The 55358-nt window shown below is 69.3% G+C and carries 57 protein-coding genes and 1 riboswitch (2 of these 58 only partly in view); of the genes, 40 read left to right on the top strand and 17 right to left on the bottom strand.

Features of this window, described 5'->3' with window-relative positions; genetic code table 11:
- The 5 genes from metE to ACFORO_RS02210 all read right to left on the bottom strand — a co-directional run.
- On the bottom strand, positions 1-399 hold the start of the coding sequence (gene metE / locus ACFORO_RS02230) for a 5-methyltetrahydropteroyltriglutamate--homocysteine S-methyltransferase (RefSeq protein WP_377868839.1). The gene continues 1875 nt to the left of window position 1, outside the view; only the first 399 of its 2274 coding nucleotides appear in the window; the start codon lies at positions 397-399; the stop codon falls past the left edge of the window.
- A 102-nt stretch (positions 400-501) separates the two neighbouring features.
- A riboswitch (cobalamin riboswitch) is annotated at positions 502-714 on the bottom strand.
- Positions 715-871: 157 nt separating this feature from the next.
- Positions 872-1945, bottom strand: coding sequence for a ribonucleotide-diphosphate reductase subunit beta (locus ACFORO_RS02225; RefSeq protein ID WP_344267107.1), 1074 nt, complete (start codon positions 1943-1945; stop codon positions 872-874).
- A 14-nt stretch (positions 1946-1959) separates the two neighbouring features.
- Complete coding sequence (locus tag ACFORO_RS02220; RefSeq protein WP_377868840.1) at positions 1960-4941, bottom strand: ribonucleoside-diphosphate reductase subunit alpha; 2982 nt, start codon at positions 4939-4941, stop codon at positions 1960-1962.
- A 216-nt stretch (positions 4942-5157) separates the two neighbouring features.
- Positions 5158-5769: an acetoacetate decarboxylase family protein gene (locus ACFORO_RS02215; RefSeq protein ID WP_354738457.1), complete on the bottom strand. Its 612-nt coding sequence runs from the start codon at positions 5767-5769 to the stop codon at positions 5158-5160.
- Positions 5766-6599, bottom strand: coding sequence for an enoyl-CoA hydratase-related protein (locus ACFORO_RS02210; protein WP_377868841.1), 834 nt, complete (start codon positions 6597-6599; stop codon positions 5766-5768). The genes ACFORO_RS02215 and ACFORO_RS02210 overlap by 4 nt, the downstream gene beginning before the upstream one ends.
- A gap of 81 nt (positions 6600-6680) precedes the next feature.
- On the opposite strand from ACFORO_RS02210, the gene ACFORO_RS02205 reads away from it, so the two are divergent.
- The 9 genes from ACFORO_RS02205 to ACFORO_RS02165 all read left to right on the top strand — a co-directional run bounded on the left by ACFORO_RS02205 (position 6681) and on the right by ACFORO_RS02165 (position 16645).
- The gene (locus tag ACFORO_RS02205; RefSeq protein ID WP_377868842.1) at positions 6681-7046 is read left to right on the top strand and encodes a VOC family protein; all 366 of its coding nucleotides are present in this window, start codon (positions 6681-6683) and stop codon (positions 7044-7046) included.
- Positions 7047-7208: 162 nt separating this feature from the next.
- Positions 7209-8000, top strand: coding sequence for a TIGR03084 family metal-binding protein (locus ACFORO_RS02200; RefSeq protein WP_377868843.1), 792 nt, complete (start codon positions 7209-7211; stop codon positions 7998-8000).
- Positions 7997-9691: an acyclic terpene utilization AtuA family protein gene (locus tag ACFORO_RS02195; protein WP_377868844.1), complete on the top strand. Its 1695-nt coding sequence runs from the start codon at positions 7997-7999 to the stop codon at positions 9689-9691. The genes ACFORO_RS02200 and ACFORO_RS02195 overlap by 4 nt, the downstream gene beginning before the upstream one ends.
- Positions 9646-10839, top strand: a complete 1194-nt coding sequence (locus ACFORO_RS02190) for an acyl-CoA dehydrogenase family protein (RefSeq protein ID WP_377868845.1) — start codon at positions 9646-9648, stop codon at positions 10837-10839. The genes ACFORO_RS02195 and ACFORO_RS02190 overlap by 46 nt, the downstream gene beginning before the upstream one ends.
- A complete protein-coding gene (locus ACFORO_RS02185; RefSeq protein WP_377868846.1) occupies positions 10836-12437 on the top strand; it encodes an acyl-CoA carboxylase subunit beta in 1602 nt (533 codons plus the stop codon). Before ACFORO_RS02190 ends, ACFORO_RS02185 begins: the two co-directional genes overlap by 4 nt.
- A gap of 5 nt (positions 12438-12442) precedes the next feature.
- Entirely contained in the window at positions 12443-14395 is a 1953-nt protein-coding gene (locus ACFORO_RS02180; protein WP_377868847.1) for an acetyl/propionyl/methylcrotonyl-CoA carboxylase subunit alpha, read from the top strand.
- A complete protein-coding gene (locus tag ACFORO_RS02175; RefSeq protein ID WP_377868848.1) occupies positions 14392-15558 on the top strand; it encodes an acyl-CoA dehydrogenase family protein in 1167 nt (388 codons plus the stop codon). The genes ACFORO_RS02180 and ACFORO_RS02175 overlap by 4 nt, the downstream gene beginning before the upstream one ends.
- A gap of 109 nt (positions 15559-15667) precedes the next feature.
- Positions 15668-16273: a TetR/AcrR family transcriptional regulator gene (locus tag ACFORO_RS02170; protein ID WP_354738474.1), complete on the top strand. Its 606-nt coding sequence runs from the start codon at positions 15668-15670 to the stop codon at positions 16271-16273.
- A 102-nt stretch (positions 16274-16375) separates the two neighbouring features.
- Positions 16376-16645, top strand: coding sequence for a hypothetical protein (locus ACFORO_RS02165; RefSeq protein ID WP_377868849.1), 270 nt, complete (start codon positions 16376-16378; stop codon positions 16643-16645).
- Between the two features lie 551 nt (positions 16646-17196).
- Here ACFORO_RS02165 and ACFORO_RS02160 read toward each other — a convergent pair.
- A complete protein-coding gene (locus ACFORO_RS02160; protein ID WP_377868850.1) occupies positions 17197-18168 on the bottom strand; it encodes a chitinase in 972 nt (323 codons plus the stop codon).
- A 357-nt stretch (positions 18169-18525) separates the two neighbouring features.
- Between ACFORO_RS02160 and ACFORO_RS02155 the strand changes: the two genes are divergently transcribed.
- Entirely contained in the window at positions 18526-19179 is a 654-nt protein-coding gene (locus tag ACFORO_RS02155; RefSeq protein WP_377868851.1) for an NIPSNAP family protein, read from the top strand.
- A gap of 1 nt (position 19180) precedes the next feature.
- On the opposite strand, the gene ACFORO_RS02150 is transcribed toward ACFORO_RS02155, so the two are convergent.
- Positions 19181-19624, bottom strand: a complete 444-nt coding sequence (locus ACFORO_RS02150) for a nucleoside deaminase (protein ID WP_377868852.1) — start codon at positions 19622-19624, stop codon at positions 19181-19183.
- Positions 19625-19713: 89 nt separating this feature from the next.
- Here ACFORO_RS02150 and ACFORO_RS02145 point away from each other — a divergent pair, with 89 nt between their 5' ends.
- Positions 19714-20688, top strand: a complete 975-nt coding sequence (locus ACFORO_RS02145; RefSeq protein WP_377868853.1) for a helix-turn-helix transcriptional regulator — start codon at positions 19714-19716, stop codon at positions 20686-20688.
- Here ACFORO_RS02145 and ACFORO_RS02140 read toward each other — a convergent pair.
- Positions 20665-21234 carry a TetR/AcrR family transcriptional regulator gene (locus ACFORO_RS02140; protein WP_377868854.1) on the bottom strand — a complete coding sequence of 190 codons (570 nt, stop codon included), beginning with the start codon at positions 21232-21234 and terminating at the stop codon, positions 20665-20667. The genes ACFORO_RS02145 and ACFORO_RS02140 overlap by 24 nt on opposite strands.
- An 88-nt stretch (positions 21235-21322) precedes the next feature.
- On the opposite strand from ACFORO_RS02140, the gene ACFORO_RS02135 reads away from it, so the two are divergent.
- Complete coding sequence (locus ACFORO_RS02135) at positions 21323-22234, top strand: NADP-dependent oxidoreductase (RefSeq protein ID WP_377868856.1); 912 nt, start codon at positions 21323-21325, stop codon at positions 22232-22234.
- Here the strand turns inward: ACFORO_RS02135 and ACFORO_RS02130 are convergent.
- The 4 genes from ACFORO_RS02130 to ACFORO_RS02115 form a co-directional block, all read right to left on the bottom strand.
- A complete protein-coding gene (locus ACFORO_RS02130; RefSeq protein WP_354738489.1) occupies positions 22231-22836 on the bottom strand; it encodes a TetR/AcrR family transcriptional regulator in 606 nt (201 codons plus the stop codon). The two genes, ACFORO_RS02135 and ACFORO_RS02130, sit on opposite strands and share 4 nt — an antisense overlap.
- 103 nt (positions 22837-22939) lie before the next feature.
- The gene (locus tag ACFORO_RS02125; RefSeq protein WP_377868857.1) at positions 22940-24118 is read right to left on the bottom strand and encodes a hypothetical protein; all 1179 of its coding nucleotides are present in this window, start codon (positions 24116-24118) and stop codon (positions 22940-22942) included.
- A 38-nt stretch (positions 24119-24156) separates the two neighbouring features.
- The gene (locus tag ACFORO_RS02120) at positions 24157-24516 is read right to left on the bottom strand and encodes a hypothetical protein (RefSeq protein WP_377868858.1); all 360 of its coding nucleotides are present in this window, start codon (positions 24514-24516) and stop codon (positions 24157-24159) included.
- Complete coding sequence (locus ACFORO_RS02115; protein WP_377868859.1) at positions 24513-25043, bottom strand: SigE family RNA polymerase sigma factor; 531 nt, start codon at positions 25041-25043, stop codon at positions 24513-24515. Before ACFORO_RS02115 ends, ACFORO_RS02120 begins: the two co-directional genes overlap by 4 nt.
- A 215-nt stretch (positions 25044-25258) precedes the next feature.
- Between ACFORO_RS02115 and ACFORO_RS02110 the strand changes: the two genes are divergently transcribed.
- Genes ACFORO_RS02110 through ACFORO_RS02085 form a run of 6 tightly spaced genes read left to right on the top strand, consistent with a single transcriptional unit; the run spans position 25259 to position 30709 of the window.
- On the top strand, positions 25259-26164 hold the full coding sequence (locus ACFORO_RS02110; protein ID WP_377868860.1) for a dihydrodipicolinate synthase family protein: 906 nt from the start codon (positions 25259-25261) through the stop codon (positions 26162-26164).
- 39 nt (positions 26165-26203) lie between these two features.
- Positions 26204-27205: a proline racemase family protein gene (locus ACFORO_RS02105; RefSeq protein WP_377868861.1), complete on the top strand. Its 1002-nt coding sequence runs from the start codon at positions 26204-26206 to the stop codon at positions 27203-27205.
- Complete coding sequence (locus tag ACFORO_RS02100) at positions 27202-28353, top strand: NAD(P)/FAD-dependent oxidoreductase (protein ID WP_377868862.1); 1152 nt, start codon at positions 27202-27204, stop codon at positions 28351-28353. The genes ACFORO_RS02105 and ACFORO_RS02100 overlap by 4 nt, the downstream gene beginning before the upstream one ends.
- Positions 28350-28607, top strand: coding sequence for a (2Fe-2S)-binding protein (locus ACFORO_RS02095; protein ID WP_377868863.1), 258 nt, complete (start codon positions 28350-28352; stop codon positions 28605-28607). Before ACFORO_RS02100 ends, ACFORO_RS02095 begins: the two co-directional genes overlap by 4 nt.
- A complete protein-coding gene (locus tag ACFORO_RS02090; protein WP_377868864.1) occupies positions 28600-29991 on the top strand; it encodes an FAD/NAD(P)-dependent oxidoreductase in 1392 nt (463 codons plus the stop codon). The genes ACFORO_RS02095 and ACFORO_RS02090 overlap by 8 nt, the downstream gene beginning before the upstream one ends.
- Positions 29992-30022: 31 nt before the next feature.
- Positions 30023-30709: a GntR family transcriptional regulator gene (locus ACFORO_RS02085; RefSeq protein ID WP_377868865.1), complete on the top strand. Its 687-nt coding sequence runs from the start codon at positions 30023-30025 to the stop codon at positions 30707-30709.
- A gap of 447 nt (positions 30710-31156) precedes the next feature.
- On the opposite strand, the gene ACFORO_RS02080 is transcribed toward ACFORO_RS02085, so the two are convergent.
- On the bottom strand, positions 31157-31765 hold the full coding sequence (locus ACFORO_RS02080) for a TetR/AcrR family transcriptional regulator (protein ID WP_377868866.1): 609 nt from the start codon (positions 31763-31765) through the stop codon (positions 31157-31159).
- Positions 31766-31788: 23 nt separating this feature from the next.
- Between ACFORO_RS02080 and ACFORO_RS02075 the strand changes: the two genes are divergently transcribed.
- A complete protein-coding gene (locus tag ACFORO_RS02075; RefSeq protein ID WP_377868867.1) occupies positions 31789-32256 on the top strand; it encodes an SRPBCC family protein in 468 nt (155 codons plus the stop codon).
- A 139-nt stretch (positions 32257-32395) separates the two neighbouring features.
- Here ACFORO_RS02075 and ACFORO_RS02070 read toward each other — a convergent pair whose 3' ends face one another.
- Positions 32396-33346, bottom strand: a complete 951-nt coding sequence (locus ACFORO_RS02070) for a LysR family transcriptional regulator (RefSeq protein ID WP_377868868.1) — start codon at positions 33344-33346, stop codon at positions 32396-32398.
- A 270-nt stretch (positions 33347-33616) separates the two neighbouring features.
- On the opposite strand from ACFORO_RS02070, the gene ACFORO_RS02065 reads away from it, so the two are divergent.
- Positions 33617-34837 carry an FAD-dependent monooxygenase gene (locus tag ACFORO_RS02065; RefSeq protein ID WP_377868869.1) on the top strand — a complete coding sequence of 407 codons (1221 nt, stop codon included), beginning with the start codon at positions 33617-33619 and terminating at the stop codon, positions 34835-34837.
- Positions 34834-35454: an NADPH-dependent F420 reductase gene (locus ACFORO_RS02060; RefSeq protein ID WP_377868870.1), complete on the top strand. Its 621-nt coding sequence runs from the start codon at positions 34834-34836 to the stop codon at positions 35452-35454. Before ACFORO_RS02065 ends, ACFORO_RS02060 begins: the two co-directional genes overlap by 4 nt.
- 25 nt (positions 35455-35479) lie before the next feature.
- Here ACFORO_RS02060 and ACFORO_RS02055 read toward each other — a convergent pair whose 3' ends face one another.
- Positions 35480-36925, bottom strand: coding sequence for a sulfatase family protein (locus ACFORO_RS02055; protein ID WP_377868871.1), 1446 nt, complete (start codon positions 36923-36925; stop codon positions 35480-35482).
- Between the two features lie 73 nt (positions 36926-36998).
- Complete coding sequence (locus ACFORO_RS02050) at positions 36999-37439, bottom strand: VOC family protein (RefSeq protein ID WP_354738520.1); 441 nt, start codon at positions 37437-37439, stop codon at positions 36999-37001.
- Positions 37440-37512: 73 nt separating this feature from the next.
- Here ACFORO_RS02050 and ACFORO_RS02045 point away from each other — a divergent pair, with 73 nt between their 5' ends.
- Entirely contained in the window at positions 37513-38031 is a 519-nt protein-coding gene (locus ACFORO_RS02045; protein WP_116203116.1) for a MarR family winged helix-turn-helix transcriptional regulator, read from the top strand.
- Positions 38032-38379: 348 nt separating this feature from the next.
- Entirely contained in the window at positions 38380-38976 is a 597-nt protein-coding gene (locus ACFORO_RS02040) for a hypothetical protein (RefSeq protein ID WP_377868873.1), read from the top strand.
- A 142-nt stretch (positions 38977-39118) separates the two neighbouring features.
- Here ACFORO_RS02040 and ACFORO_RS02035 read toward each other — a convergent pair whose 3' ends face one another.
- Positions 39119-40603, bottom strand: a complete 1485-nt coding sequence (locus tag ACFORO_RS02035) for an aldehyde dehydrogenase family protein (protein WP_377896482.1) — start codon at positions 40601-40603, stop codon at positions 39119-39121.
- 291 nt (positions 40604-40894) lie between these two features.
- Between ACFORO_RS02035 and ACFORO_RS02030 the strand changes: the two genes are divergently transcribed.
- From ACFORO_RS02030 to ACFORO_RS01950, 17 genes are all read left to right on the top strand, one after another.
- Positions 40895-41413, top strand: coding sequence for a cupin domain-containing protein (locus ACFORO_RS02030; RefSeq protein ID WP_344278598.1), 519 nt, complete (start codon positions 40895-40897; stop codon positions 41411-41413).
- A 12-nt stretch (positions 41414-41425) separates the two neighbouring features.
- On the top strand, positions 41426-42364 hold the full coding sequence (locus ACFORO_RS02025) for a PDR/VanB family oxidoreductase (RefSeq protein WP_377868875.1): 939 nt from the start codon (positions 41426-41428) through the stop codon (positions 42362-42364).
- 9 nt (positions 42365-42373) lie between these two features.
- A complete protein-coding gene (locus tag ACFORO_RS02020; RefSeq protein WP_377868876.1) occupies positions 42374-42622 on the top strand; it encodes a hypothetical protein in 249 nt (82 codons plus the stop codon).
- Between the two features lie 26 nt (positions 42623-42648).
- Positions 42649-42870: a recombinase-like helix-turn-helix domain-containing protein gene (locus ACFORO_RS02015; protein WP_009076039.1), complete on the top strand. Its 222-nt coding sequence runs from the start codon at positions 42649-42651 to the stop codon at positions 42868-42870.
- A complete protein-coding gene (locus tag ACFORO_RS02010; RefSeq protein WP_377868877.1) occupies positions 42870-43928 on the top strand; it encodes a Rieske 2Fe-2S domain-containing protein in 1059 nt (352 codons plus the stop codon). Before ACFORO_RS02015 ends, ACFORO_RS02010 begins: the two co-directional genes overlap by 1 nt.
- Positions 43929-43944: 16 nt before the next feature.
- Positions 43945-44871: a VOC family protein gene (locus tag ACFORO_RS02005; RefSeq protein WP_377868878.1), complete on the top strand. Its 927-nt coding sequence runs from the start codon at positions 43945-43947 to the stop codon at positions 44869-44871.
- Positions 44868-45647 (top strand): aspartate dehydrogenase domain-containing protein, encoded by a 780-nt coding sequence (locus tag ACFORO_RS02000; RefSeq protein ID WP_377868879.1) that lies wholly within the window; start codon positions 44868-44870, stop codon positions 45645-45647. Before ACFORO_RS02005 ends, ACFORO_RS02000 begins: the two co-directional genes overlap by 4 nt.
- Positions 45644-46432: an alpha/beta fold hydrolase gene (locus ACFORO_RS01995; RefSeq protein WP_377868880.1), complete on the top strand. Its 789-nt coding sequence runs from the start codon at positions 45644-45646 to the stop codon at positions 46430-46432. The genes ACFORO_RS02000 and ACFORO_RS01995 overlap by 4 nt, the downstream gene beginning before the upstream one ends.
- Entirely contained in the window at positions 46429-47169 is a 741-nt protein-coding gene (locus ACFORO_RS01990) for an SDR family oxidoreductase (RefSeq protein WP_377868881.1), read from the top strand. Before ACFORO_RS01995 ends, ACFORO_RS01990 begins: the two co-directional genes overlap by 4 nt.
- A gap of 11 nt (positions 47170-47180) precedes the next feature.
- Positions 47181-47969, top strand: coding sequence for an SDR family oxidoreductase (locus ACFORO_RS01985; protein WP_377868882.1), 789 nt, complete (start codon positions 47181-47183; stop codon positions 47967-47969).
- A gap of 13 nt (positions 47970-47982) precedes the next feature.
- Complete coding sequence (locus tag ACFORO_RS01980) at positions 47983-49608, top strand: thiamine pyrophosphate-binding protein (RefSeq protein WP_377868883.1); 1626 nt, start codon at positions 47983-47985, stop codon at positions 49606-49608.
- 11 nt (positions 49609-49619) lie between these two features.
- A complete protein-coding gene (locus tag ACFORO_RS01975; RefSeq protein WP_377868884.1) occupies positions 49620-50210 on the top strand; it encodes a dienelactone hydrolase family protein in 591 nt (196 codons plus the stop codon).
- A gap of 200 nt (positions 50211-50410) precedes the next feature.
- Positions 50411-51793 (top strand): MFS transporter, encoded by a 1383-nt coding sequence (locus ACFORO_RS01970; protein ID WP_377868885.1) that lies wholly within the window; start codon positions 50411-50413, stop codon positions 51791-51793.
- Positions 51790-52695, top strand: a complete 906-nt coding sequence (locus tag ACFORO_RS01965; protein WP_377868886.1) for an MBL fold metallo-hydrolase — start codon at positions 51790-51792, stop codon at positions 52693-52695. The genes ACFORO_RS01970 and ACFORO_RS01965 overlap by 4 nt, the downstream gene beginning before the upstream one ends.
- A 14-nt stretch (positions 52696-52709) precedes the next feature.
- The gene (locus ACFORO_RS01960) at positions 52710-53828 is read left to right on the top strand and encodes an FAD-dependent monooxygenase (protein ID WP_377868887.1); all 1119 of its coding nucleotides are present in this window, start codon (positions 52710-52712) and stop codon (positions 53826-53828) included.
- A gap of 99 nt (positions 53829-53927) precedes the next feature.
- Positions 53928-54503, top strand: coding sequence for a dihydrofolate reductase family protein (locus ACFORO_RS01955; RefSeq protein ID WP_377868888.1), 576 nt, complete (start codon positions 53928-53930; stop codon positions 54501-54503).
- A 358-nt stretch (positions 54504-54861) separates the two neighbouring features.
- Positions 54862-55358: the 5' portion of a TetR/AcrR family transcriptional regulator gene (locus tag ACFORO_RS01950; RefSeq protein ID WP_377868889.1), read on the top strand. It continues 70 nt past the right edge of the window; only the first 497 of its 567 coding nucleotides appear in the window; it begins with the start codon at positions 54862-54864; its stop codon lies off the right edge, out of view.

Genomic DNA, 55358 nt, shown 5'->3' with positions numbered 1-55358 from the left:
GGAGTTCGGGCCCAGTTCCGGGACGAGGTAGTGGTAGTTGGTGTCGAACCACTTCGTCATTTCCAGCGCGGGGGCGTCTGGGACCCCGCGGGCGGCGGCGAAGTAGGTGTCCAGGGGGGAGAGCCCTAGGCGGGTGAAGCGTTCCGGCAGCGCGCCGAAGAGGGCGGTGGTGTCCAGTACCTGGTCATAGAAGGAGAAGGTGCTGGAGGGGATTGAGTCCAGGCCTTGGTCGCGCAGGGTTGTCCAGGTTTGTTCGCGCAGTCGTCGGGCGGTGGTCTGGAGTTCTTCCTCGGTGGTGGTGCCTGCCCAGTAGGCCTCGAGGGCTCGCTTCAGCTCCCTGGCTGGGCCGATGCGCGGGTAACCGAGAACTGTGGTGCCGATCGTGTTCACAGCATGCATCCTCACGTGCTCGCCGGAAGAGTCCGGGCACGCGTGAACGCTGTGCTTCGGTCGGTGCCCTTCCCGCGAGGCCCGGACTCACGCACGCCGTCGGCGTGCGTGCCATTGGCAGGTATTCGGACTCGTGGGCGTGGCGCTCGTGCCTACTGGCTGTCGCTTCCCGGGCTGGTGCCCAGTGCTTTACCGCGTTCGCGGTGACAGCTTTCGTTCCCACTTACCGCTGCGGGGCAGTCCCGGAATCGCACCGGGTTCCCTGTTGCCTCGCCTGTGCGGGGCCGCGCGAAAAAGCTCGGCCCCGCACAGGCGAACCAGTGGCGGGACCGAGCTTAGCGGTTGCGGCCGGTGCGCGGCACAATCCGGGCGGGCGTCCCGAAGTGCGGGATCGTCACGGTGCTCTGAGCGCGGCTTGCCGGAACGCGGCTCGGCCACGCCCTGGCGAACCAGAGCGTGGCCGAGTTTCAGCGGTTCGGGATCAGTCCCAGTCGAGCGCTCCACCGGACTGGTACTCGATGACGCGGGTCTCGAAGAAGTTCTTCTCCTTCTTCAAGTCCATCGCCTCCGACATCCACGGGAACGGGTTTTCGTTCTCGCCGTAGATCGGGGTCAGGCCGATCTGCTGGGCGCGGCGGTCGGTGATGAAGTGCATGTACTGCTCGCACAGGTCAGCCGACAGGCCGAGCATGCCTCGCGGCATGGTGTCGCGGGCGTACTTGACCTCAAGCTCGCACGCGTCCTGCAGCATTCCGCGGATCTCGGCCTGGAACTCCTCGGTCCACAGGTGCGGGTTCTCGATCTTGATCTGGTTGATGCAGTCGATGCCGAAGTTCAGGTGGATCGACTCGTCGCGCAGGATGTACTGGTACTGCTCGGCGATGCCGACCATCTTGTTCCGGCGGCCCAGCGACAGGATCTGCGCGAAACCGGTGTAGAACCACATGCCCTCGAAGATCACGTAGAACGCCACGAGGTCGCGCAGGAACGCCTGGTCGGCTTCCGGCGTGCCGGTTTCGAAGTCCGGGTTTTCCAGGTTCTGCGTGTACTTCAGCGCCCACGCGTCCTTGTCCGAAATGGACGGGACCTCGCGGTACATGTTGAACAGCTCGCCCTCGACCAGGCCGAGGCTTTCGCAGATGTACTGGAAGGTGTGCGTGTGCACGGCCTCCTCGAAGGCCTGGCGCAGCAGGTACTGGCGGCACTCCGGGTTGGTGATCTGCCGGTACACCGCGAGCACGATGTTGTTGGCCACCAACGATTCCGCCGTCGCGAAGAAGCCGAGGTTGCGCTTGAGCATCTGCCGCTCGTCCTCGGTGAGGCCGTCCGGCGACTTCCACAGCGCGATGTCGGCCTGCATCGCGACCTCGGTCGGCATCCAGTGGTTGTTGCACGCCGCGAGGTACTTGTCCCACGCCCACCGGTACTTCATCGGCAGCAGCTGGTTGACGTCGGCCCGCGCGTTGATCATGCGCTTGTCGTCGACGTTGATCCGGGCCGCGCCGACCTCGATCTCGCCGAGGCCGGTCGCGTCCGTCGTTTCCACGTTCGTCATGGTTCTGGGATTCCTTACTGGCAGGCTTCGCAGTCGGGGTCGTCGATCCGGCAGGCAGCGCCCTCGGTGGCGACGAAGTCGACGTCGGTCTTCGGCATCTCCTTCGGCTCCGCGGGAACAGCTGCGGCAGGCGACGGTCCGGGGGAGACGGCCGGAACCGCGGCGGACGGCGACGGCGACGGCGACGGCGTGGCAGCGGGAGCCGCGGCGGGGGCTGCGGCAGCCGGAGCGGCCGGGGCCGGAGTGGCGGAGACGGCGTTCAGCTTGCCGTCGGTGCCGCGCAGGGTGCTCTTCTCCACGTGCGTCGCGGACTGCGCCCGCAGGTAGTACGTGGTCTTGAGGCCCTTGTGCCAGGCGTAGCGGTACAGCTCATCGAGCTTGCGCCCGCTCGGCGCCGCGATGTACAGGTTCAGCGACTGCGCCTGGTCGATCCACTTCTGCCGCACCGAACCGGCGTCCACGATCCACTTCGACTCGATCTCGAAGGCCGTCGCGTACAGCGCCTTGAGGTCGTCCGGAACGCGGTCGATCTGGCCGAGGCTGCCGTCGAAGTACTTCAGGTCGCTGACCATGACCTCGTCCCACAGGCCGCGCGCCTTGAGGCTCTTGACCAGGTGCGGGTTGACGACGGTGAAGTCGCCGGACATGTTCGACTTGACGTACAGGTTCTGGAACAGCGGCTCGATCGACTGGCCGACGCCCGAGATGTTGGAGATCGTCGCGGTCGGCGCGATCGCCATCACGTTGGAGTTGCGCATGCCGACGGTCTTGACGCGCTCGCGCAGCGGGGCCCAGTCCAGCGTCGTCGAGGTGTCGACGTCGAGGCCGTCGCCCTGGCGGGCGTCGATGAGCAGCTGCATCGAGTCGATCGGCAGGATTCCCTTGCTCCACAAGGAACCCTCGAACGTCTGGTACTGGCCGCGCTCCTGCGCGAGATCGGTCGAGGCCGAGATCGCGTAGTAGGAGAGGTGCTCCATCGAGGTGTCGGCGAACTTCACCGCGTCGGCGGACGCGAACGGCACGCCCAGCTCGAACAGCGCGTCCTGGAAGCCCATGATGCCCAGGCCGACCGGACGGTGGCGCAGGTTGGAACGCCGCGCCTCCGGGATCGTGTAGAAGTTGATGTCGATCACGTTGTCGAGCATGCGCACCGCGGTGCGCACGGTCTTCTCGAGCCGCTCGGTGTCGAGCCCTTCCGGGGTGACGTGCTTGAGCAGGTTCACCGAGCCGAGGTTGCAGACCGCGACCTCTTCGGTGTTCGTGTTCAGCGTGATCTCGGTGCACAGGTTGGACGAGTGCACGACGCCGACGTGCTGCTGCGGCGAGCGCAGGTTGCACGGGTCCTTGAAGGTGATCCACGGGTGGCCGGTCTCGAACAGCATGGTCAGCATCCGCCGCCACAGTTCGACCGCGCGGACCTTGCGGAACACCTTGATCTCGCCGCGCGCGGCGGCCGCCTCGTACTCGCGGTAGCGCTGCGCGAACGCGTTGCCGTAGAGGTCGTGCAGGTCCGGCGTCTCGTTCGGCGAGAACAGCGTCCACTCGGCGTTCGCCTCGACGCGGCGCAGGAACTCGTCCGGGACCCAGTTGGCGGTGTTCATGTCGTGCGTGCGCCGCCGGTCGTCGCCGGTGTTCTTGCGCAGGTCGAGGAATTCCTCGATGTCGACGTGCCAGGTCTCCAGGTACGCGCAGGCCGCGCCCTTGCGCTTGCCGCCCTGGTTGACCGCGACCGCGGTGTCGTTGGCGATCTTCAGGAACGGCACGACGCCCTGGGACTGGCCGTTGGTGCCCTTGATGTGCGCGCCGAGGCCGCGGACCGGGGTCCAGTCGTTGCCGAGGCCGCCCGAGTACTTGGCCAGCAGCGCGTTGTTCTTGTACGCCTGGAAGATCGAGTCCAGGTCGTCGTCCACGGTGGTGAGGAAGCAGGACGACAGCTGCGCGCGGTTGGTGCCGCTGTTGAACAGCGTCGGGGTGGACGCCATGAAGTGGAACGTCGACAGCAGTTCGTAGAACTCGATGGCGCGGGCTTCGCGGTCGTCCTCGCGGATCGCCAGGCCCATCGCGACGCGCATGAAGAACGCCTGCGGCAGCTCGAACCGCACGCCGTTGTGGTGCTGGAAGTACCGGTCGTACAGCGTCTGCAGGCCGAGGAAGCCGAAGTCGAGGTCGCGCTCGGCGTGAATGGCGGCGGTGATCTTGTCCAGGTCGAAGCCCAGCAGCTCGCCGTCGACCAGTTCCAGCTCGACCGCGCGGCGCAGGTAGGCGCGGAAGTACGCCGGGTATTCGTCCGCCATCTCGTCCTGGCTGGCCTGACGCGGCTTCTGCGCGAGGTAGCTCAGCGCTTCGCCGCGCAGCTTGTCCAGCAGCAGCCGGGCGGACACGAACGAGTAGTTCGGCTCCTGCTCGACGAGCACGCGCGCGGCCATGATCTGCGCGAGCGCGAGTTCGTCGGCGGTGATGCCGTCGTAGAGGTTGCGCTTGGCCTCGGCCAGCACCGGCTCGGCGGACACGTCCTCGAGCCCGGCGACGGCCTCGCCGACGACGTGCGAAACGCGCGCCCAGTCGAGCGGGCGGAGCGTTCCGTCGGCGCTCTTGACGCTCAGCGCGACCTCGGTCGACGCCGGCGCGGCGGCCTCGCGGGCCTTCGAACGCTCGTCGCGGTAGAGGACGTAGGCGCGGGCGACCTTGTGGTGCCCGCCGCGCATCAGGGCGAGTTCGACCTGGTCCTGGATCTGCTCGATGTGCAGCGCGGTCTCCGGGCCGGTGTGGCGCAGCAGCGCCGCCTCGACCTGCCCGGTCAGCTCCGCGACCACGTGGTGCACGCGGGAGGACGCGGCGGCGTCGCCGCCCTCGACCGCGAGGAAGGCCTTGGTCAGCGCCACCGAGATCTTGCCCGCGTCGAAGGGCGAGACGCTTCCGTCCCGCCGGATGACGCGGACCGCGCTCGGGGCCCCCTCCGCCGCCGACGGCGGCCGCTGACCGGTTTCCACTGACATGCGTGTCTCCAACAGTTCCTCGAAATGGGCGCGTTCGAGCGGCACACAGCCGGTCAAGGCCATGCGCTGCGGTTTCGTCGAAACAGCCCGGCCGCCCTCGTCAAGCGGTCTCCCCGTCGCTGGGGGCTGCCGGTTCCCAGAGACTACATCTTGGGGTTCGGGCTCGCACGCGCCCCAAGGTATGGCGTGTCACTCTCACCCTGGCGGGTTATCCGATCACCGAGGGCAAGATCCGAAGCGGAGCTTCGTGGCGCCCAGTGCCGCACTGGCCACGGGCCGTTTCCCGGCCAGGCAGGCCAGTGGCCCGGCCGGGTTGACCGACCAGTCGGCGGCCGCCGCGCGGGGTTTCCCGCGCCACTCGACCGGGGTACGCAGCGGGCTGCCGTTTCGGGTTTGAGCGATCTCGAAGCGTACCGGGAGGGCGATCGGGAGCCCGACGCGCGGGGTGAAGGCGGCGGTGGCGATCCAGTCGTCGGAGGTCGCGGCGGTGAAGGTGCGCCCGCCGGTGAAGGTGAAGGCCGCGAGTTCCTTGGGGATGCCCCATAGCTCGCGCCCGCCCGCGCGCGAGACCTCGCTGTCGACCCAGATGTCGGTGATCGACGCGGCGAGCCCGCGGCCGCGGACGGCGACGCAGGAGAGGAGTTCGTGGTAGCTCAGCTGACCGGAGGCGAGGTAGTCGATCCAGGCGGTGAAGACGGCGGCTTGGTTGCCGAGGAGCAGCGGCTCGGCACCGTCGGGCAGCGCGGGCAGCTCGTCGACCGGCACGCGCCAGATCGAGATGCAGGCGTCGGCGGCGAGGTGCCACGGTTCGGGCGGGTACTCGGTCATTCGCCGGTCCACGGCAGATACGGCGGCAGATCTCGGTCCACGCGCAACGGGAACTCCGGCGGGCGTTTCTGGAAGAACGAGGCGATGCCTTCGACGGCGTCGGGGTTCGAGCCCAGTTGGGAGATGAGCTTCGAGTCCACCTGGTGGACGTCGAACGGCGACGGGGCCGAGGCCATCCGGTAGAGCAGCTGGCGGGTGACCGCGACTGCCACCGGTGCGGTGGTCTCGGCGATCTCCCGCGCCTTTGCCTGGGCCTGGCTCAGGACGTCTTCGGGATCGTGGATCTGGTGGACGAGACCGGCTTGGAGCGCTTCGTCGGGTCCGAAGAGCCGCCCGCTGACCATCCAGTCGACGGCCGCGCCCATCCCGACGAGGCGGGGGAGGAACCACGCGGACGCGCCCTCGGGGTAGATCCCGCGGCGGGTGAAGACGAAGCCGAACTTGGAGTCGGTCGAGGCGAACCGGTAGTCGCAGGACAGCGTGATGGTGATCCCCGCGCCGACCGACGCCCCGCGCAACGCGGCGAGCACCGGCTTGTTCATGGTGAAGATCCGCTTCGAGACGCGGCCCGCGGGTTCCTGCCAGTCGTCCGGCGGACGGTCGCCGAAGTCGAACCCGCCGGACGACAGATCGGCCCCGACGGAGAAATCCCTGCCGGTGGTCCCGAGCACGACCGCGCGGACGTCCTCGTCCCGGTCGGCGCGGTCGAGGGCGTGGGCGAGTTCGTCGGCCATCCGGGTCGTGTAGCCGTTGCGGGCCTCGGGCCGGTCCAGCAGGACGGTCGCGACCTTGCCCGCGACCTCGTAGGCGATCTCCGCGTAGGAGTCCATGGGAGGACGGTAGGGCGCCGGAGCCTTGTTTTCAATGTGTCAATAACGGTGGGGCGGCCGTGGCGGGGGCATGCTCGGATCATGCTGAAGGTGGGCACGGTGGTGCTGGGAGTCGAGGACATGGAGCGCGCGGTCGCGTTCTGGAGCGACGCGCTGGGGTACGCGCGGCGGGACGACGCCAAGGATTTCGTGGTGCTGCTGCCTCCTGGCGGTGCGGGGCCGGGGGTGGCGTTCCAGCGGAGTTCGGCGCCGGTGCAGGAGGTGCCGCGGGTGCACCTGGACCTGTACGCCGGGGATGCCGCGGACCAGGCGGCGGAGGTCGAGCGGTTGGTGGGGCTGGGGGCGCGGCGGGTGGATTGGCCGCACTATCCAGCGGATCCGGACTTCGTGGTCCTCGCGGATCCGGAAGGCAACCGGTTCTGCGTCATCGACACCGCGCACGGCTGACTGAGGTCCGTGAAGGACTCCTTGAGGGAATCAGATTCCCCTAAGGAGTCCTTCACGGCACGCGGCCGGGGCAAAAACAATCAGGCGCGCTTGATTTTTCCGGGGCCAGGGTCCACGCTGGGTCCGCACGAGGTGGTGCGGCGGACGCAGGGAGGCGCAGGAATGGCTGATCTCGCGGGGATCCTCCGGGATCTCGCGGCCGAATCGCAGGCGGTCGACGACCTGGTCGCCGGGTTGCCCGCCGACGGGTGGGCGCGGCCGACGCCGGCGCCCGGCTGGAGCGTCGCGCATCAGGTCGCGCACCTGGCGTGGACCGACGGCAAATCGCTGATCTCCGCGAGCCGGCCGCAGGACTGGCAGTCCGAGGTCGAGAACCTGTTGAGCATCGGCGAAAACTACGTCGACGCGGGTGCCGAAGAGGGGGCTGAGGCGCCCCCGGACGAGCTGCTGGCGCAGTGGCGCGAGGGCCGGGCCGCATTGGCCGAGGCGCTGGCTGCCGTGCCGGAGGGACAGAAGCTTCCTTGGTACGGCCCGCCGATGAGCGCGGCGTCCATGGCGAGCGCGCGGATGATGGAGACCTGGGCGCACGGTCAGGACATCGCCGACGCGCTCGGAGTCACGCGCGCGCCCACCGAACGGCTGTGGCACATCGCCCGGTTCGGCACGCGGACTCGCGACTTCGCTTACAAACTGCACTCGCTCGCACCGCCGACCGAGGAATTCCGGGTCGAACTGACCGCGCCGGACGGCAGCACGTGGGCGTTCGGGCCGGAGGACGCGGAGCAGCGGCTGACCGGCAGCGCGCTCGACTTCTGCCTGGTCGCGACGCAGCGGCGGCATCCGGCGGACACTGACTTGGTCGCGACGGGCGCGGATGTCGAGGAGTGGCTGGGCATCGCGCAGGCGTTCGCCGGGCCGCCCGGAGCGGGGCGCGAGCCGGGGCAGTTCGCGTGAGCGCGCCGTTGCGCGTCGGGAACGCGTCCGGGTTCTACGGCGACCGCTTCTCCGCCGTGCGGGAAATGCTGACCGGCGGCCCGCTCGACGTCCTGACCGGCGACTATCTCGCCGAGCTGACCATGCTCATCCTCGGCCGCGACCGGATGAAGGACCCGGCGCGCGGCTACGCCAAGACGTTCCTCCGGCAGATGGAGGAGAATCTCGGACTGGCCAAGGAAAAGGGCGTCCGGATCGTCGCGAACGCGGGCGGGCTCAACCCGGCCGGGCTCGCGGACGCGTTGCGGGAACTGGCCGCGAAGCTCGGTCTCGAGGTCCGCGTCGCGCACGTCGAGGGTGACGACCTGATCGCGCGTGCGGACGAGTTCGGCTTCGAGAATCCGTTGACTGCCAACGCTTATCTCGGCGCGTGGGGAATCGCGGAATGCCTCAAGGCCGGTGCGGACGTGGTGGTGACCGGGCGGGTCACGGACGCGTCGGTGATCGTCGGACCGGCGGCGGCGCACTTCGGCTGGGCCCGCGACGACTACGACGCGCTCGCCGGAGCGGTCGCGGCGGGCCACGTCATCGAATGCGGCGCGCAGGCGACTGGCGGCAACTACTCGTTCTTCCGCGAACAGCCGATCGGCGTGCCGGGATTCCCGCTTGCGGAGATTCACGCGGACGGGTCCAGTGTGATCACGAAGCATCCGGGAACCGGTGGCGTGGTCAATACCGGAACTGTCACCGCACAGCTGTTGTACGAGATCACCGGTGCGCGGTATGCGAATCCTGATGTGACGGCACGGTTCGACGCACTGTCGCTGTCGGATGAGGGGCCGGACCGGGTACGGATCAGCGGGGTGCGCGGGGAAGCGCCGCCGCCGACCTTGAAGGTGTGCCTCAACCGGCTCGGCGGCTTCCGGAACGAGACGACGTTCGTCCTTACTGGACTGGACATCGAGCAGAAAGCCGCACTGGTACGGGAACAACTGGAAAGCGCGCTGGCGAAGCGTCCGCCGGCCGACGTCCGGTGGACGCTCGCTCGCACCGATCACGCGGACGCCGACACCGAGGAACGCGCCAGTGCACTGCTGCATGTCGCAGTGAAGGACAACGACCCGAAGATTGCCGGACGCGCGTTCAGCGGGGCGGCGATCGAGCTCGCGCTTGCGAGCTACCCCGGATTCCACGTGACCGCACCGCCTTCGGACGCGTCGCCGTTCGGGGTCTACTCGGCGGCCTTTGTGGACGCTGGCGCGGTTCCGCATGTCGCGGTGCTGCCGGACGGGTCCAAGGTGGACATCCCGCCCGCCTCAGCGACGCTTGAATTGTCCGAAGTGGACGAACCGGCGTTGCCGGAACCGTTGCCGGTGGAGAAGGCGCGGCGGGTTCCGCTCGGGCTCGTCGCCGGGGCGCGCAGCGGGGACAAGGGCGGCAACGCGAATCTCGGTGTGTGGGTGCGGTCCGAGGAAGCGTGGCGCTGGCTCGTGCATCGGCTGACCGTCGGGGAATTCCGCCGGTTGCTGCCGGAAACCGAAGGACTGCCGGTCACCCGGCATCTGCTGCCGAACCTGTGGGCGATGAACTTCGTGGTCGAGGGCATTCTCGGCGACGGCGTCGCTTCGCAGGCCAGGTTCGATCCCCAGGCGAAGGCGCTCGGCGAATGGCTGCGGGCGCGCGAACTCGACGTCCCGGAGGCGCTGCTGTGACCGTGGATCCGTTCCGCACGCCGGAACGCACCGAACTGCGCGCGACGGTGCGCCGGTTCGTGGAGAAGGACGTGCTGCCGCATCTCGACGACTGGGAGCGGGCCGAGGAACTGCCGCGCGACCTGCATCGCAAGGCGGGACAGCTGGGTCTGCTCGGGGTCGCGTTCCCCGAAGCCGCGGGCGGCGGCGACGGCAATTACCTCGACGCGCTCGTGGTCGCCGAGGAAATGCACTACGCGGGCGGGTCCGGCGGGCTGTTCGCGTCGCTGTTCACCTGCGGGATCGCGGTGCCGCACATCGTCGAGGCTGGCGACCCGGTGCAGATCGAACGCTGGGTGCGGCCGACTCTCGAAGGCGAGAAGATCGGTTCGCTGGCGGTCACCGAGCCGGACGGCGGTTCCGATGTCGCCGGGATCCGCACCACCGCTGTGCGCGAAGGCGACGAGTATGTGATCAACGGGGCGAAAACGTTCATCACCTCTGGCTGTCGCGCGGACTTCGTGACCACTGTGGTCCGAACCGGCGAAGCGGGCGCGCACGGTCTTTCGCTGATCGTGGTCGAGCGCGGGACGCCGGGCTTCACGGTTTCGCGCAAGCTGGAGAAGATGGGCTGGGCGGCTTCGGACACCGCGGAACTGTCTTATGTGGACGTCCGGGTTCCGGCGGAGAACTTGATCGGCGCGGAGAACAGCGGGTTCGCTCAGGTGGCCACGCAGTTCGTGACCGAACGGCTCTCGCTGGCGGTGCAGGCGTATGCGCACGCGCAGCGGGCACTGGACCTGACGTTGGACTGGTGCCGGATGCGCGAGACGTTCGGGCGTCCGCTGATCTCGCGGCAGCTGGTGCAGCACAAGCTCACCGAGATGGCCTGCAAGGTCGACGTCGCCCGGACCTACGCCCGGCAGATCGCGATCCGGCACGTGTCCGGCGAGGAAGTGATCGCCGAGGCGTGCTTCGCGAAGAACACCGCGGTGCAGACCGCTGAATGGGTCGTGAACGAGGCGGTGCAGCTGCACGGCGGGCTCGGCTACATGCGCGAGGCCGAGGTGGAGCGGCATTACCGCGACGTCCGCATTCTCGGCATCGGCGGCGGCACCACCGAAATCCTGACCGGACTGGCCGCGAAGCGATTGGGATACACCGCATGACCACTATCAGGTCCACAGTGGACACCCGGGCCGACGAGTTCGCCGCGAACCGCGAGGCGATGCTGGAGAAGCTCGCGGAGATCGATGCCGAGCAGGCCAAAGCGGTCGCCGGCGGCGGCGAAAAGTACGTCGAACGGCATCGCAAGCGCGGGAAACTGCTGGCGCGCGAACGGATCGAACTGCTCCTGGACGAGGATTCGCCGTTCCTGGAGCTGTCGCCGCTGGCCGCGTGGGGGTCGGACTACCGGGTCGGCGCGAGCGTGATCACCGGGATCGGCGTCGTGGAAGGCGTCGAATGCCTGATCTCGGCCAGCGACCCGACGGTCAAGGGCGGCGCGAGCAACCCGTGGACGACGAAGAAATCGTTCCGGGCGGCGGACATCGCGGCGCAGAACCGGCTGCCGGTGATCAACCTGGTCGAGTCCGGCGGCGCGGATCTCCCGACGCAGAAGGAAATCTTCATTCCCGGCGGCCGGGTCTTCCGCGACCTGACGCGGTCCTCGGCGGCGAAGGTCCCGACCGTCGCGCTGGTGTTCGGCAACTCGACCGCGGGCGGCGCGTATCTGCCCGGCATGTCCGACTACGTCGTGATGGTGAAGGAACGCGCGAAGGTGTTCCTCGGCGGTCCGCCGCTGGTCAAGATGGCGACCGGCGAGGAATCCGACGACGAATCCCTCGGCGGCGCGGAAATGCACGCGCGGACGTCCGGGCTCGCCGATTACCTCGCCGTCGACGAGGAGGACGCGATCCGCCTCGGCCGGAGCATCATCAAGCGGCTCAACTGGACCAAACAGGGCCCGGCGGCCAAACCGGACTACGCCGAGCCGGTGTTCGACGCCGAAGACCTGCTGGGCATCGTGCCGACCGACCTGAAGGTGCCGTTCGACCCGCGCGAGGTGATCGCGCGCGTCGTGGACGGTTCGGACTTCGACGAGTTCAAGCCGCTGTACGGGCCGAGCCTGGTCACCGGATGGGCGAGCATCCACGGTTATCCGGTGGGCATCCTGGCGAATGCGCAAGGCGTGCTGTTCGGCGAGGAATCGCAGAAGGCCGCGCAGTTCATCCAGTTGGCCAACCAGATCGACACGCCGCTGGTGTTCCTGCACAACACGACCGGCTACATGGTCGGCAAGGAATACGAGCAGAGCGGCATCATCAAGCACGGCGCGCTGATGATCAACGCGGTGTCGAACTCGAAGGTGCCGCACCTGTCCATCCTCATGGGAGCGTCCTACGGGGCCGGGCACTACGGGATGTGCGGCCGGGCCTACGATCCGCGCTTCCTGTTCGCCTGGCCGAGCGCGAAGTCCGCGGTGATGGGACCGGCGCAGCTGGCCGGGGTGCTGTCCATTGTGGCCCGCGCCGCGGCGGCGAGCCGGGGCCAGGAGTACAGCGAGGAAAACGACGCCGCGATGCGCACCATGGTCGAGAACCAGATCGAGGCGGAATCGATGCCGATGTTCCTCTCCGGCATGCTTTACGACGACGGCATCATCGACCCGCGCGACACCCGCACGGTGCTCGGGCTGAGCCTGTCGGCGATCCACAACGGACCAGTGAAGGGCGTCGAAGGCGGCTTCGGCGTCTTCCGGATGTGAGGGCCATGATCCAGAATCTGCTGGTCGCCAACCGGGGCGAAATCGCCCGCCGGGTGTTCCGCAGCTGCCGGGACGCCGGAATCGGCACGGTCGCGGTGTTTTCCGACGCGGACGCCGATTCCCCGCATGCAAGGGAAGCCGACGTCGCCGTCCGGCTGCCGGGCAGTGCGCCGGGCGAAACGTACCTGCGCGGCGAATTGCTCGTCAAAGCCGCGGCAGACGCCGGGGCCGACGCGATCCATCCCGGGTACGGCTTCCTGTCCGAGAACGCCGGATTCGCCCGGGCGGTGCTCGACGCCGGTCTGACCTGGATCGGCCCGCCGCCCGCGGCGATCGAGACCATGGGCTCCAAAGTGGAGTCGAAACGGTTGATGGCCGCCGCCGGGGTTCCGGTGCTGTCCGAATTGGACCCGTCGTCGGTGACCGAGGCCGATCTTCCTTTGCTGGTCAAGGCTTCCGCTGGCGGCGGTGGTCGCGGCATGCGCGTGGTCCGTTCGCTGGGCGAGCTGGCCGAAGCCGTCGAGAGTGCTCGCGCGGAGGCGGGTTCGGCGTTCGGCGACCCGACGGTGTTCTGCGAGCGGTACCTCGAAACCGGACGGCACATCGAGGTCCAGGTGCTCGCCGACGCGCACGGCACGGTCTGGGCGGTGGGGGAGCGGGAGTGCTCCATCCAGCGTCGGCACCAGAAGGTGGTCGAAGAAGCGCCATCGCCCTTTGTGGACGATGCCATGCGGGCCGAGCTGTTCGACGCGGCGCGCAAGGCCGCGCAGGCGATCGACTACGTCGGCGCGGGAACCGTCGAATTCCTGGCGGCTCCGGACGGCCGGTTTTACTTCCTGGAGATGAACACGCGGCTGCAGGTGGAGCATCCGGTGACGGAGAACGTGACCGGGCTGGACCTGGTGGCGTTGCAGCTCTCGGTGGCCGAGGGTGCTCGGTTGCCTGCCGAACCGCCTGCTGCCCATGGGCATTCGATCGAAGTCCGGCTGTACGCGGAAGACCCGTCGGCCGGATGGCAGCCGCAGAGCGGGACACTGCACGCTTTTGAGGTGTCCGGTGTGGACCGCGAGTTCACCCAAGGTGCCGGGCTGCGCCTGGATTCCGGTGTGGAGTCTGGCTCGGTGATCGGTGTCCACTACGACCCGATGCTGGCGAAGGTCATCACGTGGGCACCCACTCGGGCGGAAGCCGCGCGTCGACTCGCCGGTGCTTTGGCCGGCGCGAAGATCCACGGAGTGGTGACCAACCGCGACCTGCTGGTCCGGATTCTGCGGCACGAGGCTTTCCTGGCCGGAGAAACGGATACCGCGTTCTTCGACCGGCACGGACTGGACACTTTGGCCGCTCCGCTGGCCACTGTGGACACCGAACGCTGGTCCGCTTTGGCCGCCGCGCTCGCCGATGCCGCCGGAAACCGGGCGTCCGCCAGCACCCTGGGACGGTTGCCGAGCGGTTGGCGCAATGTCCGCTCCGCCGGTCAGCGCAAGGTGTTCGCCAAGGGAGACAACCGTTACGAGGTCAGCTACTCGCTGACCCGCGACGGCCTGCGAGCCGAGGGCTACGACGACGTCGCCTTGGTCTCCGCGACACCGGACCAGGTGGTCTTCGACATCGCCGGAGTCCGCCGGACCTTCGAGGTGTCCCGGCACGGTTCAGTGTCCTACGTGGATTCGCCGCTGGGCTCGGTGGCGCTGACCGCCGAGCCGCGGTTCGCCGATCCCGATTCGGCACTGGCGGCGGGATCGCTGCTGGCGCCGATGCCGGGCACGGTCGTCCGGCTCGCAGTGTCCGAAGGGGACAGTGTGCGGACGGGCGATCCGTTGCTGTGGCTGGAAGCGATGAAGATGGAACACCGGATCTCGGCCCCGGCGGACGGCGTGGTCGCCGAACTGCCGGTCGAGGTCGGGCAACAGGTCGAGGTGGGCGCGGTGCTGGCTGTGGTGGGAGAGACCGAATGAACGCGATGAACTTCGTCGAGCCCGAAGAGCGGGTGGCGCTGCGGAAGGCCGCGGCCGATCTGGCCGGCAAGTACGGGCACGAGTACTACGCGAAGAAGGCTCGTGCGGGCGAGAAGACCGACGAGCTGTGGAACGAGGCCGGACGGCTCGGCTACCTGGGCGTGAACCTGCCGGAGGAATACGGCGGCGGGGGAGCGGGGATCGCGGATCTCGCCGCGGTGCTGGAAGAATTCGCCGCCGCGGGTTCGCCGCTGCTGCTGATGGTGGTGTCTCCCGCGATCGTCGGGACGGTGCTGTCGCGCTTCGGCACACCGGACCAGAAGAAGCAGTGGCTGCCGGGAATCGCGGACGGCAGCAAGAAAATCGTCTTCGCGATCACCGAACCGGACGCCGGTTCCAACTCGCACAAGATCACGACGACCGCCCGCCGGGACGGCGGCGACTGGGTGCTGTCCGGCCGCAAGGTGTACATCTCCGGGGTCGACGAGGCGGACGCGGTGCTCGTCGTCGGGCGCACCGAGGACGCGAAGACCGGTCGCCTGAAGCCCGCGCTGTTCGTGGTGCCGACGGACTCGCCCGGGTTCGAGTTCACCAAGATCGACATGGACATCGTCGCGCCGGAAAACCAGTTCTCGCTGTTCCTGGACGACGTGCGGCTGCCCGCGGAAGCCCTGGTGGGCGAGGAGGACGCGGCGATCGCGCAGCTGTTCGCGGGCCTGAACCCGGAACGGATCATGGGCGCGTCGTTCTCGCTGGGAACCGCGAGGTATGCCCTGGACAAGGCCGTCGGCTACGCGAACGAACGGCAGGTGTGGGGCGCGCCGATCGGGTCGCACCAGGGGCTCGCGCATCCGCTGGCGCAGGTGAAGATCGAGCTTGAGCTGGCGAAACTGATGACGCAGAAGGCCGCCTCGCTGTACGACGCGGGCGACGATTTCGCCTCAGGGGAGTCCGCGAACATGGCGAAATACGCGGCGGCGGAGGTAGCGATCCGCGCGGTGGACCAGGCGGTGCAGACCCACGGCGGGAACGGCCTGGCGACCGAATACGGTCTGGGAAGCCTGGTGACGGCTGTGCGACTGGGCCGGATCGCGCCGGTGAGCCGGGAGATGGTGCTGAATTTCGTGGGGCAGCACAGCCTTGGGCTGCCGAAGTCGTACTGAGCAGCGGTGAAGTCATGAGGCTTGGCCGGAGGTTCGTGAGGGGAACCCTGAGTGAATCAGATTCCCTCAGGGTTCCCCTCACGGCCTTGTGCGGGCGAGGTGACGCCTGATGCTCCGCGAACCGCAGCAGGAACGCAGCCGCACTACGCGGCGGCGGTTGATCGAGGCCGCGATGGACTGCATTGGCGAGCGGGGGTGGCACGGGGTCACCGTCGCGGTTATCGCGGAGCGGGCCGGCGTTTCCCGGGGCGCCGCGCAGCATCACTTCCCGACCCGGGAGTCGCTGGTCGCGGCTGCGGTCGAGTTGCTCGGCGAGGCTCAGCTGGACGAGCTGCGCACGCGCGCGGCCGGGTCGCCGGGCGGTTCCTCGCGGATCGAGTGGGTCGTCGAGATGCTGCTGACCCTCTACACCGGGCCGATGTTCCGCGCGGCGTTGCAGCTGTGGGCCGTCGCGTCGACTGATGATCAGTTGCGCGACGTGCTCGTGCCGCTGGAGGCGCGGGTCGGGCGGGAGGCGCACCGGGTCGCGGTCGGGCTGCTCGGCGTCGACGAAGCTGAGCCGGGCGTGCGCGAACTGGTCCAGGCCACTCTCGACCTCGGGCGCGGCCTCGGCCTCGCCAACCTCCTCACCGACGACACCCGCCGCCGCGAGCAGATCGTGCGCGAGTGGGCTCGGACGCTCGAGTCTCGCCTGGCGGGAACCGAACAGGTCTAGGCATCGTCACATTCCCGAACCGCTACAGTGTGGCTGTTAACACATTCGGCCCAATCGGCGATAACGTTGAGTAAGTAGCCCACGAGGAAGAAGGCGATCCCGGTGTCCGGTTCAGAAGGGATGACCGTCGAGCTGACCCATCGCGCGATGGCCATGCTCAAGGCGGTCGCGCAGCAGCGCGCGGAGATGTCCACCAGCTGCGAGCCCGACCTGTTCGTCGACGGTTTCGCTTGCTGCGACCAGATGACCGCGCACGCGCTCGCCAAGGGCGGCTACGTCCGTCCGGGCACGGGTTCCGCCGCCGCCGGGCGCGTTCCCGCTGAGCTGACCGAGGCCGGGGTGGCCGCGCTGTCGGTCACCGCTGCTGCCTGATCTTCACTCGTTCGGCCGTATCCGCGCACGGTGTGTGACGGACGGCGGAACGGGGACCTCCCGGGCGGGAAGGTCCCCGTCGCCGCGCTCCGCCCTGCCGGATGGCCTCGATTCGGGCGGGTGCGCCGGTGCGGAACGGTGGTTCAGTCCACTGCGGCACGGCCTGGCTGACTCGCGAGACTCAGTTCGACCGGCGGCTGATTCGTTCGGCTGAACCGCCACCGACTCGGCTCATCAGCTGCACCGTGACCAATCCCGCTGCCGCCTCGCTCCCCGCTGTCCGTGAGGGCCACCCTCAGGGAATCTGATTCCGTGAGGGTTCCCCTCACGACCCTCGACGGTCCGTGAGGGGCTCCTTCACGGAATCAGATTCCTTCAAGGAGCCCTTCGCAGACCGCCCGCCCCGCCGCGAGCGCGACCGCCCCCAATGCGGCATTGGGTGCGTCGCACGCACCCAATGTGGCGTTGGGTGCGTCGCACGCCCCCAATGTGGCGTTCGGTGCGTCAGATGCACCCAATGCCACATTGGGGGCGCAAGCCCCACTCCGAAGTCAGCCGTTGTACCCGGCCACGACCTTGGTGAACGCGTAGTTGTCCTGGTCGATCCCGCTGCACCCGCTGCAGTCGCGGTTTGTCGCCCAGAACGTGACGCGGCCCAGGTGGTGTTCGGCGGCCCAGTCGCGGATCGCGGTGAAGTCCGCGACCGACACGACCTCGCCTGCCCGGTCGGTCTTGCCGTTCATCGACGACAGCCCGGCGCGGTGGTAGGCGGTGGCGTCGTCCCAGCCGAAGGTCGACTTCAGTTCTCCGACCAGGCCGTCCACCGCGGATTTCGTCATCGCGACCATGTCGCCGCCGTCGGAGAAGTCGAACGGCATCAGCGACCACACGTCGACGTCCGCGCCCAGCGCCTTCGCCTGCGAGACCAGTCGCTTGCCCCAGTCGTTCGGGCCCTGCGGCGTGGTGCCCATGGTGATCACGACGCGCAGGTTCGGGTCCTTGTCCTTGAGAATCTTGACCGCGCCGAGGATCCGGTCCTGGACCGTCGCATTCTCGAACTCGTCGGTGTTCTCGATGTCGAGGTCGATCGCCTTGAGGCTGTAGGCGTCGATCACCTGCTGGTACGCGCCGGCCAGTTCCTCCGGCGATCCGCAGTTCGGGCCCAGTTTGTTGCCCTGCCAGCCGCCGAAGGACGGGATCACGTCGCCGCCCGCGGCGCGGATCTTCTGGATCATCGCGGCGTCGGCGCCGTCGAGCGGGCGGTTGCCGTCCCAGGCGGGAGCGCAGCCGCCGCCGGAAAGCATGAAGGCGAGGGTGAACGCGCTGACGCCGGTCGCGTCCATCGCGGCGGACGGATCGCTCTGCCCGCCCCATTGGTACAGATACGGCGCCGCGAGAACCGGGTCTCCCGCGGCTGAGGCGGTGCCGGCCGTGGTGCTCAGCGCGGCGCCCGCGGCGAGTGCCAGCACACCGAGCCGTCCGGCGAGTTTCCGGCGGGAAGTGGTGCGGCGCAAGGATTTCATGGGTCCTCCAACGGGGGAAACGCGCACCCGGCGGCACGCGGCATCGGAGCACCTGGCGAAGCCGGACGTGGCGGCGGCGCCCCGCAGGCACTCGGGGGGAGTGTGTGCGCAGTCACAATGGACTAGACCATTGAGAAGTGTCAAGACATGGGCGGGAGTGGGAAAAAACCTCACTGAGGGTGTCCAGGTCGCCGGGATGTTCCGGGGCGCCGGTGAGCGGGACGATCGGGAAGCCGGGCGCGGACGGGAGGGCAAACAACGCCGCTCAGCGGGCGCTGCCGGAGCGGTGTGTCACGCTGAAGACGGCTCCCCGGTCAGCGGCGCCCTCGGAGCGGCCGATCTTCGAAGGGGAGCGTCATGACCGAACCAGTCCGGATCAGCGGAGCCGACGTCGCCGCGGAGCAGCAGGCCGTCCGTTACGAGCTGGCGATCCTGTCCTTTCAGCTGCTCGACGGACCGAAAGCCGCTGAGGGTGTGCTGCCGTGGGTCGAGGGGTACGGCGAGCTGCTCGGCTGCTGGCAGACGGAGAACGGCCCGCTTGGCAGGTTGGTCGTGCTGCGCGGGTTCGAGAATCAGCAGTCGCTCGACGAAGAGCGGATGCGGGCGCGCCACAGCAGCAAGCCGTTCGGCGGCGACTATCTGACCGATTTGTCGCTGCAGAGTTTCGCGCCGTTTCCGTTCGTCCCACCGGTGCGGCCGGGGAAGTACGGTTCGGTTTACGAGATCCGCGATTATCACCTTCGCCCGGGCGGTTTGACCGCGACGATCGACGGCTGGCGAAAAGCGTTGCCCGCGCGGCATGTGGTCGATCCGCTGACCGTGGTGATGTACGCGCTCGACGGGCCGGACCGGATCATCCAGATCTGGCCGTTCGCGAGCCTGGACGAACGGCTCGCGATCCGTCGTGATCTCTACGCGAAGGGGATGTGGCCGCCGCCGGGTGCGCCGGAGGAGATTCTGGACGCGGATTCGATTATCGCGTTGCCGACGGAGTTCTCGCCGTTGGCGTGAGTTACGTCGGTTCGCCGATGTCCTCGAACCACAGCGCGGGTTCCCGCTGGATGAATTCGGTCATGAGGGCGATGCAGGCTGGGTCGTCGAGAAGGTCGATGCGGACGCCGTGTTCGGCCAGCCAGTCGTGCCCGCCGGTGAAGGTCCGCGATTCGCCGATCACCACGTGCGGGATGCCGAATTGCCGGACCAGGCCGCTGCAATACCAGCACGGCGACAGCGTCGTGACCATGATCGTGTCGCGATAGTGCGGGCGGCGGCCGGCGGCGCGGAAAGCGGCGGTTTCGGCGTGCTGGGACGGGTCGCCGTCCTGGACGCGGCGGTTGTGGCCGCGTCCGAGGAGCTTCCCGTCGCGGTCGAAGAGGGCCGCGCCGATCGGGACGCCGCCCTCGGCTTTTCCGGCTTCCGCCTCTTCGCGGGCGACAGCGAGCAGGTCGTCGAGCATGCGTCACTGTTGCCGGTCTTCGCGGAGCACGGCAAGTCCTGGGCGATCGAGGACCGGAACTGTCCGCGAAGCGTGGCAGAGTAACCGCCATGTACGGAACCTCCGAACGCCTCTTGCGCCTGCTCTCCCTGCTGCAGGCGCGCCGCGAGTGGCCTGGTCCGGACCTCGCGGGCCGGTTGGGGGTCGACGTCCGGACGATCCGGCGCGACGTCGAACGGCTGCGGCAGCTTGGCTATCCGGTGCACGCGACGCCGGGGGTCGCGGGCGGGTACCGGCTGGGCTCCGGCGCCGCGTTGCCGCCGTTGCTGCTGGACGACGACGAGGCGGTCGCGGTGGCGGTCGGCCTGCGGACGGCGGCGAACGGCACCGTGTCGGGGATCGAGGAGACGTCCGTGCGGGCGTTGGCGAAGCTCGAACAGGTGTTGCCCGCGCGGCTGAGGCACCGGGTGCGGGCGATGGATTCGGCGATGATCCGGATCCCCGGCGGCGCGCCGACGATCGACGCGGAGCTGCTCACCGTGGTCGCGGCCGCGTGCCGGGACAACGAGCGGCTGCGGTTCACCTATGGCACGCACGCGGGCGCCGTGGCCGAGCGCGATGTGGAACCGTTGCGGCTCGTGCACACCGGCTGGCGGTGGTACCTCGTCGCGTGGGACCTCGGCCGCAATGACTGGCGCACCTTCCGGCTGGACCGCATCGACGGTCTCCCGACGCCCAGTTTCCGTTTCACGCCAAGGGAACCGCCGGCCGAAGACCTCGCCGCGTACGTGTCGAGCCGGATCGCGACCGCGCCGTATCCGCACATCGTGACGTTGCGGGTGTCGGCGCCGGCGGAGGTGCTGTCCGCGCGGGTTTCGCCGACTACGGCGGTGATCGAGCCGATCGACGACGAAAGCTGCCGAATGCGCACCGGCGCGAAAACCTTCGATTACATCCCGTTTTACCTCGCGCAGTGGGAATTCGACTTCGTGGTGGAGGACGCGCCGCCGGAATTGACGGGGCGTTTGGCGCAGATCGCGGAACGGTTCGCGCGGGCTGCTTCAGGCCGAGGTGGCGACGGCTAGCAAGTCCGCGGCCGCAGTGGACAGCGCCTCGGGGAAACCCTTGCCGTCACGGTGTTCCTCGGCCATCCAGCGTTCGGTGGCGAGTCGCAGCACGGACAGGCCGAGATCAGTGGCCAGCCGCGCGGTTTCGGGGGCGATTCCGCGGTCCAGCAGTGCGGTCGTGAGCGCTTCCGAAATGGTGACAAGCTTGATCAGTTCCCGTTCCCGCAGCGGGGGATTGGCCGCGATCACCGTTGCCCGGCGGAGCAGGAATTCGCGCGGGCGGAATACGCGCGGCGCGGTGGCGAAGGCGGCCAGCAGGGTGGGCAGCGCGGGAGTGCCCGGCGGGACGGCGTCGATCGCGGTGACGAACTCGGTTTCCAGTTCCTGGCTGCCGCCGAACAGCACTTCCCGTTTGTCGGCGAACCACCGGTAGAACGACCGCTCGGTGAGGTTCGCGCGCTGGGCGATCTGCGCGACCGTGGTGCGGTCGTAGCCCTGTTCCTCGAACAGTGCCAGCGCGGCCTGCTCGAGCCGGTTCCGGGTGTTGCCCTCCCATCGCGCCATGCGCCCAGTGTAGCGACAGCAGATGCTGTCATCACTCTGGTAGCGTCAGTGACGACAGCTTCTGTCATCACTCGCGAGGAGACATCAGATGCGCACCCTTCGTTTTCACGAGCACGGCCCGGCGGGCGAGGTATTGCGGGTCGAGGACGCCGAAGCCCCGAACCCCGGGCCGGGCCAGATTCGCGTCGCGGTTCAAGCGTGCGGGCTGAACCCGGCGGACTGGGCGTTGTGCGAGGGCCTGTTCGCCGGTGACCTGCCGCGCGGGGTCGGGCTTGAGGTGTCCGGCACGGTCGACGCGCTCGGCGAAGGCGTGACTGGCGTGGAGATCGGCGACCCGGTCTTCGGGTGCGCGCCGTTCACCGGCCCGACCGCGGGTGCGTCCGAGCTGGTGCTGCTCGATTCGTGGTTCCCGCGTCCGGACGGGCTCGACGCGGTCCACGCCGCGGCGTTGCCGATGGCGACCGGCACGGCTTACGCGGCGCTCGACGCACTCGGCGTCGGCTCCGGCAACACCCTGCTCGTCCACGGCGCGGGCACCACTACCGGGTTTGCCGCCACGCAGATCGCACTCCTGCGCGGGGTGCGCGTGATAGTCACGGCGGGCGAGACGCACGCCGAGACACTCCGCTCAGCTGGCGCGGAAGTCACCACCTACCACGATGGAATCGCCGACCGGGTGACGGCGCTGGCCGGGGGACCGGTCGACCTCGTGCTGGACGCGGCCCCGTTCAGCGGCGCGGTGGCCGAACTCGTGCGCACGGTCAAGGAACCCGGCCACGTGCTGACGCTCGATCTCAGCTCGGACGAACCCGGGGTCCAGACCATTGTCAACTCGGGCGCCCAGCCGCGCTACGACGTCCTCGGCGAGTTCGCGTCGCTCGCGGCGCAGCGGCGGTTTTCGATTCCGGTGTCCCGGATTTTCCCGCTGGACGACTGGCGTGCCGCGCTTGAACTGAGCCAGTCGCGGCAGGCTCGGGGCAAGCTGGTGCTGGCGCTTTAGCTCGCGCCGAGCATGCGGAGGACCAGTTCGCCGTATTCCTTGCCCAGTTCGGTGGGCGTCTGCCGGGTCCGTTCGCTGTACCAGCGTGCGACGTCGACGCCCAGCGACAGCACGGCCCGCGCGGCGATCCCGACGTCGCCGACGGTGAACGCGCCGGATTCGACACCGTCGGCGATCACCTCGCGCACGCGCTGCTCGATCTTCCGCCGCAGCTGCGCGACGACCTGATATTCCTTCTCCGGCAACGCATTCAGCTCGTACTGCACCACGCGCGCGACGGTGTGCCGCCGCGCGTGCCAGGCGACGAAATCCTCGACCAGCAGCCGCATCCGCTCCACCGGGCCGGTGACGCGCCCGAGGACGTCCTCGACGAGGGCGAGCGTCTGCTCGTGGCCGTTGCGGCTGATGGCGAAAAGCAGCGCGGCTTTCGAGGGGAAGTGCACGTACAGCGCGGCCGGGCTCATCCCCGCCGCGCCGGCGATGTCCCGCGTGGTGGTGGCGTGGTAGCCGCGTTCGGCGAACGACTCCACCCCGGCGAGCATCAGCCGGCGCGCGGTCTCGGGCTGCACGTCGGGCCACAGGTCGGCCGAGAGCGTGGTCATCCGGCGATCCTCCTCTAGTCCCGCGCCGGCCGGTGAGCCCGCCCGTCGTCCCTAGAGTGTAAGCGCTCGCTCAGTGCGGAGTCCGGTGATTCGGCTTCGCCGGTCAGATGACGTAGCGCCATCCGGTGAGGGAGTAGGCGCTGAACCAGCACCCGAGGAGGACGAAGGCGGCCGTCGTGGCCACTGCGGTGCCCGGGCGGCGGGCGGCGAGACCGCGGGCGATCGGGAACAGCAGGATGAAACCGGGGATCAGGAAGCGCGGCTTGACGGTCGGGAGGCCCGCGGTGCCCACGACCAGCACCACGATTCCGGCACCGTAGGCGGCGAGCGGCCACCACCGCGACAGCGGGCGCAGCGTTTTCGCCAGCAGGACGGCGAGCACGGCCGCTCCCAGCACGACGAAAACGGTCAGCGTCTCCATTACCGAAGAACCGGATGCCAGTTTCTGCCAGGAGAATTCCGCCGCCTCTCGGCCGCCGTCGAAGCGGGTTCGCCAGTTGTCCCATTCGAGGTCGAACCAGCCGGTCGGGCTGCCCGTCCAGACCGCGACGAAGACCCACCAGCCGAGCAAGCCGAGCGGGCACAGCACCGCGCAGATCATGGTCGTCCAGCGGTCGCGGGTGCGGACGAAGGCGATCACCGCGGCGACGCCGACGACGGCGATGAGGACCGCCGCGGTCGAACGCGTGAGGCCAGCGCCCACGCAGCACGCGGCGGCCAGCAGCCAGCGGCGCTCGACGACTCCGACGAGCGTCCAGGCGGCGAAGGCGGTGAACAGCGCTTCGGTGAAGACCATCGACTGCGTGATGGCGAGCGGTGCGCCGGCCCACAGCGCTACCAGCAGCAACCCGGTGCGCGCGCGGCCGTCGATTCGCTGGGACAGCCGGAAGATCGCGGCCGCGGCGAGGCATCCGGCGACTGCGCTCACCAGCAGCCCGGCCAGGACCGTGCTGCCCAACGTGATCGGCGAGACGACACGGAGCAAGGTCGGATACGCCGGGAAGAACGCGAGCGGCGTGTAGGGCGCGTAGTTCCCCGCCGCGTCGTACAGGCCGCGGGTGGTGCCGAAGTAGCCGTAGTCGGCGATGTCCAGGTAGAACTGCCCGTCCCAGGCGGTGAGACGGCCGATGAGGGGCTGGCCGGTCCGCACGGTGAACAGCGCGAGCAGGGCGACGCTGAACACGCGGATGACCAGGTACCCGCCGATCGCGCGGACGTACGGGCGTTGGTGCCAGCGGATCGTCGGCGGGGTGAAGGCGGTTGGTTCGGCAAGCGTCGTCAAGGTGGTTCTTTCTCGTGGAGCGGGCACTGGCGGACCGGTCAGCGGTGGCTGGTGCTGGTGGGGTGGCGGCCAGTGGTCGTCGTGCGGTTCGGGGTGGTCCCGGGGGAGCTGCGGCCGGGTGTCGGGACAAGGGTCGGGGCGGGCTGGGGTCCGGTGGTCGGCGCGACGGCGGGCTGGACGGTCTGCGGCGCGGTGGCCGGACCGGTTTGGCCTGCGGTCACTGTCACCAGAACGACGAGCAGCGCCGTCGTCAGGGCGCTCCCGCCGACCACGACGAGGTTCCGCAGCTGGCGTCGCTTGCGGCCTTCCGACAGCAGCCGCTCGGGATCCACGCCGGGCGGCGGTTCGTCGACCGGCCCGGCGAGCAGGATCACCGCGCGTGCTTCGTCGTCGTTCATGCCAGCCCCTCCTGGGACGCCAGGTGCCCGAGCTGGCTGGGGTCGAGGAGTTTGCGCAGGGTCGCCAAGCCGCGCGCGGACTGGCTCTTGACGGTGCCCGCCGAGCAGCCGAGAGCGGCGGCGGTCTCGTCGACGCTGAGGTCGTCCCAAAACCGCAGCACGAGAACCGCGCGTTGTTTCGGCGGGACGCCGTCGAGAGCCGCGCGCACGGAAAGCCGCTGGGCATGGTCGGGCTCCGGTGCCGTGCTGACGTCCGGCAGCTCCGCGGAAAGGTGCTCGCGCGAACGCCACTTCCGCCGGTTTTCGTTCAGGAACGCGCGCACGACCATCCGCCGCACGTAAGCGTCCAATTCGCCCCGCCGGACCAGCCTCGGCCACACGCGGTAGAGCTTGAGGAAGGTGACCTGCAGCAGGTCGTCGGCCCGGTGCCAGTCTCCGCACAGGACGAACGCGGTGGCGCGCAGGGAACCCGAGGACGCCGCGACGTACGCGACGAACTCGTCCTCCCACCACGCGTCTTGCTCCACACGGGGTACAGGCCTCGTGGCGCCGGGGAGGTTGCATGCGGATGGAGTGACCCAGGTCATAAAACGCGGACCTGCTGGTGTGTCCACAGTGGACTGATCGATCCCGCTCCGCCCATCGGGAGCGGGGAACGGTCGACGCTTGCGCAAGGGGGAAGAGTCGTGCCAAAGTCTCTGTGCAATGTCACATGACACACTGCCGGAATCAGGGAGACCCCATGAGCACGGTGGCCCGGCCTTGGCGCGGCATCCATGTCGCGACCGCCCTGCCGTTCAACGACGACCTCTCGGTGGACTACGACGGTTTCGCCGAGCATGTCCGGTGGCTCGCCGAAAACGGCATGGACGGCGTGACTCCCAACGGTTCGCTGGGGGAGTACCAGACCCTCACGGACGAGGAGCGGGCGCGCGTCGTCGAGGTCGCGGTCGAGGCCGCGCCGGACGGTTTCGGGGTCATGCCCGGTGCCGCCGCGTACGGCTCGGGGGAGACCTGCCGATGGATCGAGCAGGCGGCTCAGGCCGGCGCGCACTCGGTGCTGCTGCTTCCGCCCAACGCGTACCGAGCCGACGCCGACGCTGTCGTCGAGCACTACCGCGCCGCTGCCGCGGTGGGTCTTCCGATCGTGGCGTACAACAATCCGTACGACACCAAGGTCGACTTGACCCCCGACCTGCTCGCGCGGCTTTTCGCGGAAGACCTCATCGTGGCGGTCAAGGAGTTCACCGGCGATGTCCGGCGCGCGTACGAGATCGCCGAACTCGCTCCTGGGCTCGACGTGCTGATCGGCAGCGACGACGTGGTGCTCGAACTCGGCATCGCGGGGGCGGTCGGTTGGATCGCCGGATACCCGAACGCGCTGCCCGTCGCGTCGAAGAAGCTCTACGACCTGGCTACGTCGGGGCAAGCCGAGGACATCGCCGCGGCGGTCCCGTTGTATCGGGACCTGCATTCGTTGCTGCGCTGGGATTCCAAGACCGAGTTCGTGCAGGCGATCAAGGCGTCGATGGACATCGCGGGCCGCAAGGGCGGCGCGTGCCGTCCGCCCCGCCACGCCCTGACCGGCGCCGCCGCGGACCGGGTGAACGCCGATACCAAGGCGGCCCTCGAAAAAGGCTATTGCTGACCCGTCGCCGCAAGAACTTCGCACAGGAAGCGAGAACCGATGAGGACGAGTCGAATCATCCACGCGGTCGATTCCCACACCGAAGGAATGCCGACCCGCGTGGTGACCGGCGGGGTCGGCGTGTTCCCCGGCGCGACGATGGCCGAACGCCGGGTGTGGTTCCAGGAGAACGCCGACGAGTTGCGGACCTTCCTCATGTGCGAGCCGCGCGGGCATTCCGCGATGAGCGGGAGCATCCTGCAGCCGCCGACGCGACCGGACGCGGACTACGGCGTGCTCTTCATCGAGGTCTCGGGCCTGCTTCCGATGTGCGGGCACGGCACGATCGGGACCGCGACGGTCCTCGTGGAAACCGGGATGGTTCCTGTCGTCGAGCCGGTGACGACCGTTCGGCTGGAAACGCCTGCCGGTCTCGTGGTCGCCGAGGTCGCGGTCGCGGACGGGAAAGCCACGTCGGTGACGATCCGCAACGTGCCGTCTTTCTCCTTGGCGCTGGACGCGAGCGTCGAGGTTCCCGGTTTCGGGGACGTGCGGTACGACCTCGCTTTCGGCGGGAACTTCTACGCGATCGTCGACCTCGACGACTTGGGTCTTCCCTTCGACCGGAAGGCCAAGAACGAACTGCTCGACGCCGGTCTGAGGATCATGAGCGCGATCAACGAACACGCGCTGCCCCGGCATCCCGAGCGCCCCGACATCTCCGGCTGCCACCACGTTTACCTCAAAGCGCCCGGCTCCGACGCGAAACATTCGCGGCACGCCATGGCTATTCACCCCGGATGGTTCGACCGTTCGCCCTGCGGCACCGGGACGAGCGCCCGGATGGCTCAACTGCACGCACGCGGCGAACTGGGCCTCGACACCGATTTCGTCAACGAGTCCTTTATCGGCACCACTTTCACCGGAAGGCTGGTCGAGGAAACGAATGTCGGCGGAATACCGGCGGTAGTACCGACGATCACCGGACGCGCCTGGATCACCGGCACCGCGCAATACCTGCTCGACCCGACAGATCCGTTCCCCGCCGGGTTCGAGCTGTGACCACGCCCGACGTCCTGATCATCGGCGCCGGTGCGCTCGGCGCCGCCACGGCTTGGTTCGCGACCCGTGCGGGCCTTTCCGTCGAAGTCGTCGAACAGGGCCAGGTGGCCGGCGGCACGACCAGCAGCTGCGAAGGGAATCTCCTGGTCTCGGACAAAGAAGCCGGACCCGAACTCGATCTCGCGCTCTTGTCGCTGGCCGCCTGGCGGGAGGAGCTTGGCGAACACGGCTCGCTCTGGGAGTTCGAGCGCAAGGGCGGCCTGGTCGTGTCGTCCACAGTGGACTCCGCGGCCGGACTGGCCCAACTGGCCGAGCGGCAACGCCTCGCGGGTGTCGAGGTGCTTGACCTCGCCCCGGAAGCGATTCCCGACTACGAGCCGCATTTGACCCGTGATCTTTCCGCGGCCGCGTTCTATCCCCAGGACTGCCAGGTGCAACCCATGCTGGTAGCGGCTCACCTGCTCCGGATGGCGCGCGAACGCGGCGCCGAGGTCCGCACCGGCACCCGAGTCGTCGGGTTTATCCGGGACGGCGACCGGATCCTCGGCGTCCGAACCGATCGCGGAGACCGGTACGGCGGCTGCGTCGTGAACGCCGCGGGAACCTGGGCGGGGGAGGTCGCCGCGCTCGCCGGAGTGGAGGTCCCCATTCTGCCGCGCCGGGGCTTCATCCTCGTGACGCAACCGCTGCCGCCTACTGTGTTCCACAAGGTGTACGCCGGGGAATACGTTGCCAGCACCCAAAGCTCCGGCGAAGGGCTGCAAACGTCAACGGTGGTCGAGGGAACTCGGGCGGGAACGATCCTCATCGGCTCCTCCCGCGAGCGGGTGGGCTTCGACCGTTCCGTGTCGCCGCAGGCACTCCGGGAGATCGCCGCCAAGGCGCTCGTGCTCTATCCGTCGCTGGGCCGGGCCAAGGTGATGCGCAGCTACCTGGGGTTCCGCCCGTACTGCCCCGATCACCTCCCGGTCATCGGACCGGACCCTCGGGCGCCCGGCCTTTGGCATGCGGCGGGCCACGAAGGCGCGGGTATCGGTCTTTCCGCCGGAACAGCGAAGATTCTCGTCCAAGCGCTTCTCGGCGAGGCACCGGACATCGACGTCTCGCCCTTCGCACCCGAACGGTTCGCCATGCCGGAGGCCTCGTGACCACCACCGTGACGCTGACCTTCGACGGTCAGCCGCTCGCCGCGTCGCCCGGACAGAGCGTCGGCGCGGCGCTCACCGATGCCGGGGTGCGTTCCTGGCGCACGACTCGCCGCGGCGGTCGGCCCCGGGGCCTGTTCTGCGGGATCGGCGTCTGCTTCGACTGCCTGATCACCGTGGACGACGTGGCTGACCAGCGGGCCTGCTTGGTGCCGGTCCGGGACGGCATGGTCGTGCGGAGCGATTCCGATGAGTAGGTACGACGTCGTCGTGGTCGGCGGCGGTCCGAGCGGTCTCGCAGCCGCTGCGGCAGCGTCCGGGAACGGCCTGCGCGTGGCGCTCGTCGATGCCTCGTCTCAGATCGGCGGCCAGTACTGGCGTCGGCCGAGCGATCAAGCGGCTGCGCAGCACGGCACGACACTTGAGTCGCTGCGCCGACGCCTGATCGACGTCGACCATTACCCGGAACACCAGGTCTGGCTTCTCGAGCCGGGCGGAGAGCATCGCCTGCACCTGGCACCGGCCCACGAAAGCGTGCGAAGCGCGGCCCCGCCTGTCCTTCGCGCCCGTTCCCTGATCCTGTGCCCGGGTGCCTACGACCGCCAGCTGCCGATCCCGGGGTGGGACCTCCCCGGGGTGATGGCGGCGGGCGGAGTCCAAGCCCTGGTGAAGGCGCACGGTGTCCTGCCCGGTCGGCGAGCCGTCGTCGCGGGCACCGGGCCCTTTCTGCTTCCGGTGGCGCGGCAGCTCGCGGAAGCGGGCGCGGAGGTCGTCGCTGTCTGCGACGCGAACAGCATCACGGGCTGGATGCGGACGCCGCTCGGTGCGATGGCTGTTCCGGCCAAACTGGGCGAAGCCGTGTCGTACGCCGCCGCGTTCGCGCGGCACCGCATTCCCTTCCGGGCATGCACAATCGTCGCTGCCATCGACGGCGACGACAAGGTCGACTCTGTGCGGCTTCGCAAGGTCGACCGCGCCGGAAACCTGACCGGCGGGAGCGAGACGCTCGACGGGATCGACCTGGTCGCCCTGGGCTGGGGATTCACGCCGTCTCTCGAACTGATCCTTGCCGCGGGCGCCGCCACCCGCGTCGACCTGGACGAATCGTTGGTCGCCGTGGTCGACGCCTGGCAACGTACTGATGCCGCCGGTGTCTACGTCGCGGGCGAGGCTACGGGCGTCGGCGGGGCACTTCTCGCGCTTGCTGAAGGCGAGATCGCGGGCCTGACTGTGGCCATGGACCAGGGTCGCTCCGTGGACCGCCGACGCGTTGGCCGCCTCCAGCGCCAGGTGCGGCGGGGGAGAGCTTTCGCGGCTGCCATGCATCGCGCGCACCCCCTGCCCGCGGGCTGGCAGGCGTGGCTCGAGCCGGACACGACAGTGTGCCGGTGCGAAGAGGTCACCGTCCAAGACATCCGCGACGCATGCCAGGCTCTGGGTGCCGTCGACGCACGGACGGCGAAGCTCTTGGCGCGGCCCGGGATGGGGTGGTGCCAGGGCCGCGTCTGCGGATTCGCCTCGGCCAAGCTCGCCCAGGGCGAGGGAAAACGCTTGGCGGTCAACGATCTCGCGCCGATGTCCAAACGGTCGATCGCGATGCCGGTGTCCTTGGAACGGCTCGCTGCGGACGAACCTCACTAGGATGAGCGTCCGGGAAGAAGAGGAGTGAGGGATGAGCGCGAACATCCAGGAGTTCGAGAAGACGACACTCCGGGAGCGGGTCTCGCACGCCCTTCGCGCCGCAGTCGTGGCCGGGGAGCTCGAACCCGGCAACGTCTACTCTGCGCCGGAACTGGCCAAACGGTTCGGTGTGTCCGCCACTCCCGTGCGCGAAGCGATGCTCGACCTGGTCCGCGAAGGCCTGGTCGCCACCGTCCCGAACAAGGGTTATCGGGTCACGGAGATGGCCGAGAGCGAGCTGGACCAGATCACCGAGCTTCGCATGCTGATCGAGCCTGCTCTGGTTGCCCGCGCTCTTGCCCACATTCCGGATGGCGATCTGCCGGAACTTCGAGCGATGGCCCAGGCCATTGTGGACGAAGCGGCGGCGGGCGATCTGGTCGCGTACACCGAGGCGGACCGGGCGTTCCACCTCAGGTTGCTGGGCTATGCCGGGAACGACCGGGCGACTTCGCTGATCGCCGATCTGCGGGCGCATACCCGGCTCTACGGCCTCGCCGCTTTGTCCGAACGCGGCGAATTGGAGGAGTCCGCGCGCGAGCACCACGAGATCCTCGACGCGATCGCCGGGGGGAATGCCGGGCTGGTCGAGAAGCTCATGCGTACTCACATCGGGCATGTGCGGGAGTCGTGGGCCAGTGCTGAGCCGACGCAGCGGAAGCGGAATTCTTCGTCGTGAGCCCCGACGACCTTGCCGACGCCGCCCTGGACCGCGGCCTGCAGGTTCCCGCCGATGGCGTAGACGTGCCTGCCGAACACGGATTTCCCGGGGACCAGGACGCGTTCCGTGTGGGCAGCGCCTGCGGGGCGGCGGAGCCGGGTGCCGAGACTGCGATGCGTATCATCGTCAGCCGGGGAACGACGGAACGGCTGCTGCCGATCTCGTTCCGCGCAGGGCGAAAGGGGAGGCGTGGAGTGTCCGAGATGTCGCCAAGGACGCCTTGAGAAAGCCAAGGCAACCCGGTTTGCTCTTGTTATTGCCAAATGCCCTGAATGCGACGCAATTTGGCCGGTCGAAGGAAGTGTCGGCGCGGATAACTTCGTTCAGTTTCAGCTATTCCTGGACCTCGTAGGCGAATCCGAGACGGACACTCCTTACGAGGAAATCGGCTCGCTTTAGCACAGCTCACCGGACCTTGAGCCCGAGCGAAAGACGAGCCTGCGACGTCCACGCGGCCAGAAACGCTTCCTCTCCCGCATCCCCCGGTGTATGCCCGACAAGTGCTTCAAGAATCGGGTAGTACGTCAGCGAAGCGAGCAGCACCGACGCGGTGGCCGCCGGATCCTCGACCTGAAAGTCGCCACGCCGCACGCCGGACGCGATCCACTCCGTCGCGACCGTATAGACCGATCCGAGCACGCCGTGCCACATTTGCTCCAGCAGGTCCGGAAAAGGTTCCAGCTCGCGGAAAATGATGCGCAATGCCGCACGGTCACGGCGCATGCTGTCCCAAACCAGTCGCGCGACCGTCGGCAGTGCCTCGTCCGGTGCCTCCGGCAGCGCGGCCGCTCGGCGACTGCTCTCGCTGACCCCCGCCAGGTGCTGCCGCACGATTTCCTCCAGCAGTGCCCGCTTGGACGGGAAGTGCTTGTACAGCGCCCCGGAGCCGGGGTTGAGCCCGCAGGCTCGCTGGATGTCGGCGGTCGAGGTCTGGTCGAAGCCCCGTTCGGAGAACAGCCGGGTGGCCGCTTCGACCAGGTTCTGCCGAGTGACTCCGGGAGTTGAACGCGCCATAGTGAGAGAGTACTCTCTTTCCTATGATCGAGGTTCAGGTGACCGAGACGATCAACTGCCCGGCGGACCGCGTGCTCGAGTTCGTGATGGATCCCCGTGCCTACGCCGCGGTCGACCGCAAGATCGGTGCGATCGACTGGGTGCGGCGCGACGGGGATGTCACCGAATTCCGCTTCGGCAGCAAGCTTCCGGGGCTGCCCGGTCCCGCGGCGAAGATCGTTTCGCGGATGAGCCGGACCCCGGGCGAGCGGGTGGACGTGCGGCTGCCGCCGATTCCGGCGAATCGGCTGGCCAATCTCGTCTCCGAGTTCAGCGCCAGCTGGGTATGCGTCCCGGCGGGCGAGCAGACCGCGGTCACGCGGACGGTGCGATGCGGGTTCAAAGGGCCGATGAAGTGGCTGGCGGAACCGGTTCTGCGCCGCACGTTGCGGCCGGACGTCGAGGACGAGATGCGGCAGGCCAAGGCGGCGCTTGAGGCCCGTCAGTCCTGAACGGGACAGACGCCGCCCCGGTGTGCGGAACTCAGCCGAAGACGAACCAGAGGAACGCAGCGAGTCTGGCCGGAAGGAATCTCAGCGCGGTGAGGGAGCGGCAAACGCGGCGAACGGAAGGCGGGACACCGAGGAATTCCTAACGCTCCGGTACGGACGCGGCCGTGTCCTCGGGTGCGGTCCGAGCCGTGATCGCGTCGGCGGGCCCGAGCCGCTCCGCCGCGAAGTCGAGGAGGGCGGAGGCGCGCGGAGTGAGCTTCATGTCCGCCGGCCAGATCCCCACTACGTGGGAAACCGTGACAGGGGGGTCGAGAGGCCTGATGACGACCGGTCGCCCCTCGATGCTCATGGGGAGCGCATGCGGCCGGGACATGAGCAGCCCGTACCCGAGTCCGCGGCCCACCAGTGCCTCGACGAGGCCGATCTGGGAGACCCTGGCTTCAATCCTGGGCTCCAGGCCGCGCGCGGTGAACGCGTCCGCCACATTGCGGACGCCCGGTGTCGCGTCGTACTGGATGTAGGGCTCGTCGGCGAGATCCGCCAGATCCACCGTTTCGGCCGCCGCGAGTGGATGCCCGGGAGGCAGGTGCGCCTCGAGTTCTGTCGCATAGATCCTGCGGCGTCGGCATCCGATCGGCAGTGACACGTCGTAGACGAGGGCCACATCGAGACGCCCTGCTTCGAGAGCGGAGAGCAGCTCTTCGTTGGTGCCCACCGTGATCCCGATGCTCACGCCGGGATGCCTCTTGGGGAAGCCCTCGAGCAGCTCCGGCACCACGTTCGCGGCGAAGCTCGAGTAGCAGCCCAGCCGCACTGGACCCCTCAGTTCCTGTTCGCGCCCGGCGCTCAGGACGAGTTCGTGCGTGTCGGCCACGATCTGACGAGCTCGTCTGGCGAAATCCTGACCGGTCGGCGTGAGGGTGAGCCCTCTGGCCTTTCGCCGCACGCACAGCTGCTCGCCCACGGCGCTCTCCAGGCTCGACACGGCCTGTGACAGCGCGGACTCCGAGATGTGCAGGTGCGCCGCGGCCGCGCTGAGCGTGGGGAAGTTCGGCAATGCCGCGAACAGTTCGAGTTGCCGCAGGCTCACCTCGGAGATGGTTGCCCCACTTCTTCAGTTCAACCGAATTACATCCTCACATTACCACGATTTACACGCAGACGAAGGCCTCGCATCATAGGAGGAACAGCTTCCCGATCCCTCCGAACGGAGGGCTGGCAAGGACTTTGGGGACAACGGTGTGCTCCTCTGGTGCCGCAGGCGACTCCGCCTCACCACGGCGAATCGCCTTCGCGACGATCATCGGCGCCGCTCCGCGCGAGTCAGTCAAGCAGAAGCGAAGTCAGGCAAGGAGAAGCAGTGGCAAGTGAGGACACTCGAATCGCGATCGTCGGCGGAGGGATGGGCGGGCTGACGGCCGCGATCGCGCTGCGGAAGATCGCCGGAGTCCGGGCCACCGTGTTCGAGCAGGCGGGCAAGCTGGGCGAAGTGGGCGCGGGGGTCACGGTCGCGCCGAACGCGGCGCGCGTTCTCGACAGACTCGGCGTGCTCGATCGGATCAGGCGGATCGGAGCGGTCCCGGACGGGCACGGCGTCTACCAGAACGCCATGGGCGGTCTGGTGACCGACGCGGCATGGGAGGACTCGGCGAAGCAGTACCAGAACATCGGGATGTACCGCCCGGACCTGATCGACGCCTTGGCGCAGGAGGTCGATCCGGCGACGATCCGTCTCGGCCACCGGCTGGTTTCGGTGGAGACACGGGGTTCCGGCGTTCGCGTCGAGTTCGAGAACGGCGCGGACGACGTGTTCGACGCCGTGATCGGAGCGGACGGCATCCATTCGGTGGTGCGGGGAGCCGTCGGCCAGTTCCCGGAGCCGGTCTACTCCGGGTACCTCGTCTATCGCGGAGTGGTCGACGCGTCCCGCCTGCCCGGCGATTGGCGCATGATCAGCCAGGTGTGGATGGGCAACCGGAGGCACTTCATGTGCTATCCGCTGCAGCGGCGGAAGCTGTTCAACTTCGTCGCCGGCATCCCGAGCGACCGGCCGCTCGACGGGGCCTGGTCCGGCCCGGCGGCGGTCGGCGAACTCGCCGCCGAGTTCGCGGGCGCGGACTGGGACCCGAGACTCCAGGAGTTCATCGGGTGCGTCGAGCACACCTTCTGGTGGGGCCTCTTCGATCACGAACCGCTTGCCAACTGGTCCCGGGGGCCGATCACCCTGCTCGGCGACGCGGCGCACACGATGTTGCCGCACCAAGGGCAGGGGGTGAACCAAGCGATCGAGGACAGCATGGCGCTCGCCACGTTCCTCGCAGCGGCCGACAGCGTCGCCGACATTCCCGAGGCGTTCCGGCGCTACACCTCAGTCCGCATGCAACGCACGGCGATCCTGCAGAACGGCTCTCGCCGGGCCGGTGCCATGTTCGACGCACAGTACGAATTCGCGGACCTCGAGAAGCGCGACGCCGATCTCCGGGTCGGGCGCGACTTCCGGCGAAGCGCGGTATTCGACTATGACGCGCAGAAGGTGGCCGAACAGGCGCTCAACCGATTTCAGGGGGTTCCGGTCGCATGACCTCGATCAGCATCATCGGCAGCGGCAAGATGAGCGGCGCGATCGCGGAAGTCGCGACCCGGGCCGGCGCCGGCGTCCAGATCGTCAAGCGCAGTGCGGAAAGCATGTCCGCGGCGCGTCCTGGTCCCGACTACGGCGTCATGGGCGACAAGCTCACCGGAGACCTGGTCGTGCTCGCCGTTCCCTACGGGGCGTACCCGGGCATCGTCGAGCGCTATCGGGACCAGCTCCGCGAAAAGATCGTCATCGACATCAGCAACCCCATCGATTTCTCCACCTACGACCGGCTGAAGTCGCCCGCCGATTCGTCCACCGCGGCCGAACTCGTGAAGCTGCTGCCGGCGGGCACGGCCGTCGTCAAGGCGTTCAACGTCAATCTCGGAGACACGCTCGTCAGCGGCACGAACGGCACGACGCGCACGACCGTCCTGTTCGCCGGCGACTACGCGGAGGCGAAGGTGGCCCTCGCGGCGTTCGTCGAGGCGGCGGGAATGCGCGCGGTCGACGTCGGTCCGCTCACCCGTGCACGGGAACTCGAGGCGATGGGATTCCTCCAGATCGTGTTGGCGGCGCTCGGCAAGACGCGTTACGAGTCGGGCTTCGCGCTGCTGGAGTGAGCGGGGTTCGGCCGACCTGCCGGGGTCAGTGCCGGCAGGCGGCCGCCCCGTGGCAGGAGACCATCGCCCGCAGCGTGTCGTGCAGTTTTCGTGCCTTCTCCGGCGGCAGCTGAGCGGCCGTGTTGTGCAGTTCCTGTGGATCTGTGGTCCGGTCGTAGTACTCCTTGGCTCCGTCGGCGTACTCGACGTAGGTGTAGGCGGTGCTCCGAATCGCCTCGTAGGTGGTCGGATTGCCGCTGTTCTTCGCGGGTTTGTCCGGGTCGTTCTTGTCGAAGTCGGGACCGTGGTGCTCCACCAGCCCGACGGTGCGCCACGCCGGGGGCGCGGTGCCGTTCAGCAGCGGCACCAGGCTTTCGCCGTCCACCGGTGCGGGGGTCGATGCCCCGGCGAGTGCTTCGAAAGTCGGTCGCAGGTCGATGTTCTCCGCGGGCTGGTCCACTGTCGCGCCCGCCTTGACGCCGGGGCCGGTGACCACCAGCGGCACGTGCACGTCCGTGTCGAAGGCCGTCTGCTTTCCGGGGGTGAGCCGGTACTCGCCCATGTGGTAGCCGTTGTCCGAGGTGAAGACGAGGTCGGTGTTCCCGCGTACTCCGGCTTTGTCCAGTGCCGCTTGCACGGTGCCGATCATCTTGTCGACCGACTGCACGGCCTGCGCCCGCTTGCGGAAGTCCTTGTCGATCTCCTGTTTTTCCCGGTCGGTCAACGGGGTGCGGGAGGCGAGCCACGACGGCGGCGAAGACGGAAGCGTGTCGTACGCGGGGCCGCGCGGTGCGGTGAGCCCGGGGAACGCGCCGGCGTCGCGAGGCGCGGGGGTGTAGGGGCCGTGCGGGGCGAACGTGGCGAGTTCCATCGCGAACGGGGTGTGGTCGGCTGCCGAGCTGGCGACGAAGCTCGCGGCCTTCTCCGCCATGACGTCGACGAGGTAGTTCTCGGGTTTGGTGCCGTAACGCTTGACCGTGCCGTTCTCGTTGAGGTCGTAGTCGAATTCGCCGTAGCCGTTCCCGGCGACGTCCCATTCGTTCCAGCCGGGCGGGATTCCGTCGGATTTCGGCTGGTAGCCGTTGAGGTACTTGCCCATCATCGCGGTCCGGTACCCGGCCTGCTGCAACGACGTCGCGTAGGTCGACTTGTCGTCGCCGCGGCCGTGGAAGGCGCGGTAGCCGCCGTCCTTGCCGCCGTTGGTGAACACGCCGGTGTCGTGCGGGACCATCCCGGTGAACAGCGACGAGCGCGACGGGCAGCAGAGGGAGTCGGTGACGGTGTAGTTGGCGAAGGAGGTGCCGTTCCTGGCCATCTCCTGTACGTGCGGCAGATACGGCAGCAGGTTCATCGAGAGATCGTCGGTGAGCACGAGGACGATGTTTGGTTTGCCGCCGGCCGCGGCGGGCTGGCCCGGCACGCAGGCGACGGCCGTCGAAGCCACTGTCAAGGCCAGCAGCGGGATCAGGAGCGAACGAGCGCGTTGCGGCATGCCCCGCACGCTAGAACCGTGACCGGCGAGTTCGGTTCGAGGCGTGTTCGGGTTCGGTAAATCCGCCGCGCGCTCAGCCGAGTTCCTGGGCGAGCCCGACGACGATGTTCTCCGGCCCCCGCACGTAACACAGCAGATAGATGTCCTCGTACCGCACCACCTCGTCGACCAGTTCGGCCCCGTGCGCGCGCAGGCGGGCGAGGGTGTCCTCGAGGTCGTCGACCGCGAACATCATCCGGCGGATGCCCAGCGTGTTCGCCGGGGCCTTCCACGGCTCCGGGGCGATCGCCTTCGGCTGGTGGAATTTCGCCAGTTCGACCCGCCCGGGGCCGTCCGGGACGCGCAGCATGGCGACGTCTTGCTCGACGTCTTTCAGCCCGACCACCCGTTCCGCGCCGCGCCAGTCCAGCGGGCCCTTGTTTTCCAGTTCCAGCCCCAGTTCGACGAAGAACGCGATGACCGCGTCGAGGTCCTCGACGACGATGAGGACGTTGTCCATCCGCTTGACCGTCATGCGGCCACCGTAGCGCTCCCGGAAAACCTTAGTGGTGCTATTCTTAGCGCAAAGCTATTCACGGGGGTGCCGGATGCCGAAGCGGACCGAGCCGGACGAGGTCGACGAGATGCTCGCGCAGTGGCGCGCGGAGACGCCGGACGTCGACACTTCGCCGCTGGCGGTGTTCGGGCGGTTGCATCGTTCGTTCGACCGGTACCAGCGGCAGCTGACGCGCGTGTTCGCCCGGCACGGGATCACGGTCGCGGACTTCGGGATCCTCGCCGCGCTCCGGCGGGGCGGCGCGCCTTACCGGCGTACGGCGGGCGACCTCGCCGACACGAACCTGCTCACCACCGGCGGCATCACGCAGCGGGTCGACAAGCTGGTGCAGGCCGGGCTCGTCCGCCGCGAACGCGACGAGGACGACCGGCGCGTCGTGTTCATCGGTCTCACCGAGGAAGGCCTCGCGGCCACGGACAAGGTGGTGCACGAGCATTTTCCCAACGAGAACCGCATGCTGGCCGGGCTGACCGCGGCGGAACGGGCGCAGCTGGCGAAATTGCTGGGGCGGCTGGAGCGGTCTCTGGACCAGGCCGAGTTCGGCGACTGAACTTCGGGTTTTGCCGAGGTGTTCGGCTCGGCTCTGGTCGGGCGGCGGCCGCGGGCGCGGCAAGCTGCGGACCGCTCCCACGGCCACGACGCACCCAATGTGGCATTGGGTGCATGCCACGCACCCAATGTGGCGTTCGGTGCGTGGCATGCACCCAATGCCACATTGGGGCGCGATGTCGCTGCCATTGCCAGGGCGGCGGTTGAGGGCGAGCCCGCACAGCGTCGGCGGGCCACCGCTCCGATGCGCCGTCCGCCGCGGCTTCGCCGGAACGCGGGGGTTGGCTCGCTGTTCGCACGAGCAAATAGCTCCGTGTCGTTTCGGCGGATCCGGGCTTAGGTTCGGGCAATGGCTAACGAATTGACCATTCCGCTCCTGCCCTGCCGCTCCATCGGCGACGTCGCGCCGTTCTACGAGATGCTCGGCTTCGAGATCACCTCCCGGCAGGACCGGCCGTACTCGCACCTCGCGGTGCGCCGGGAAGACCTCAATCTGCACTTTTTCGGGATGGACGGCTACGACCCGGCCCAGTCGTACAGCACGTGCCTCGTCATCGTGGAGGACACCGGCGAGCTGTTCGAGGCCTTCGCGGCGGGAATGCGGTCCGTGCACGGAAAACTGCTCGTCTCCGGCATCCCGCGGATGACCCGGCCGCGGCTGCGCAACGACCGGTACACCGGGTTCACCGTCGTCGATCCGGGCGGCAACTGGATCCGGATCAACCAGGCCGCCAAGGCGCCCGAGGCGCGGACCAAGCTCGCCAAAGCACTGGAAAACGCGGCGCGGCAGGCGGATTCGCACGGCGACGAACGCCAGGGGCTGAAGATCCTGGAAGGCGCGCTGAAGCGGGCGACCGGCGATGAACCGGAGTTGCGGGCGGTGCGGGAGTACCGCGACGAGCTCGTCGAACGGATCGCGGGGGCTGGGCCGCGTTCAGGCGCGTGAGCGCGGCCCAGCCGACTCGGGTCGCAACGGGGTGCGGCCTGCTTCGGATCCAAGAGGGCTCGACGTGCCCGTGTCCGCGGGCTTGGTCAAGCAGCCGCAGGAACTCGCGATGCTCGCCGAGGCGGCCGAACCTGCTGACGGATCAGCCGCGAGCCCACGGGATCGGTTCGTCCGCCAGGCTCAGGTACAGACTCTTCTGGCGCTGGTAACTGCGGATCGCGGTGCGGCCCTTGTCCGTGCCGAGGCCGCTTTCCTTGGTGCCGCTGAACGGCGTCGAGATGCTGAACTGCTTGTACGTGTTGATCCACACCGTCCCGGCGTCGACGCGGCGTGCCAGGCGGAGGGCGCGGCGGTAGTCGGCGGTCCAGATGCCGCACGCCAGGCCGTAGACGGTCGAGTTGGCCTGGGCGACCAGGTCCTCCTCGTCGTCGTAGGGCAGCAGGACGCCGACCGGGCCGAAGATTTCCTCCTGGCACGTCTTCGCGTCCGGGGCGAGGCCGTCGAGCAGGGTGGGTTCGTAGTAAGCGCCGCGCGACAAACGTTCATCAGAAGGGATTTGGCCGCCGCACAGGACATTCGCGCCTTCTTCGCGGGCGCGGTCGACCATCGCGGCCACCTTGTCGCGGTGCGCGAACGTCGCCAGCGGACCGACCTGGGTGGCCGGATCCGTGCCGGGGCCGAGTCGCAGGCCCGAAGCAGCGGCGACCAGGCGGGCAGCCCATTCGTCGTACTGCTCGCGCGGCAGGAAGATCCGCGACCCGGCGATGCAGCTCTGTCCGGTCGACGAGAAGATCCCGTACAGGATTCCGGCGACAGTCTCCTCGACGTCGGCATCCGCGCAGACGATCGTCGGGGATTTGCCGCCCAGTTCCATGGTGACGGGGATGATCCGGTCCGCGGCGATGCGGCCCAGCACGCGACCGGTGGTCGTGCCGCCGGTGAAGGCGAGCTTGCCGACCAGCGGATGGCGGGAGATGGCGTCGCCGACGACCGAACCGGGGCCGGGCAGGACGGACAGCAGCGCGGGCGGGACGCCGGCGTCGTGGACGAGGCGGGCCAGAGCCAGCGAAACCAGGGGAGTGGCTTCGGCCGGTTTGAGCAGCACAGCGTTCCCGGCGGCGAGCGCGGGGGCGATTTTCTGGGCGTCGCTGGCGATCGGCGAGTTCCACGGCGTGATCGCGCCGACGACGCCGATCGGTTCGTGCACGCTCATCGTCAGGTGCGCGCCGCGGCTCGGCGGGAGTTCGCCTTCGAGGGTTTCGAGCGCCGCTGCGTAGTAGCGGAACGTGCCGGCCGCGCTCGCGACCAGCGCGCGGGTTTCGCCGAGCGCCTTGCCGGTGTTGCGGGTTTGCAGCAGGGCGAGTTGCTCGGCGTGGGCCTCGATCGCGTCGGCGACGCGGGTGAGCAGGCGGGCGCGCTGGTGCGGCAAGAGGTCCCGCCACGCCGGATCCGCGGCGGCCGCGGCACCGGCGCGGGCGGCGGCGTCGACCTGGGCGGAGTCGGCGGCGTGGATCGAGGCGACCGTCGAACCGTCGGCGGGATCCACGCACGCGGACGCGGGACCGCCGCCGCGCCGCCAGCCGCCGCCGACCGGGATTTCGTCGGGCGGGACGGGGAAGGGCTGCATGGCGGGGTCCTCTCGGCGCGGGTGACGGGGTGCGACCGAGGAAACCTTAGACCTAAGATTTCGTCAAGACCCGGCCCGGCGGAGGTCCGTGAAGGGCTCCTTGAAGGAATCAGATTCCCTCGAGGGGTCCTTCACGGCGCGCGAGCCGCCGCGGAACCGCGGGAAAGAATTTTAGGCCTAAGGGGTTGTGTCGATCACAGCGCGCGGGGTACAACCCTTACCAGTAAATCTCTTAGACCTAAGGCATTCGGCGGCGAGCCCGCCGAGGACCACCGGAGGAGTTGCCCCGCGATGACCACCACCGAAAGCAAGCACCAGCCCCTCGAGGAGCTCATCGACTCGTGCATCGCCGCTCGCGAGACGCGGTACGAGGACTGGGACACCCTCGGCTTCCAGGCCGCCGCGAAGGGCGACGAGTTCCGCCGCGCGCAGATCCGCTACATCGGCTCCGGCGCGACCGGCAACCACGACGGCGACGCCCGCCAGCTGCCCTCGGAGCACTTCACCTTCTCCAACATGCGGCTTCCGGTCGGCGCGATCGGCCCGGAGCACACCCACCACGACGTGGAAGAGGCGTTCTTCGTCCTCGAAGGCACGCTGGAGGTGACCGTGCACGACGTCGAGGACGGCACCAAGACCGCCACCCGCACCCTCGGCTACCGCGACCTGATCCGCGTGCCCGCCGGGGTGCCGCGCAGCCTCCGCAACGCCGGCGACACCGACGCGCTGTTCTGCGTCATCATCGGCGCGCAGAAGCCGCAGCTGCCGACCTACCCGCCCACCTCGCCGATGCACGGCGTCACTCGCTGAGAAGAGACCGCGATGCCGACGATGCTGCGGGTGCACCGGACGACGTGGCTGGCCGACCGGGTCACGCAGGTGGAACTGCGCGACCCGGAAGGCAAGCCGCTGCCCGGCTGGGAGCCGGGAGCGCACCTTTCCCTGCACCTGCCGAACGGGCTGGTGCGCGAGTACTCCCTCTGCGGCGACCCGGCCGACACGCACGCGTGGACGGTCGCGGTGCTGCGGGAGGAATCCTCGCGCGGCGGCAGTGCCTGGGTGCACGAGCGGCTCACCGCGGGGAGCGTCATCCCCGTCGAGGGTCCGCGCAACACCTTCGAACTGCACGACGCTCCGGAGCACCTGCTCATCGCCGGCGGCATCGGCGTCACCCCGATCCTCGCGATGGCGCGGAAACTCGCCGATGACTCCGCGCCGTGGTCCATGCTCTACTGTGGACGGTCGCGCGGCGGGATGGCTTTCCTGGACGAGCTTTCCGGGCTCGGCGGGGACCGGCTGGAAGTGCACGCCGACGACGAGCACGGAGGTCCGCCCGACCTGGCCGCCAGGCTCGCCGGGCTCGCTCCGGGCACGGTCGTGCACTGCTGCGGCCCCGAACCGTTGCTCCGCGCGGTCGAGGCGGCGTTGCCGGAGACGGCGACTTTGCGGGTCGAACGCTTCCGGGCCCCCGAGGCTCCGGCAGCCGCGCCGGGAACGGGATTCGACGTCGTGTGCGCCGGTTCCGGGACCAGGGTTTCGGTGGCCGCCGACGAGTCCATTGTGGACGCGCTGGGGCGCACCGGGATCTCCGTGCCGACCTCGTGCCGCGAGGGCGTGTGCGGGACTTGTGAAACGAAGGTGCTCTCCGGCGAGCCGGACCACCGCGATTTCGTGCTCGACGACGACGAGAAAGCGATCGCCGGAACCATGATGCTGTGCGTGTCGCGGTGCCGGTCCGCCGAACTCGTTCTGGATCTTTAGGAGCCGGCCGTGGCCGGACACACCCACCGGCAGCTCGCCGTGCTGCGCGCCGCCGCCGCGGGGCACGTGGAAATGACGTGCAGCCGCGAACCGCACCTCTACGTCGACGGCCTCGCCTGCTGCGACCCGACCCTCGGGCACCAGCTGGCCGGCCTGCTCGTCCCCGAACCGGCCGCTCCGCGCGGACCGGGGCTGCGGGTGCCCGCGGTGCTCACCGCCGCCGGACAAGCCGCGCTCGCCCCGCCCGCCGCCGCCTGACCACCACGAACCGAAGGGAACGCCCGATGCCGCTGCAGCTGCGGCCGGTGCAGAGCCGCACCGCCCCGCCAACGAGCTACGAGAACGCGCTGGCCGACGAGCTGGAAGCCGTCTACGGCCGGGGCGTGCACGACCTGCCGGGCGTGGTCTCCGCGCTCAACGCGGGCGGTCTGCGCCCGGCGGACGGCTCCGACTGGACCGAAGAGACGTTCGCCGCCGAACTGGCGCGGCTGGCAGGGGAGGCGTGATGGCGACCAAAACCGCCGAAGAGCTGCTGGCGCTGGGCCTGCGCGACCGTTGGTACCCGCTGTGCCCGTCCGGCACCGTCAAACGCGGCGAGCTGACCCGCATCGAGCGGGCCGGCGAGCAGTTGCTGCTCTGGCGCGACTCCGCCGGCGTCGTGCACGTTCAGGAAGACCGCTGCCCGCACCGCGGCGCACGGCTTTCGCTCGGCGTGCACATGGGCGACCGGGTAGCCTGCAACTACCACGGCGTGCAGGTGGACGGCGACGGTGTCGTCGTGTCGGTGCCCGGCAGTCCGGGCTGTGCGCTGGAGGGCCGTCCCGCGCTGCGGACGTTCCCCGCGCAGGAGCACGCCGGTGCGGTCTTCGCCTGGTTCGGCCTGGACGAGGCCGCCGAGCCGACGCCGCTGCAGGTGCCGGACCCGATCGCGGGCGGGGAATGGGACAACTTCCTCTGCTACGTCGAATGGGACGCGCCTTACGGCTACTCCCTGGACAACCTGCTCGACCCGATGCACGGCGCATTCCTGCACCGCAACAGCCACACCATGTTCGGCGGCAAGCGCGAGGCCGTCTTCCAGATCCGCGCGATCGACGACGGGTTCGTCTTCGAGAAGACCGACCAGCGCGGCGTGAACTTCGACTGGGTCCAGCTCACCGACGCGGGCGCGCAGTGGGTCACCCTCGACATCCCGTACCCGGAAACCGCCGGCCCGGGCGGCGCGTTCACTATCGTCGCCGCGCTGTGCGCGATCAACGAGACGCAGCACGCGGCCTTCTTTTGGCGCTGCCGCAAGGTTTCCGGCTGGGAACGCGACAGCTGGCGCGTCCTCTACCGCAACCGGCTCGAAGCCCGGCACTGGGCGGTGCTGGAGCAGGACCGCGAGATGGCCGAGGCGATGCCGCTCGACGCGTGGGACCGGGAAAACCTGTACCAGCACGACATCGCGCTCGTCCGGATGCGCCGCCTGCTGCGTTCGGAAGCCCGCCGCCAGGCCGCCGCGCTCGCCGCACCGCCCGCCGCACCGGCTCCGGCCGCGCCCGTGCCCGCCCCGACCCGCTGAAGTTTCAGGAGGCCCCATGTCCGCCGAACCCATCGCACGGCTCCGCGCCCTGCGCGCGGTGACGCTGCGTTCGACGCAATGCGCCGATTCCGGCGAGTTCTACCGCGAAGTCTGGGGGCTGCAGCAGGTCGAAGCCGACCGCGGCACCGTGTGGCTGCGCGGTTCCGGCGACGAGCACCACGTGCTCCAGCTCGAACAGGCCGACCAGAACGCACTCGGCAAGATCGCGTTCGCCGTCGCCACTCCGCGCGAGGTCGACGCGGCCGCCGCCCGGCTGGCGGCGCACGACGTTCCGCTGGTCACCGAGCCCGGCAAGCTCGACCAGGTCGGCGGCGGGTACGGCCTGCGCTTCGCCGACCCGGAGGGTCGTCTGGTGGAGCTGTCCGCTGAGGTCGACGCCGTCGTCCCGGGCGATCCGTACGGACGCGCCGCCGTGCCGCGGAAACTGGCGCACGTCGTGCTCAACACGGTCGACATCGACGCGGCCTGCGAGTTCTACACGCGGGTGCTGGGCATGCGGATCTCCGACTGGTCCGAGCACCAGATGGCGTTCCTGCGCTGCAACGCCGACCACCACGTGATCGCCTTCAACCAGGCCGAATTCGCGTCGGTGAACCACATCGCGTACGAGATGAACTCGATCGACCACTTCATGCGCGGCATCGGCCGGCTGAAGCACAACGGCGTCACGCCGCTGTGGGGCCCGGGACGGCACGGTCCCGGCAGCAACACCTTCGGCTACTTCGCCGACCCCGCCGGGCTCGTCTGCGAATACACCTCCGAGGTCGCGCAGGTCGAGGAAGACGCGTGGCTGTGCCGAGTGTGGCGGCGCACGCCGGAGCTGTCCGACCTGTGGGGCACCGCGGGCCCGCCGTCGAAGGACGTCCGCTCGCACATGCGCGGCGTGCCGGATCCCGGCTACTCGGCGTGGTGGCAGTCGTGAAGGTAGGAGTGCTGGGCGCGGGGTCGATCGGCTCGGTCGTCGCGGAAGCTCTGCGCGACGGACTGGTGCCGGGCGCGGAGCTGGCCGGGGTCGTCGATCCGGCGCTTTCCCCGGCGGGGCTGCCGATGTGCGCGTTGCCGGAGCTGCTGTCCGCTTCGGACTTGGTGGTCGAGGCCGCGGGCCAGCGAGCTTTGACGGACGCTGGGCCGCAGGTGCTGTCGGCGGGATGCGATCTGCTGGTGGTTTCGGTCGGCGCGCTGGCGGCGGACGGGTTGCTGGAGAAGCTGCTCGCGGCCGGGCCGGGTGCGGTCCATTTGTCGACCGGGGCGATCGGCGGGCTTGACCTGCTGCGTTCGGCGGCGCTGCTCGGGCAGTTCGAGCGGGTGGTCATCGAGACGACGAAGAAGGCGTCTTCGCTGTTCCAGCCGTGGATGTCCGCGGAAGAAGCGGAAGCGCTGCGGCAGGCGACCGCGCCGGTCGAGCTGCGGCGCGGGCCCGCGCGGGAGATCACCGCGGCGTTCCCGAAGTCGGCGAACGTGGCTGCGTCGGTGGCGTTGGCCGTGCGGGATTGGGACGTCGTGGAGGCGGCGGTGATCGCCGATCCGGCCGCGCCGCTGACCTCGCACGTGATCACCGCGGTCGGCCCGGCGGGGGAGTACCGGTTCGAAATCAAGAACCGGCCGTCGCCGCAGACGCCGACGTCGAGCCAGGTCGTGCCGTACGCGGTGCTGTCCGCGCTGGAAGCCTTGGCGACACCGAGGGCGGTGTTCCGGTGACATCCATTGTGGACGGTGTGCAGGTCCGGACCGCTGGCGACGGCAGTCCGGTGCTGTTGCTGCACGGCATCGGCGGCTCGAGTGCGTCATTCGACGCGCAGTTGGCTGGTCTGGCACCGAAACACCGCGTACTGGCTTGGGACGCACCGGGCTACGGCGGTTCCGCCGATCCGGAAAAGCCGCTGGGCATGGCCGGATACGCGGCGCTCGTCGGCCGTCTGCTGACCTCGCTGGACGCGGCGCCCGCGCATCTCGTGGGCGTCTCGTGGGGAGGCGTGATCGCGACCCGCGTGGCGCTGGAGTACCCGGAGGTCGTGAGGTCGCTGGTGCTGGCCGATTCGACACGCGGCTCCGGCATCGACTCCGAGCGGGCCGCGGTGATGCGGGCCCGGCCGAGCGAACTTAACCGGGTCGGTGTGGCGGAATTCGCCCGCCGACGCGCACCTCGGTTGCTCGCGCCTGGCGCGGATCCCGCGGTGGCACAACGGGTCGAGGACATCATGGCGGGGATCCGGTTGCCCGGGTACACCTCGGCCGCGGAATCGATGGCGGAGACGGATCACGGTCCGCGACTGTCCCGGATTTCAGTGCCGACGCTGGTGCTCGTCGGCGAGCACGACCAGGTGACCGGCGTCGCCGAAGCACGACGGCTGGCCGCGTCGATCCCGGGCGCGCGGCTGGAAATACTCCCCGGTGGGCACGCGGCCAATCAGGAGTCCCCGCGCCGGTTTTCCACCGAGGTCCTGGGCTTTCTGTCCGAAGTGGACGCGGCGGTGGCGCGATGAAGGACCGGCTGTATGTCGTCACCGGCGCGGGCCGTGGACTCGGCTGGGCGATCGCCCGCGAGATCGGCCGTCAAGGCGGTCGCGTCGTTGTCGCCGAACGGTCTCCTGATCGGGCGGCCGACGGCGTCGCCCGGTTGCACGCGGAAGGCGTTGAGGCACACCGGATCGACACGGATGTCGCCGATCCGGACTCCGTCGCGGCTTTGGCGGACGCGGTCGCGAAACTCGGGCCGCTGCACGGCTTGGTGAACAACGCGGCAATGGCCGAGGGCGTGGGCGGCAAGCATTTCGCGGAGTTGGACGTCGAAGCGTGGGACACGTTGATGACAGTCAACGCACGCGGCCCGTGGCTCGTCGCCCGCGCGCTGTATCCGCAGCTCGCGCAGACGGGCGGACGCATCGTGAACCTCGCGTCCGACGCCGCGCTGTACGGCTCGCCGCGCCTGGTCCAGTACGTGGCCTCCAAGGGCGCGGTGATCGCGATGACCCGCGCGATGGCCCGTGACGGCGGTCCGGACGGCGTGACCGTCAACGCGGTCGCGCCCGGGCTGACCGAGGTCGAGGCCACCGCGGGCATTCCGCAGGAGCGGCGCGACCTGTACGCGATGAATCGCGCGCTGACCCGGCCGCAACAGCCGGAGGACGTGGTCGGTTCGGTGGCGTTCCTGCTGTCCGACGCGGCCTCCTACATCACTGGCCAGACCCTTGTGGTCGACGGCGGATTCGTCTGCAGCTGAAGGGAAAACCCGTGGATTTGGGATTGAAGGGCCGCGCGGTGCTCGTCACCGGGGCCAGCTCCGGCGTCGGGCTCGCGACCGCCGCCGCGCTGCTGGCCGAGGGCGCGCACGTCGCCGCCTGTGCCCGCGACGGCGTCCGGCTGGAGAAGGCTCTCGCCGATCTGCCCCGCGCCGAGGGCTCCCGGCTGTACCCGGCGTCCTGCGACGTGCTGGACGAGGCGCAGGTGGAAGCATTCGTCGCCGACGCCGCGCGCGAGTTGGGCGGACTGGCCGGGATCGTGAACAACGCCGGTCGGTCGCTGATGGCACGGCTCGCCGAGACCACCGACGACCAGTGGCGGGAAGAGCTGCAGCTCAAGATCTTCTCGGTGCTGCACGTCGTCCGGGCCGCGCTGCCGTGGCTGCGCGAAGCGGCGAATCCGGCGGTGGTCAATGTGAACGCGATCCTCGCCCGCCAGCCCGAACCGCGATTGGCGGCAACGTCAGCGGCGAGGGCGGCGTTGCTCAATCTCTCCACGACACTCGCGACCGAACTGGCCGAGGACGGTGTACGGGTCAACTCCGTCTGCCTCGGTCTGGTCGACACCGGACAGTGGCGACGCCGGTACGAGGCTTCCGGCAGCGCGTTGTCCTTTGCGGACTGGTCGGCGGAACTGGCCGCGGATCGCGGGATCCCGCTGGGCAGGCTCGGCACCGCGGAAGAGGTCGCTTTCCCCATCGTCACGCTGCTTTCGCCGCGTGCCTCCTACGTGACCGGCGCGACGATCGACGTCGGCGGCGGCATCGCTCGTTATGTCTAGAAGGGACGGACCCATGAATCACGGTCACGGAGGCGAGCTTCTCGTTCGCCTGCTGTCCGAAGCCGGAGTGGACACCGCCTTCGGCGTGGTGAGTGTGCACAATCTTCCGCTGGTGGAAGCGGTTTCGCAGCATCTGCGGTTCGTGCCGGTGCGGCACGAGGCGGCCGCGGTGAACGCCGCCGACGGGTACGCCCGGGCCGGCGGCGGCCTCGGCGTCGCGATCACCAGCACCGGCACCGGCGCGGGCAACGCGGCGGGCGCGCTGGTCGAGGCGCTCACAGCGGGCAGCCGCGTGCTGCACGTGACCGGCCAGATCGACTCCGAATTCCTCGGCAGCGGACGCGGCGTCATCCACGAAACGCGCGACCAGATCGGCATGCTGACCGCGATCTCCAAGCACGCGGCCACGATCACGTCGGTCGAGACCGCCGAGGACACCCTGCGCACGGCGATCCGGCACGCGCTGTCGGTGCCAAGCGGCCCGGCGAGCGTCGAATGGCCGATCGATCTGCAGTACTCGCGACACGAGTTCCGCCCCGGCTCGCTGGAGTCGACCCTGATCCCGCCGCCCGACGCCGCTGCGCTCGCGGAAGCCGCCGAATTGCTTGCTACCGCACGCCGTCCGGTGTTCTGGCTCGGCGGGGGAGCGACCGGTGCGCGCGACGAGGTGCGCGCACTCGCGGAACGGCTCGGCGCGGCGGTGTTCACCAGCAACTCCGGCCGCGGCACGGTGCCGGAGAACCACGAACTGGTCGTCGGGAACTTCGCCGCGCACGAGTCGGCCGCGCAACTCCTCGCGGATGCGGACCTGCTCGTCTCGGTCGGCACGCACTTCCGCTCGAACGAAACCAAGCACTACCACTTGGCGCTGCCCGAACGGCACCTGCAGATCGACGTCGACGCCGACGCGCTGGGCCGCGTCTACCCGGCGACCGTCGGAGTGCAAGGCGATGCGGCGGCGGTGCTGAGCGCATTGTCCACTGTGGAATCCAGCACCGAGCCCGGCTGGCGTGACCGCGTCGTCGAGACCCGGAAAGCCGTGCGGGACAACCTGAACGAGGCGATCGGCCCGTACGCGGAGATCTGCGCCGCACTGCGCGACGGCCTCCCGGTCGAGTCCGTGATCGCCCGCGACGTCACCATCCCGTCCAGCCAGTGGGGCAACCGCCTGCTGGACATCCACGACCCACGCACCAACGTGTTCCCGGTCGGCGGCGGCATCGGACAGGGTCTCGCGACCGGCATCGGGGCGGCGCTCGCGACGCCGGACGCGCCGGCCGTGGTGATGGTCGGCGACGGCGGCCTCGCGGTGCACCTCGGCGAACTGTGCACGCTGGCGCAGGAACGGCCGTGGCTCGCGCTGGTCGTGTTCAACGACGGCGGATACGGCGTGCTGCGCAACATGCAGGACCACCACCGCGGCCAGCGTGCCGGGGTCGACCTGTACACGCCGGACTTCGCGCGCATGGCGCAGTCGCTGGACCTGCCGCACGCATTGGTGTCGAAGCCGGGCCAGTTCGCCGACGCGCTGGCGAAGGCGGTGGCCCAACAGGGCCCGTTCGTGATCGAGGTGGACGTGACCGCGCTGCCCGCGACGCCGCGGCCGTTCGTGCCGCCGGTCCCGGTTCCGGAGAGCTGAGGAGACAAGACGTGGGAGGCACCATCGAAGCTGCCGAAGTCCACCAGCACGGGCACGGACCCGCGAACCGCCGCCGCCGGGTGGTGCGGACGTCCGCGCCGCTGCTGGTGCGGCATCCGCCCGGCCGCGTGCGCGGCGCGGTGCTCGTGCTGCACGGGGCCGCCGGGCTCGACGAACCCGTCGAGAACACCTGCCGCACGCTCGCGAGCTGCGGTTACGTGACCGTCGCGCCGCTGTTCTACTACGAGACCGGCGGCCACACCTTCGGCCCGGGCAAGGCGGAGGCCGCGTTCGCCGCACTCGCGCTTCCGGACCTCGAAGCCGACCTCGCCGGCGCGCTCGACTACCTCGGCGCCCGGCTGGGAACGCCGCGCCACCGCGTGGCCGCCGCCGGTTTCGGCTCCGCTGCCCACCTCGCCGAACTGGCCGGCGTCGACATCGCCGCCGCTCTCGGACCCGAGCCGCCACCCTGGCCCGGTACGCCCGGATTCGACCCGCACGCGCCCGATCGGCTCGTGCTGCCCGCCGGACCGTCCGCCGCGGACGACCTGGTCCGGTTCCTGGACGCCGCGCTGCCGGACGCAACGCCCTCAGGTCCGTGACGAAGCCCGCCCCAATGTGGCATTGGGTGCGTCAGACGCACCCAATGTGGCATTCGGTGCGTCACATGCACCCAATGCCACATTGGGGCGCGAACCCCGCTCCCTGCCCGGCCGCGACGGCAGATGCCCAGAGCCGTCTTGATTTCCGGCCGCCTGAACCCCCTACGATCGATTGCACGCTCCGGCTCCGAGGAGGGCCCATGAGTATCGCCGCCACCCCCGAGGTGACCCAGCGGGACATCGCCGCCCGGCTGGAACGGCTCCCGATGTCGCGATGGCAGGTCTCGATCCGCCTGATCATCGGCATCGTCACGTTCTTCGAGGCGTTCGACCAGCTGCTGATCGCCTACACCCTGCCGGTCATCGGCCGCGAATGGCACATGACGACCGCTTCCAGCACCGCGACGCTGACCATCGGCTCGATCGGCATGCTGCTCGGCGCGCTGGCGTCCGGGTGGGCCGCGGACCGGATCGGCCGCGTCAAGGTGATCACGCTGTGCGTCGCCGTCACGGCGCTGTGCAGCCTGGCGATGACGTTGTGCACCGCGCTGCTGCCGTTCCTGATCCTGCGGTTCGTGCAGGGTCTCGCGATCGGCGGTGAAGTGCCGACCGCCGCCGCCTACATCGCGGAGATCAGCCGGGCTCGCCGTCGCGGCCGTTTTGTCTTGATGTACGAGATCGTCTTCCCGGCCGGTCTCGCGGTGGGCGCGCTGGTCGCGGCGTGGGTCATCCCGCACTGGGGCTGGCGTCCGCTGTTCGCGCTGGCCGCCGTCCCGGGCCTGGCCGCGGTGCTGCTGCAGCTGCGGATCCCGGAGTCGCCGCGCTGGCTCGCCGCGCATGGGCACACCGAGAAGGCCGAGCAGACGATGGCGTTGATCGAACGCCGGGTCGAGGAATCCCTTGGCCGTCCGCTGCCGCCGCCCGCCGAGGCCGCTGCGGCACCGGCGGCAGTGCCCACGAAACGCAGTTCGTTCCGCGACCTCTTCGCCGGTCGCTACCGACGGCGCACGCTGATGGTGTGGACGATCTGGTTCGTCGGCTACCTCGCCAACTACGGCATCACCTCGTGGCTGCCGACGCTCTACAAGGGCTCGTTCCACCTCTCGATCGGCCAGGCGCTCTGGTACAGCACGGCCACGTCGGTCGCCGGTCTCGTCGGCTGCCTGATCGCCGCGCTGGTGGTGGACAAGCTCGGCCGCCGGGTCGTGCTGGCCGCGGGACTCGGCGGGACGACCGCGATGCTGGTCGTGCTGGGCGCGCTCGGCGCCGGGACTCCGTTGCAGCTGCTGGTGTGGTCGTCGCTCGCGGCGATGTTCAACTTCGCGGTGAACGTCTGCCTGTACCTGTACACGCCGGAGCTGTACCCGACGCGCAGCCGCGCGCTGGGCGTCAGCCTCGGTGGCGTCATGAACCGGTTCGGCCTGACCCTCGGCCCGATCCTGGTCGGCGCGCTGTACGCGGGAGGCAGCGGGCTCGCCTCGGTGTTCCTGGTGCTCGGCGGGATCTGCTTCGTCGGCGCGCTGGTCGCCGGGTTCTTCGCCGAGGAGACCAAGGGCCGCACGCTCGAAGAGGTTTCGCCGTGACGGATCCGCTCCGCGTGGTCCTGCTCGGCACGGCGGCCGGGCCGTACCCGGCGCCGGGCCGGCAGGGCTGCGCGAACGCGGTGGTGGTCGGCGGGCGCGTCTACCTGGTCGACGCGGGCTACGGGACGCTCGGCAAGTACGTCGCCGCCGGGCTGTCCCCGCGCGACCTGGCCGCGGTGTTCGTGACGCACCTGCATTCCGATCACGTCGCCGAGCTGTTCACGCTTTTCCTGCTCGGCTGGGGACCGGCGAATCAGGGCGTCGTCGATCCGGTTCCGGTCTACGGCCCCGGCCCGGACCCGACCGACCCCGGCCCGCCCGCCGCGGGCACGGCGGGGCTGATCGCGGGCAATCTCGCCGCGTTCGGACAGGACGTCGCGGTGCGGCAGCGGACCAGCGACCGGCCGCGGCTGGCCGGCCTGATCCGCGCCACCGATGTCTCGGTGGCCGGGGAAACCGTTGTGCACGAGGACGATCGGGTGCGCGTGACGGCTCGGGCCGTCCCGCATCCGCCGCTGCACCTGGCGCTGGGCTACCGGTTCGAGACCGAACACGGCGTGGTCGCCTTCTCCGGCGACACCGCCCGCAGCGACGCGGTCGGCGAGCTGGCCGCGGGTGCCGATTTGCTGGTCCACGAAGCGATGGAGCCCGATTTCTACCGCAGCATCGGCTATGCGCCGAAACTGCTGGACTTCCTCGCCGCCTCGCACACGTCCCCAGCGGACGTCGGCCGGGTCGCGGCGGCGGCCGGGGCCAAGCGAGTCGCGCTGTCGCATCTCGGCCCCGCCGACCCCGCCCGCCTCGACGACGAGGGCTGGCTCCGGCGAGTCCGTCCGCACTATTCCGGCCCGGTCGTCGTGGGCCACGATTTGCTTGATCTCGCTGTCTCAAAGACTGTCTAAAAGGAGCTTTCGCTGTGCCGGAAATCGCGATCGTCGGCGGCGGGATCGGCGGCCTGGCCGCCGCTGTCGCCCTGCGGAAGGCCGGATTCTCGCCGGTCGTGCACGAACAGGCGGGCGGATTCGGCCGCGTCGGCGCGGACATCAACCTGACGCCCAACGCCGTCCGCGCCCTCGACGGCCTCGGGGTCGGCGACGAACTGCGCGAAACCGCGGCGCGGCCGAAGTACCGGATCAGCCGCACCTGGGACACCGGCGAGGAGACCTCGCGGCTGCCGATGGGCGACGAGGCCGAACGCCGCTACGGTTCGCCGCAGCTCACGATGCATCGCGCCGATCTGCTCGCCGCGTTGGAACGCGCGCTGCCGGACGGCGTGGTCCACTTGGGACACAAGCTGACCGGACTGTCCACAACGGACTCGGTCGCGCTGGACTTCGGTTCTTCGGCGGCTTCCGCGGACGTCGTGATCGGCGCTGACGGCATCCACTCCGCTGTCCGCACCGCGTTGTTCGGGGCGGAACACCCGGAGTTCACCGGCGTCGTCGCGTACCGCGCGGTGCTGCCCGCGGGTTCGGTGGACGTGCCGAACCTGGACTCCTTCACCAAGTGGTGGGGCCCGGATCCGGACACGCAACTGGTGGTTTTCCCGCTCAACCGCGGCGAGGACGTGTTCGTCTTCGCCACGACCCGGCAAAGCCAGTGGCGGCACGAATCCTGGACCACCCCGGGCGACGTCGACGAACTGCGCGAGGCGTACCGCGGCTTCCATCCCGAGGCTCGCGCGTTGCTGGAGGCGTGCGATTCGGTGCTGCAGTCCGCGCTGTACGTCCGCGATCCGCTGCCGATCTGGTCGTCCGGCCCCGTAACGCTGCTGGGCGACGCGTGCCACCCGATGATGCCGTTCATGGCGCAGGGGGCGGGAATGGCCATTGAGGACAGCGTGGTGCTGTCGCGGGCGCTGGCGGCGTACCCGAACACCGACGTCGCGCTGAAGGCGTACCAGGCGGCCCGGCTGGACCGGACGCGCGAGGTGCAGCTGGCCTCGCGGAACAACAGCTGGCTCAAGCAGAGCGGAACCAGTTCGGCCGCCGCGGACGCGATCTACGGGTACGACGCCTGGCACACTGCGGTGTGATCCAGGTCATAGCTCGGGTTCCGGGTGGCGTGTCTGATCGGGTCGGCTCCGTTCGACGCTTAGGTGAACAGGCACCATCCCGAACCAGGAGCTGATCCCATGCGCACCCTCATCGCCACCGCGTTCGTGTCCCTCGACGGCGTCGTCGAAGCCCCCGGCGGCGAGGCCGGCTACCGGAACGCGGGCTGGACGTTCAAGGACATCGAGTTCGACCCCGCCGCCTACGCGCTCAAGGGCGTCGAGCAGGAGGAGGCGGCCGCGCTGCTGCTCGGCCGCGTCAGCTACGAGGCGTTTTCGCCGGTGTGGCCGGACATGACCGAGGAATTCCCGCACTACAAGGTGATGCCGAAGTACGTCGTGTCGACCACGCTGCGCGACGAGGACCTCGTGACGAACTGGGGCGAAACGACCATCCTCCGCTCGCTCGACGAGGTCGCCGCTTTGAAGGAAACCGAAGGCGGTCCGATCATCGTCAACGGCAGCGCGACGCTCGTCCGCGACCTCACCGACGCGGGCCTGGTCGACCGGCTGAACCTGCTGGTCTTCCCGGTTTTGCTCGGTGCCGGGAAGCGGCTATTCAGCGAGACGGACAAGGCGAAGCAGCCGCTGAAGCTGGTCGAAAGCGAAACCTATGCGAACGGGATTCAGAAGCAGGTTTTCGAATTCGTCCGCTGAGCGTCTGCACGGTGGTCAGGTCACCGGGGTTTCTTTGCCTGGTGCGCCCGCGTCCGACACGCCGCGAATCGTGGCGGCGCGGGTGAACCAGCTGTCGAAGAGGTCGCGGTAGTGCGCGGTGCGCGGGCACGGCACGCTAGGGCGGACCGGGTGCTCACGCCGCTCCCTCGCGGCAGGGTGCTGGCTGGAAGACCTCGACCGGCGACTGCGGGAATCCGAACGATCCGGAGCGGCGACCGGGCGGGGATTCCGCTGTCCGGCAGCACCATCGCCACGAGATCCGGACGCACCGCCGAGTGGTTCTCCGGGGTTCGGCGTTGAAACTAGTCACTGACAAGTCGGTGGCATACTCGAGGGCATGGCCCGTCGTTACCATCACGGCGATCTGCGGCAGGCGGTGCTGACCGCGGCTGTCGAGGTGCTCGGCGACTCCGGTCCGGCCGCGGTCAACCTGCGCGACCTGGCCCGTCGGGTCGGGGTTTCGCACGCTGCCCCGGCGCACCATTTCGGCGACCGGTCCGGGCTGCTCACCGCGGTGGCCGCGCAGGGTTTCGACCTGCTCGCGGACACCCTCGAGGAGCTGCCGCCGTCGTCGGACCTGCTCGAAGCCGGGGTCGCGTACGTGTCGTTCGCGGTCGAGCACCGGGCGCACTTCGAGGTCATGTTCCGCCCGGAGCTGCTCCGCGCCGACGATCCGGACCTGCGGGCCGCGCAGGAGCGCAGCAACCAGGCGATGGACTGGGCGATCGCCGGTTTCCGGGACGGAAGCGTCGATCCGGTGGTCGCCGGCGCGGCGGCCTGGTCGCTCGTGCACGGGTTCGCGACGCTGTGGCTGCAGCGCGCGTTGCCCGCGGC

This window comes from Amycolatopsis halotolerans (assembly GCF_042647905.1).
In the GTDB taxonomy this organism is placed as follows: domain Bacteria; phylum Actinomycetota; class Actinomycetes; order Mycobacteriales; family Pseudonocardiaceae; genus Amycolatopsis; species Amycolatopsis halotolerans.
This window is presented reverse-complemented; position numbering and strand designations above follow the sequence as displayed.

Bases quoted from the DNA above. Each gene is read 5' to 3' on its own strand.
- ACFORO_RS02150 (WP_377868852.1), bottom strand. From the start codon at position 19,624: ATGCTCGACGACCTGCTCGCTGTCGCCCGCGAAGAGGCGGAAGCCGGA.
- ACFORO_RS02045 (WP_116203116.1), top strand. From the start codon at position 37,513: ATGCCGAAGCGGACCGAGCCGGACGAGGTCGACGAGATGCTCGCGCAG.
- ACFORO_RS02040 (WP_377868873.1), top strand. From the start codon at position 38,380: ATGGCTAACGAATTGACCATTCCGCTCCTGCCCTGCCGCTCCATCGGC.
- ACFORO_RS02135 (WP_377868856.1), top strand. From the start codon at position 21,323: ATGCGCACCCTTCGTTTTCACGAGCACGGCCCGGCGGGCGAGGTATTG.
- ACFORO_RS02075 (WP_377868867.1), top strand. From the start codon at position 31,789: ATGATCGAGGTTCAGGTGACCGAGACGATCAACTGCCCGGCGGACCGC.
- ACFORO_RS02050 (WP_354738520.1), bottom strand. From the start codon at position 37,439: ATGACGGTCAAGCGGATGGACAACGTCCTCATCGTCGTCGAGGACCTC.
- ACFORO_RS02175 (WP_377868848.1), top strand. From the start codon at position 14,392: ATGAACGCGATGAACTTCGTCGAGCCCGAAGAGCGGGTGGCGCTGCGG.
- ACFORO_RS02140 (WP_377868854.1), bottom strand. From the start codon at position 21,234: ATGGCGCGATGGGAGGGCAACACCCGGAACCGGCTCGAGCAGGCCGCG.
- ACFORO_RS02210 (WP_377868841.1), bottom strand. From the start codon at position 6,599: ATGGACTCCTACGCGGAGATCGCCTACGAGGTCGCGGGCAAGGTCGCG.
- ACFORO_RS02030 (WP_344278598.1), top strand. From the start codon at position 40,895: ATGACCACCACCGAAAGCAAGCACCAGCCCCTCGAGGAGCTCATCGAC.
- ACFORO_RS02215 (WP_354738457.1), bottom strand. From the start codon at position 5,769: ATGACCGAGTACCCGCCCGAACCGTGGCACCTCGCCGCCGACGCCTGC.
- ACFORO_RS02205 (WP_377868842.1), top strand. From the start codon at position 6,681: ATGCTGAAGGTGGGCACGGTGGTGCTGGGAGTCGAGGACATGGAGCGC.
- ACFORO_RS02120 (WP_377868858.1), bottom strand. From the start codon at position 24,516: ATGAACGACGACGAAGCACGCGCGGTGATCCTGCTCGCCGGGCCGGTC.
- ACFORO_RS02130 (WP_354738489.1), bottom strand. From the start codon at position 22,836: ATGACCACGCTCTCGGCCGACCTGTGGCCCGACGTGCAGCCCGAGACC.
- ACFORO_RS02220 (WP_377868840.1), bottom strand. From the start codon at position 4,941: ATGTCAGTGGAAACCGGTCAGCGGCCGCCGTCGGCGGCGGAGGGGGCC.
- ACFORO_RS02225 (WP_344267107.1), bottom strand. From the start codon at position 1,945: ATGACGAACGTGGAAACGACGGACGCGACCGGCCTCGGCGAGATCGAG.
- ACFORO_RS02060 (WP_377868870.1), top strand. From the start codon at position 34,834: ATGACCTCGATCAGCATCATCGGCAGCGGCAAGATGAGCGGCGCGATC.
- ACFORO_RS02155 (WP_377868851.1), top strand. From the start codon at position 18,526: ATGACCGAACCAGTCCGGATCAGCGGAGCCGACGTCGCCGCGGAGCAG.
- ACFORO_RS02110 (WP_377868860.1), top strand. From the start codon at position 25,259: ATGAGCACGGTGGCCCGGCCTTGGCGCGGCATCCATGTCGCGACCGCC.
- ACFORO_RS02005 (WP_377868878.1), top strand. From the start codon at position 43,945: ATGTCCGCCGAACCCATCGCACGGCTCCGCGCCCTGCGCGCGGTGACG.
- ACFORO_RS02160 (WP_377868850.1), bottom strand. From the start codon at position 18,168: ATGAAATCCTTGCGCCGCACCACTTCCCGCCGGAAACTCGCCGGACGG.
- ACFORO_RS02015 (WP_009076039.1), top strand. From the start codon at position 42,649: ATGCCGCTGCAGCTGCGGCCGGTGCAGAGCCGCACCGCCCCGCCAACG.
- ACFORO_RS01955 (WP_377868888.1), top strand. From the start codon at position 53,928: ATGCGCACCCTCATCGCCACCGCGTTCGTGTCCCTCGACGGCGTCGTC.
- ACFORO_RS02180 (WP_377868847.1), top strand. From the start codon at position 12,443: ATGATCCAGAATCTGCTGGTCGCCAACCGGGGCGAAATCGCCCGCCGG.
- ACFORO_RS02145 (WP_377868853.1), top strand. From the start codon at position 19,714: ATGTACGGAACCTCCGAACGCCTCTTGCGCCTGCTCTCCCTGCTGCAG.
- ACFORO_RS02190 (WP_377868845.1), top strand. From the start codon at position 9,646: ATGGCTGCGGGCGCGCGAACTCGACGTCCCGGAGGCGCTGCTGTGACC.
- ACFORO_RS01980 (WP_377868883.1), top strand. From the start codon at position 47,983: ATGAATCACGGTCACGGAGGCGAGCTTCTCGTTCGCCTGCTGTCCGAA.
- ACFORO_RS02185 (WP_377868846.1), top strand. From the start codon at position 10,836: ATGACCACTATCAGGTCCACAGTGGACACCCGGGCCGACGAGTTCGCC.
- ACFORO_RS02105 (WP_377868861.1), top strand. From the start codon at position 26,204: ATGAGGACGAGTCGAATCATCCACGCGGTCGATTCCCACACCGAAGGA.
- ACFORO_RS01990 (WP_377868881.1), top strand. From the start codon at position 46,429: ATGAAGGACCGGCTGTATGTCGTCACCGGCGCGGGCCGTGGACTCGGC.
- ACFORO_RS02010 (WP_377868877.1), top strand. From the start codon at position 42,870: ATGGCGACCAAAACCGCCGAAGAGCTGCTGGCGCTGGGCCTGCGCGAC.
- ACFORO_RS02200 (WP_377868843.1), top strand. From the start codon at position 7,209: ATGGCTGATCTCGCGGGGATCCTCCGGGATCTCGCGGCCGAATCGCAG.
- ACFORO_RS02035 (WP_377896482.1), bottom strand. From the start codon at position 40,603: ATGCAGCCCTTCCCCGTCCCGCCCGACGAAATCCCGGTCGGCGGCGGC.
- ACFORO_RS02085 (WP_377868865.1), top strand. From the start codon at position 30,023: ATGAGCGCGAACATCCAGGAGTTCGAGAAGACGACACTCCGGGAGCGG.
- ACFORO_RS02055 (WP_377868871.1), bottom strand. From the start codon at position 36,925: ATGCCGCAACGCGCTCGTTCGCTCCTGATCCCGCTGCTGGCCTTGACA.
- ACFORO_RS02080 (WP_377868866.1), bottom strand. From the start codon at position 31,765: ATGGCGCGTTCAACTCCCGGAGTCACTCGGCAGAACCTGGTCGAAGCG.
- ACFORO_RS02090 (WP_377868864.1), top strand. From the start codon at position 28,600: ATGAGTAGGTACGACGTCGTCGTGGTCGGCGGCGGTCCGAGCGGTCTC.
- ACFORO_RS01970 (WP_377868885.1), top strand. From the start codon at position 50,411: ATGAGTATCGCCGCCACCCCCGAGGTGACCCAGCGGGACATCGCCGCC.
- ACFORO_RS02170 (WP_354738474.1), top strand. From the start codon at position 15,668: ATGCTCCGCGAACCGCAGCAGGAACGCAGCCGCACTACGCGGCGGCGG.
- ACFORO_RS02025 (WP_377868875.1), top strand. From the start codon at position 41,426: ATGCCGACGATGCTGCGGGTGCACCGGACGACGTGGCTGGCCGACCGG.